49 protein-coding genes and 1 tRNA gene (1 of these 50 cut by a window edge) are annotated in these 57190 nt (G+C 62.6%); 34 read left to right on the plus strand and 16 right to left on the minus strand.

Annotated features, from left to right (window positions below):
* Both HNQ40_RS15140 and HNQ40_RS15145 read right to left on the minus strand, forming a co-directional pair.
* A protein-coding gene (locus HNQ40_RS15140) for an aminotransferase class I/II-fold pyridoxal phosphate-dependent enzyme (protein ID WP_184678668.1) crosses the window boundary here: on the minus strand, positions 1 to 1128 show its 5' portion. The gene continues 105 nt to the left of window position 1, outside the view; only the first 1128 of its 1233 coding nucleotides appear in the window; its start codon is at positions 1126 to 1128; its stop codon lies off the left edge, out of view.
* Complete coding sequence (locus HNQ40_RS15145) at positions 1125 to 1511, minus strand: HU family DNA-binding protein (protein ID WP_315852779.1); 387 nt, start codon at positions 1509 to 1511, stop codon at positions 1125 to 1127. The genes HNQ40_RS15140 and HNQ40_RS15145 overlap by 4 nt, the downstream gene beginning before the upstream one ends.
* A gap of 274 nt (positions 1512 to 1785) precedes the next feature.
* On the opposite strand from HNQ40_RS15145, the gene def reads away from it, so the two are divergent.
* Together def and fmt are read left to right on the plus strand one after the other, a co-directional pair.
* A complete protein-coding gene (def, locus tag HNQ40_RS15150) occupies positions 1786 to 2325 on the plus strand; it encodes a peptide deformylase (protein ID WP_184678670.1) in 540 nt (179 codons plus the stop codon).
* A 150-nt stretch (positions 2326 to 2475) separates the two neighbouring features.
* Complete coding sequence (gene fmt / locus HNQ40_RS15155) at positions 2476 to 3426, plus strand: methionyl-tRNA formyltransferase (protein ID WP_184678671.1); 951 nt, start codon at positions 2476 to 2478, stop codon at positions 3424 to 3426.
* Between the two features lie 217 nt (positions 3427 to 3643).
* Here fmt and HNQ40_RS15160 read toward each other — a convergent pair whose 3' ends face one another.
* Positions 3644 to 4654, minus strand: coding sequence for an acetyl-CoA carboxylase carboxyltransferase subunit alpha (locus HNQ40_RS15160; RefSeq protein WP_184678672.1), 1011 nt, complete (start codon positions 4652 to 4654; stop codon positions 3644 to 3646).
* A gap of 113 nt (positions 4655 to 4767) precedes the next feature.
* Here HNQ40_RS15160 and HNQ40_RS15165 point away from each other — a divergent pair, with 113 nt between their 5' ends.
* The 3 genes from HNQ40_RS15165 (at position 4768) to proC (ending at position 7682) form a co-directional block, all read left to right on the plus strand.
* On the plus strand, positions 4768 to 5637 hold the full coding sequence (locus HNQ40_RS15165) for a prephenate dehydrogenase (protein ID WP_184678673.1): 870 nt from the start codon (positions 4768 to 4770) through the stop codon (positions 5635 to 5637).
* Between the two features lie 87 nt (positions 5638 to 5724).
* The gene (locus HNQ40_RS15170; RefSeq protein ID WP_221435558.1) at positions 5725 to 6801 is read left to right on the plus strand and encodes a hypothetical protein; all 1077 of its coding nucleotides are present in this window, start codon (positions 5725 to 5727) and stop codon (positions 6799 to 6801) included.
* 68 nt (positions 6802 to 6869) lie between these two features.
* On the plus strand, positions 6870 to 7682 hold the full coding sequence (proC, locus tag HNQ40_RS15175) for a pyrroline-5-carboxylate reductase (protein ID WP_184678675.1): 813 nt from the start codon (positions 6870 to 6872) through the stop codon (positions 7680 to 7682).
* Positions 7683 to 7809: 127 nt separating this feature from the next.
* Here the strand turns inward: proC and HNQ40_RS15180 are convergent, their stop codons facing one another.
* On the minus strand, positions 7810 to 9735 hold the full coding sequence (locus HNQ40_RS15180) for a DUF5060 domain-containing protein (protein WP_184678676.1): 1926 nt from the start codon (positions 9733 to 9735) through the stop codon (positions 7810 to 7812).
* Between the two features lie 90 nt (positions 9736 to 9825).
* Between HNQ40_RS15180 and HNQ40_RS15185 the strand changes: the two genes are divergently transcribed.
* The 3 genes from HNQ40_RS15185 (at position 9826) to HNQ40_RS15195 (ending at position 13795) form a co-directional block, all read left to right on the plus strand.
* Complete coding sequence (locus HNQ40_RS15185; RefSeq protein ID WP_184678677.1) at positions 9826 to 11550, plus strand: UbiD family decarboxylase; 1725 nt, start codon at positions 9826 to 9828, stop codon at positions 11548 to 11550.
* Positions 11551 to 11600: 50 nt separating this feature from the next.
* Positions 11601 to 12515, plus strand: coding sequence for a hypothetical protein (locus HNQ40_RS15190; protein WP_184678678.1), 915 nt, complete (start codon positions 11601 to 11603; stop codon positions 12513 to 12515).
* A 140-nt stretch (positions 12516 to 12655) separates the two neighbouring features.
* Positions 12656 to 13795: a hypothetical protein gene (locus HNQ40_RS15195; protein ID WP_184678679.1), complete on the plus strand. Its 1140-nt coding sequence runs from the start codon at positions 12656 to 12658 to the stop codon at positions 13793 to 13795.
* 30 nt (positions 13796 to 13825) lie between these two features.
* Here HNQ40_RS15195 and sppA read toward each other — a convergent pair whose 3' ends face one another.
* Positions 13826 to 14842, minus strand: coding sequence for a signal peptide peptidase SppA (gene sppA / locus HNQ40_RS15200; RefSeq protein WP_184678680.1), 1017 nt, complete (start codon positions 14840 to 14842; stop codon positions 13826 to 13828).
* Positions 14843 to 14889: 47 nt separating this feature from the next.
* On the opposite strand from sppA, the gene HNQ40_RS15205 reads away from it, so the two are divergent.
* Both HNQ40_RS15205 and HNQ40_RS15210 read left to right on the plus strand, forming a co-directional pair.
* A tRNA-Ile gene (locus tag HNQ40_RS15205) sits at positions 14890 to 14962 on the plus strand.
* Between the two features lie 76 nt (positions 14963 to 15038).
* On the plus strand, positions 15039 to 15617 hold the full coding sequence (locus HNQ40_RS15210; protein WP_184678681.1) for an NfeD family protein: 579 nt from the start codon (positions 15039 to 15041) through the stop codon (positions 15615 to 15617).
* Position 15618: 1 nt separating this feature from the next.
* Here the strand turns inward: HNQ40_RS15210 and speA are convergent, their stop codons facing one another.
* The 5 genes from speA to HNQ40_RS15235 all read right to left on the minus strand — a co-directional run bounded on the left by speA (position 15619) and on the right by HNQ40_RS15235 (position 21885).
* Positions 15619 to 17586 carry a biosynthetic arginine decarboxylase gene (gene speA / locus HNQ40_RS15215; RefSeq protein ID WP_184678682.1) on the minus strand — a complete coding sequence of 656 codons (1968 nt, stop codon included), beginning with the start codon at positions 17584 to 17586 and terminating at the stop codon, positions 15619 to 15621.
* A 143-nt stretch (positions 17587 to 17729) separates the two neighbouring features.
* Positions 17730 to 18404 (minus strand): PEP-CTERM sorting domain-containing protein, encoded by a 675-nt coding sequence (locus HNQ40_RS15220; protein ID WP_184678683.1) that lies wholly within the window; start codon positions 18402 to 18404, stop codon positions 17730 to 17732.
* 293 nt (positions 18405 to 18697) lie between these two features.
* The gene (gene carA, locus HNQ40_RS15225) at positions 18698 to 19930 is read right to left on the minus strand and encodes a glutamine-hydrolyzing carbamoyl-phosphate synthase small subunit (protein ID WP_184678684.1); all 1233 of its coding nucleotides are present in this window, start codon (positions 19928 to 19930) and stop codon (positions 18698 to 18700) included.
* 70 nt (positions 19931 to 20000) lie between these two features.
* Positions 20001 to 20774 (minus strand): phosphatidylserine decarboxylase, encoded by a 774-nt coding sequence (locus HNQ40_RS15230; protein ID WP_184678685.1) that lies wholly within the window; start codon positions 20772 to 20774, stop codon positions 20001 to 20003.
* 163 nt (positions 20775 to 20937) lie between these two features.
* Complete coding sequence (locus HNQ40_RS15235) at positions 20938 to 21885, minus strand: helix-turn-helix domain-containing protein (protein WP_184678686.1); 948 nt, start codon at positions 21883 to 21885, stop codon at positions 20938 to 20940.
* Between the two features lie 207 nt (positions 21886 to 22092).
* Between HNQ40_RS15235 and HNQ40_RS15240 the strand changes: the two genes are divergently transcribed.
* Positions 22093 to 22908 carry a metallophosphoesterase gene (locus tag HNQ40_RS15240; protein WP_184678687.1) on the plus strand — a complete coding sequence of 272 codons (816 nt, stop codon included), beginning with the start codon at positions 22093 to 22095 and terminating at the stop codon, positions 22906 to 22908.
* Positions 22909 to 22951: 43 nt separating this feature from the next.
* On the opposite strand, the gene pheA is transcribed toward HNQ40_RS15240, so the two are convergent.
* The gene (pheA, locus tag HNQ40_RS15245; protein ID WP_184678688.1) at positions 22952 to 24079 is read right to left on the minus strand and encodes a prephenate dehydratase; all 1128 of its coding nucleotides are present in this window, start codon (positions 24077 to 24079) and stop codon (positions 22952 to 22954) included.
* 140 nt (positions 24080 to 24219) lie between these two features.
* Between pheA and HNQ40_RS15250 the strand changes: the two genes are divergently transcribed.
* Together HNQ40_RS15250 and HNQ40_RS15255 are read left to right on the plus strand one after the other, a co-directional pair.
* Positions 24220 to 25203 (plus strand): hypothetical protein, encoded by a 984-nt coding sequence (locus HNQ40_RS15250; protein ID WP_184678689.1) that lies wholly within the window; start codon positions 24220 to 24222, stop codon positions 25201 to 25203.
* A gap of 75 nt (positions 25204 to 25278) precedes the next feature.
* The gene (locus HNQ40_RS15255) at positions 25279 to 26118 is read left to right on the plus strand and encodes a hypothetical protein (protein WP_184678690.1); all 840 of its coding nucleotides are present in this window, start codon (positions 25279 to 25281) and stop codon (positions 26116 to 26118) included.
* Between the two features lie 83 nt (positions 26119 to 26201).
* Here HNQ40_RS15255 and HNQ40_RS15260 read toward each other — a convergent pair whose 3' ends face one another.
* Positions 26202 to 27047 carry a PEP-CTERM sorting domain-containing protein gene (locus tag HNQ40_RS15260; protein WP_184678691.1) on the minus strand — a complete coding sequence of 282 codons (846 nt, stop codon included), beginning with the start codon at positions 27045 to 27047 and terminating at the stop codon, positions 26202 to 26204.
* A gap of 481 nt (positions 27048 to 27528) precedes the next feature.
* Between HNQ40_RS15260 and HNQ40_RS15265 the strand changes: the two genes are divergently transcribed.
* The 14 genes from HNQ40_RS15265 (at position 27529) to HNQ40_RS15330 (ending at position 44197) form a co-directional block, all read left to right on the plus strand.
* Complete coding sequence (locus tag HNQ40_RS15265; protein ID WP_184678692.1) at positions 27529 to 28302, plus strand: exodeoxyribonuclease III; 774 nt, start codon at positions 27529 to 27531, stop codon at positions 28300 to 28302.
* A 207-nt stretch (positions 28303 to 28509) separates the two neighbouring features.
* Entirely contained in the window at positions 28510 to 29061 is a 552-nt protein-coding gene (locus tag HNQ40_RS15270) for a hypothetical protein (RefSeq protein ID WP_221435559.1), read from the plus strand.
* Between the two features lie 126 nt (positions 29062 to 29187).
* A complete protein-coding gene (locus HNQ40_RS15275) occupies positions 29188 to 30252 on the plus strand; it encodes a glycoside hydrolase family 117 protein (RefSeq protein ID WP_184678694.1) in 1065 nt (354 codons plus the stop codon).
* Between the two features lie 32 nt (positions 30253 to 30284).
* Complete coding sequence (locus HNQ40_RS15280) at positions 30285 to 30746, plus strand: nuclear transport factor 2 family protein (protein WP_184678695.1); 462 nt, start codon at positions 30285 to 30287, stop codon at positions 30744 to 30746.
* 90 nt (positions 30747 to 30836) lie between these two features.
* Complete coding sequence (locus HNQ40_RS18660; RefSeq protein WP_184678696.1) at positions 30837 to 33350, plus strand: sugar-binding domain-containing protein; 2514 nt, start codon at positions 30837 to 30839, stop codon at positions 33348 to 33350.
* A gap of 105 nt (positions 33351 to 33455) precedes the next feature.
* Entirely contained in the window at positions 33456 to 34922 is a 1467-nt protein-coding gene (locus HNQ40_RS15290) for an aldehyde dehydrogenase family protein (protein WP_184678697.1), read from the plus strand.
* 42 nt (positions 34923 to 34964) lie between these two features.
* On the plus strand, positions 34965 to 37421 hold the full coding sequence (locus HNQ40_RS15295; protein ID WP_221435560.1) for a glycoside hydrolase family 2 protein: 2457 nt from the start codon (positions 34965 to 34967) through the stop codon (positions 37419 to 37421).
* A gap of 26 nt (positions 37422 to 37447) precedes the next feature.
* Complete coding sequence (locus tag HNQ40_RS15300; RefSeq protein ID WP_184678698.1) at positions 37448 to 38467, plus strand: zinc-dependent alcohol dehydrogenase; 1020 nt, start codon at positions 37448 to 37450, stop codon at positions 38465 to 38467.
* Positions 38468 to 38521: 54 nt separating this feature from the next.
* Complete coding sequence (locus HNQ40_RS15305; RefSeq protein WP_184678699.1) at positions 38522 to 39292, plus strand: SDR family NAD(P)-dependent oxidoreductase; 771 nt, start codon at positions 38522 to 38524, stop codon at positions 39290 to 39292.
* Positions 39293 to 39667: 375 nt separating this feature from the next.
* Positions 39668 to 40786 carry a mandelate racemase/muconate lactonizing enzyme family protein gene (locus tag HNQ40_RS15310; protein WP_184678700.1) on the plus strand — a complete coding sequence of 373 codons (1119 nt, stop codon included), beginning with the start codon at positions 39668 to 39670 and terminating at the stop codon, positions 40784 to 40786.
* 244 nt (positions 40787 to 41030) lie between these two features.
* Positions 41031 to 41621 carry a GntR family transcriptional regulator gene (locus HNQ40_RS15315; RefSeq protein WP_246402889.1) on the plus strand — a complete coding sequence of 197 codons (591 nt, stop codon included), beginning with the start codon at positions 41031 to 41033 and terminating at the stop codon, positions 41619 to 41621.
* Between the two features lie 222 nt (positions 41622 to 41843).
* Positions 41844 to 42623 (plus strand): enoyl-CoA hydratase/isomerase family protein, encoded by a 780-nt coding sequence (locus HNQ40_RS15320; RefSeq protein ID WP_221435562.1) that lies wholly within the window; start codon positions 41844 to 41846, stop codon positions 42621 to 42623.
* A 272-nt stretch (positions 42624 to 42895) separates the two neighbouring features.
* The gene (gene coaD, locus HNQ40_RS15325; RefSeq protein WP_184678701.1) at positions 42896 to 43453 is read left to right on the plus strand and encodes a pantetheine-phosphate adenylyltransferase; all 558 of its coding nucleotides are present in this window, start codon (positions 42896 to 42898) and stop codon (positions 43451 to 43453) included.
* 57 nt (positions 43454 to 43510) lie between these two features.
* Complete coding sequence (locus tag HNQ40_RS15330; protein WP_184678702.1) at positions 43511 to 44197, plus strand: MBL fold metallo-hydrolase; 687 nt, start codon at positions 43511 to 43513, stop codon at positions 44195 to 44197.
* A gap of 3 nt (positions 44198 to 44200) precedes the next feature.
* On the opposite strand, the gene HNQ40_RS15335 is transcribed toward HNQ40_RS15330, so the two are convergent.
* Positions 44201 to 44878 carry a hypothetical protein gene (locus HNQ40_RS15335; protein ID WP_184678703.1) on the minus strand — a complete coding sequence of 226 codons (678 nt, stop codon included), beginning with the start codon at positions 44876 to 44878 and terminating at the stop codon, positions 44201 to 44203.
* A gap of 17 nt (positions 44879 to 44895) precedes the next feature.
* On the opposite strand from HNQ40_RS15335, the gene HNQ40_RS15340 reads away from it, so the two are divergent.
* Genes HNQ40_RS15340 through recG form a run of 4 tightly spaced genes read left to right on the plus strand, consistent with a single transcriptional unit; the run spans position 44896 to position 50716 of the window.
* Positions 44896 to 46086, plus strand: coding sequence for a M20/M25/M40 family metallo-hydrolase (locus HNQ40_RS15340; protein ID WP_184678704.1), 1191 nt, complete (start codon positions 44896 to 44898; stop codon positions 46084 to 46086).
* 59 nt (positions 46087 to 46145) lie between these two features.
* On the plus strand, positions 46146 to 47864 hold the full coding sequence (gene ilvD / locus HNQ40_RS15345) for a dihydroxy-acid dehydratase (RefSeq protein WP_184678705.1): 1719 nt from the start codon (positions 46146 to 46148) through the stop codon (positions 47862 to 47864).
* A gap of 33 nt (positions 47865 to 47897) precedes the next feature.
* Positions 47898 to 48545: a phosphatase domain-containing protein gene (locus HNQ40_RS15350; RefSeq protein ID WP_184678706.1), complete on the plus strand. Its 648-nt coding sequence runs from the start codon at positions 47898 to 47900 to the stop codon at positions 48543 to 48545.
* Positions 48546 to 48547: 2 nt separating this feature from the next.
* Positions 48548 to 50716 carry an ATP-dependent DNA helicase RecG gene (gene recG, locus HNQ40_RS15355; protein WP_184678707.1) on the plus strand — a complete coding sequence of 723 codons (2169 nt, stop codon included), beginning with the start codon at positions 48548 to 48550 and terminating at the stop codon, positions 50714 to 50716.
* Between the two features lie 20 nt (positions 50717 to 50736).
* On the opposite strand, the gene HNQ40_RS15360 is transcribed toward recG, so the two are convergent.
* The 3 genes from HNQ40_RS15360 to HNQ40_RS15370 are packed head-to-tail and all read right to left on the minus strand — an operon-like array spanning position 50737 to position 54699.
* Positions 50737 to 51276, minus strand: a complete 540-nt coding sequence (locus HNQ40_RS15360) for an NADPH-dependent FMN reductase (RefSeq protein WP_184678708.1) — start codon at positions 51274 to 51276, stop codon at positions 50737 to 50739.
* Positions 51277 to 51323: 47 nt separating this feature from the next.
* Positions 51324 to 52868 (minus strand): efflux RND transporter periplasmic adaptor subunit, encoded by a 1545-nt coding sequence (locus tag HNQ40_RS15365; RefSeq protein WP_221435564.1) that lies wholly within the window; start codon positions 52866 to 52868, stop codon positions 51324 to 51326.
* 58 nt (positions 52869 to 52926) lie between these two features.
* Complete coding sequence (locus HNQ40_RS15370; RefSeq protein ID WP_184678710.1) at positions 52927 to 54699, minus strand: TolC family protein; 1773 nt, start codon at positions 54697 to 54699, stop codon at positions 52927 to 52929.
* A gap of 115 nt (positions 54700 to 54814) precedes the next feature.
* Here HNQ40_RS15370 and HNQ40_RS15375 point away from each other — a divergent pair, with 115 nt between their 5' ends.
* From HNQ40_RS15375 to argF, 3 genes are all read left to right on the plus strand, one after another.
* A complete protein-coding gene (locus HNQ40_RS15375; RefSeq protein WP_184678711.1) occupies positions 54815 to 55072 on the plus strand; it encodes an ArsR/SmtB family transcription factor in 258 nt (85 codons plus the stop codon).
* Positions 55073 to 55245: 173 nt separating this feature from the next.
* Entirely contained in the window at positions 55246 to 56118 is an 873-nt protein-coding gene (gene argB, locus HNQ40_RS15380; RefSeq protein ID WP_184678712.1) for an acetylglutamate kinase, read from the plus strand.
* A 139-nt stretch (positions 56119 to 56257) separates the two neighbouring features.
* A complete protein-coding gene (gene argF, locus HNQ40_RS15385) occupies positions 56258 to 57169 on the plus strand; it encodes an ornithine carbamoyltransferase (RefSeq protein WP_184678713.1) in 912 nt (303 codons plus the stop codon).
* Positions 57170 to 57190: the final 21 nt, after the last annotated feature.

Genomic DNA, 57190 nt, shown 5'->3' on the forward strand with positions numbered 1-57190 from the left:
CGTGGGGGGGCGGATGGCCACGGCCAGTACTCCGTGCTGTTCGAGACGTTGTTGCAGAGCCAGGGCCGCATCGATCTCGCCGGTCATCAACGGCACGATCGGCGTGGGGATGGCTTGCTGCAGGCTTGGCCAGCCTAACTCGCTCAGCCGGTCGCGCAGCGCTTGGCTTAATTCATGCAGCCGGAGGCGGAGGTCGGGCTCGTCGGCGATCACCTGCATCGCCGCACCGATCGAGGCGGCCTGAGCGGGCGGAACCGCGGTGCTGTAGATCAGCGGACGGGCTCGGTTGATCAGGGTTTCGATCACGGCCCGGTCGCCGGTCACGATCCCGCCCAGGCTTCCCATGGCTTTGCTCGCGGTGGAGATCGTGATCAGGATGTGTTCGGAAACGCCCAATTGCTCGGCGAGGCCCGATCCCGTTTCACCCAGCACACCGGTGCCGTGCGCTTCGTCGATGACGACCAGGGCGTCGTAGCGTTGGGCCAGTTCGCACAGCCCGGGCAGGTCGGCCGTGTCGCCGTCCATGGAGAAAACCGAGTCGGTCACGATCCACCGCGTCGCTTCGGGGGACTCGGCGAGGTGGCGTTCGAGAAGACGGGCGAGTTTGCGGTGGTCGGGCGGGCCGTGGCTGTGTGGGTAGGTACGAACCTCAGCGGCGGAATACTTCGCGGCGTCGATCAGGCTCGCGTGGTTGAGCTTGTCCTGACAGATCAGGTCCCCGGGCTGCGGAAGCGCGGTGAGCACCGCAAGGTTGGCGGTGTAACCGGTGGGAAAGATCAGCGCCGCCTCAGCGTGTTTGAACGCGGCGAAGGACGCTTCGGTCTGCTCGTGGATGTCCAGATGCCCGGCGACGAGTCGGCTGGCCCCGCTGCCCACGCCGTGTTGCTCGATGGCCTGCTTGGCCGCGGCTTTGAGATGGGGGTGGTCGGCGAGCGCAAGATAATCGTTGCCCGCGAGGTTGAGCATCGTCTTGCCACGCCAAAGCACACGCTTGCCGGCAGAGGGCAGTGCTCGTAACTCACGTCGGAGGGAGTTGGATTCGAGGTTGGCTAGATCGGCCTGGAGGCGTCGCCGCAGGTTCTCCGCCGCGTTACGGGGAGAAACGCCTTGCGCGTCGGGAGCGGTCATTCGTCGTCGGAGTCGAGATCGATCTCGATGTCACCCATGTCCGAGCCGTTCTCGCTCAGGGTGAGTTTCATCAGTCGGCCGACCTTGAACTTCACCGTGCGTTTCGGGGGGACCTGAACGGGTTCCAGGGTCTTGGGGTTCTGGGCCATGCGGGCACGGCGTTGCTTGACCTCAAAGACACCGAAGTCGCGGAATTCCAAGCGGTTGCCTTTGCCCAATTCGAGGATGATCGAATTGAGGAAGGTCTGGACGATGTTTTTCACGACCACCCGCTTTTGGCCGGTCGCCTCGGCAATCTGGTCGATCAATTCTTTCTTGGTGACGGTAGCCATGGACGAAAACCTCGGGAGCGGCTCAGATAGGGCAGGCGGAATGGGCAACACACCTTGTCGGCGGGGTCGAGAGTGTTACGGTCGGGCCGGCTCTCGGTTGCCTTGAATAACCCCAAAGGACCTACGCAGTATGGCAACCCGACGCCCCGCGGTCAAGCCCCAAATCGTTTTCTGGACTAAGATTAACGATATGGAGGTCCGGTGTTGTTGCCCCGCGGGCAACCCCATAAGATGGCCGGAGGGGGGCCGGAAGCGGCCTGTTTAAACTGTTCCATCCGCTCCCGCTTTACCTATTCTGTCACCGGACCATGCCCGGAATCGCCAAATGCCCGTGACTCCCTTGCCTTCTGAAGTCGATCCCGCCGCCCTGCGCATCGTGTTGTACCCCCACCCGGTGCTCCGCGAGGTGGCTCAGCCGTTGGATGAAGTGGACGACCACGTCCGCGGGGTCGCAGACCGGATGATCGAACTGATGCACGAAGCCCGCGGCGTGGGCCTGGCCGCCCCGCAGGTCGGTCTGCCCTGGCGGATGTTTGTCATCAACCCCACCAACGAGCCCGGCGAAGACACCGTGATCATCAACCCACAGCTGTCCTCTCCCGGCTCGCACACCGAACCACGCGACGAAGGCTGCCTGAGCCTGCCGGGCATCACCGCCGAGGTCACCCGGCCCACCGAAATCACGCTGTCCGCGCTCGACCGTGATGGCAACCCCTTTACCCTCAGTAGCGACGATTTCCCCGCCCGCGTCTGGCAGCACGAGTACGACCACCTGGACGGCGTCCTGATCCTCGACAAGATGACCCGCATCGATCGTATGGCCAACAAGCGTGCGATCGCCGAGCTCGAAGCCGGTGGGGCGTGAGCGTTGTGGGAGTAGGCAGTAGGCAGTAGGCAGTAGGATGTTAGTTGGAAGTTCTTTTCAACGAGCCATGGAATTGGTGCCTCGGCCGTGTCATCGCTCGTTCCCCAATTCCTAACCCCCAACACCCAAGCCCCCAACACCCCCACACCCATGAAACTCATCTACTTCGGTGCCGGCGCCTTCGGCCTGCCCACGCTTCAAGCCCTACACGCCTCGCTGGACCACGAAGTGATCGCGGTGGTGTCGCAGCCCGACAAGCCTGCGGGGCGCAAGCGTGTGCTTACGCCGACGCCGATCGCGCAGTGGTCGGCCGAGCAGGGCATCGACACGTTGAAATCCGACGATGTGAATACGCCGGAGTTTGTCGCGCAGATTTCGGCGTTGTCGCCCGATGCGTCGGTGGTGATCGCGTTTGGCCAGAAGCTTTCGCCGGAGCTGCTCGGTGCGATGGGTAGGCTGGCGATCAACGTGCATTCCTCGCTGCTGCCCAAGTACCGCGGCGCGGCCCCGATCAACTGGGCGATGATCGAGAACGAAGCGGTCACCGGCGTCAGTGTGATCGGCCTGGCCCAGAAGATGGACGCGGGGGAGATCTACGCCACCGCCGAGACACCGATCGACCCCAATGAAACCGCGGGAGAACTCCACGACCGACTTGCCGAGCTCGGCCCCGGCTGCGTGGCGAAGGTGCTGGACGATCTGGCGAACGACACGCTCTCGCCGATCGTTCAGGACCACACGCTGGCGACCAAGGCACGCAAGTTCACGAAGGCCGACGGCACCGTTGATTTCAATCAGCCCGGCGCACGGGTGCGATCGCGTATCCACGGCCTGACGCCTTGGCCGGGTTGCCGTGTCGTCTGGCGTAGCGACTCGACCGGCGAAGAACAGACGTTGATGCTCCGCCGTGTTTCGGATCATCCTTCAACGAAAGATTCGCAAGCCCCCGGCACCGTGTTAAACAACCTCGCGATTGCTTGCGAATCGGGAAGCATTGAATTGCTGGAGGTCCAAGCCCCCGGCGGCAAAGCGATGGCGTTCGCCGAGTTTTTGAAGGGGCACGGAATCAAGCCGGGCGACAAGCTTTCGCCTTTGTCTTGAGGCTTGCATCCGAAAATAGCAGATAAAAAAACAGCCCACGTAACGCTGCCCTTATTCCAGCCTAAGCCTTAGAAGTGGCTCTCGGGGTGCTTGTTGACAGGTCGTGAGCTACAACCAATATCGGGCAGGCGGGCTTAGGGGCCTAAAGAAATTCACGAAAATCTCAGAAAACCCGTTTCCAGGGCTCTGAGGCGTGTTTTAATCGCGGCCCTGGATATCAATCCCCGAGGTAGGACCCCAGCAGACGTAGCCGGTCGTAACGCTTCTTCACCAGGTTTTCTGGCTTGAATCGCTTGAGCTCGCGCAGCGACTGGATGATGAACTTCTCGAGTTGGTCGCAGGCCGCGGAGGGGCGGCGGTGGGCTGCGCCGAGGGGTTCTTCGAGGATCTCGTCGATGGTGCCGATCTTGAGGTTGTCCTGGGCGGTGACCTTCATGGCCTCGGCGGCCTTGGCGTTGTTCTCGGGGTTGGCGGTCTTCCAGAGGATCGCGGCGCAGCCTTCGGGGCTGATGACCGAGTACCAGGAGTATTGGAGCATCGCGAGCTTGTCGGCGACGCCGATGCCGATCGCGCCACCCGATCCGCCTTCGCCGATGACGACGCTGACAATGGGCACTTTCAGGCGTGACATCTCGCGCAGGTTCACGGCGATGGCTTCGGCCTGGCCGCGCTCTTCGCTGCCGATGCCGGGGTAGGCGCCGGGGGTATCCACGAAGGTCACGATGGGCAGGCCGAACTTCTCGGCGAGCTTCATGCAACGCAGCGCCTTGCGGTAGCCTTCGGGGTGGGCGCAGCCGAAGTGGCAGGCGATCTTGTCTTTGACGGTCTTGCCCTTGTGGTGGCCGACGACGAGGCACTTGTGCGGGCCGATGCGTCCGAAGCCCGCGATGATGGCGGGGTCGTCACCGAAGTGGCGGTCGCCGTGCAGCTCGGTGAAGTCTTTGACAAAGGCGTCGATGTAGTCGGACGTCTGCGGCCGGCCGGGGTGGCGGGCGACCTGGACGGTGTGCCAGGCGTTGAGGTTCTTGTAGATCTTCTTGAGCATCGCCGTGTGGGATTGGCGGAGCTTGCGCAGGTCGGCGGAGAAGTCCACGGTGGGGTCGAGGCCTACGGCCGAGCGGTCGGGGTCGGCCTGGGCTTCAAGCTCGTTGATCTGGCGTTCGAGGGCGAGCAGGGGGCGCTCGAATTCGAGTTCGTAGTTGCCGGTGTATTCGGAGAGGGTGGTCATGGGGCAGGCGCTAGGGGTTGGGCGCTAGGCGCTGGTTTGGGGGCCGCGGGCACGGATTTTCGTGGCGGCTGGGGGGTCGTGATAAAGCGTAAACTGCATTATAGTTAGAACTCATGCTGGATGAAATTCGCCGAGTCGTGATTGTGGGGGTGGGGCTTCTCGGGGCCAGCGTGGGGCTGGGGCTGAGGGCCAGAGGTTTCGCGGGTGAAATCATCGGCGTCGGGCGTCGTGAACAGACTCTGGAGACCGCCCGCCGGTTGGGGGCGATTGAGCGGGGCGAGACCAAGCTTGCAAAGGCGGTCTCGGACTGCGACGGAGCGATGATCGTGGTCGTGGCGGTCCCGGTCAGTAAATTCGGCGAGGTTTTCAGCTCACTCTCGGGGCATCAGCGGCCCGGGATGGTCATTACCGATGTAGGATCGACCAAGGGCAGCGTGGAGGCGGATGCTGCGAAGTTCCTATCCATGCCCCAGTTTTTCGTGCCGGCCCACCCCATGGCCGGGTCGGAGCAGTCGGGCCCCGAGGCGGGGCAAGCCGACCTCTTCGAGGGACGGCCTTGTGTGTTGTGTCCCAATGATCAGACATATGAAGGGGCGCTTGCCCATGTCACGGCTTTGTGGGAGCTGCTGGGGGCGAAGCTGTTTACGATGTCGGCTGAGGATCACGACCGACAGGTCGCTGCGGTGTCGCACCTGCCTCACCTGATGGCGGTGATGCTGGCGATGACTGCGGGAGAGATGGGACCGTTGGACCTGGCATCGAGCGGCTTCCGTGACACGAGTCGGCTGGCCCTGAGCAATCCGCCGATGCGGACGGATATTGTCATGGCCAATCGTCAACCGATCGGCGAAGCCTTGGATCGCTTGGTTGAAGTGCTTGGTGAGATACGCCAGATGATCCACGAGGGCGATGCCGATGGTCTGCTGGAACGGCTGACGGAAGTTCAGAAACGACGTGCGGATTGGGAGGATCAGCGGGGCTGATTTTCTTTTACACGGGGGCGTACAGGCTTACAATTTGATTCGAAATCTATCGCGACGAACCGGGAGTGTTATATGCAAGCCTACGGGATGAAGACTTTGCTGCTGCCTTTGTGTTGTTTGGTGGCCTTTCTGCCGACGGGGATATCCGCGCAGCCAAGTGTGGAAGAGCAGATGCTCGAAGAATTGAAGTTGTTACGAGCGGATGTGAAAGCCCTGAAGGCTCAGGTAGACAGTCTGGAAGAAAAACTTTCGGAGCAGCCGAAGCCCGTCGATGAAGTCGAAGACCTCGGGCCATGGGGCGACGCTTGGCAAGAGCGGAAGGCCGACCCAGAAAAATTGGCGGAGATCGAAGCCAAAATCAACGGCCATCTCACCGAGGGCGAGGCGTTACAACTGGTCCAGGAAATCGATCTGCTAACCGCAGGTCAGAACAGCTTCAGCCCCCAGGACCCACAGACACGGTTGTTGGCCAAGATCGGCAATCTGCATCCACCGGTCATTATCGATGCAATGTCGCTGCACAACCTTCACCACCACATCGATTACGGCTTGAACCGTATCAAGTGGCGTGACCACAAGGAACTGGTGTTGGATCAGCTTGCCCAACAGCCCGGGCTGGTTAAAGTCCTGATCAGCAACGGGTGGGTTGAGGAAGCAACGCCCACTCTGCTCGATGGGCTACGCGCTCGGGAGGACTTGCCGATCGAGTGGTTCCGGGCGGCTCTGGTGGTTGCGGAGCCTGGTGATCACGATGCGGTGGCTCGGTATTTCGCGGGGATGGAGGCCTGGGAGATCGATGAGGCCTACGACTTGTTACGGCTTGAGCGTGATTTTGATTTGGATCACGCGGTTGAACTGGCCTGGGAGATGAGCCGCTTCGATGATCAGCACGACCGCCTTGCGGTGGCTCAATTCGCAGCAGCGCACGGCCACCTCGATGCATTGGGCGTGCTGTTCGGGGCTCTGCCGGATGATGAAGACCCAGAAGGCGAGCACGCCCATATGTTCTGGCATGGAGAAGACCCACGGAGCATCATTATGCTGTTGACTCCGGCGCGTGGCAGCAATGCGGAGCTCAAAGAGTGGTTCGAGGCCAAGGAAAAGTTCTTGATCTTTGATCCCAATCGATCGAAATGGTTTGTGCAGCAAGCCTCGGTCAGTTGATTGTGTCCTCTTAGGCAACGGGGGCGTTGCTCAGTGCCTGTGGGCGCTTAGGCGGTTATGCTGTGCCGATGAGATATCCGCTGGGATTTATCGGCGCGGGGAACATGGCTGAAGCGATCGCCCGCGGTGCGGCCCGGACCGGTGTCATCCCGGCCGAGCAGATGATCGCGGCCGACCCCAGCGAAGAACGCCTACAGGTGTTCGAGTCGTTCGGCGTGACCAGCGCTTCGGACAACCTCGGCCTAGTCAACGCGGCGGACACGGTCGTGTTGGCGGTGAAGCCGCAGATGCTCTCGGCTCTCGGTGAGCCGGGGCAGGGGGCGTGGTGGGCGATCGACCCCGAACGGCACACCTTCATCTCGATCATGGCGGGGATCAGCAGCGCCAAGATCTGCGAGGCGATCGGCAAGCCGGTGCGGGTGGTCCGCGTGATGCCCAACACGCCGTTGATGGTCGGCAAGGGCATGGCGGGCGTCGCGCTCGGCGAGCACGCCCAGCCCGGAGACGACGAGTTGGCGATGCGGCTGTTCGGAGCTTGCGGCGAGGCGGTACGGGTCAGCGAGAAAGATCTGGATGCGGTCACGGCCGTCTCGGGCAGCGGCCCGGCCTACGTCTTCTACCTGGCCGAGGCGATGCAGGCGGCGGCGGACGAACTCGGCTTGTCCGAGCAGGCTCGACTTCTAGTGAACCAGACGATCCTGGGCAGCGCCGAATTGCTCTCGCAGTCTGACGACACCCCCGCGGAGCTGCGCCGTAAGGTCACCAGCCCCGGCGGCACGACCGCCGCCGCCATTGGCCATCTCGAAGAACAGGGCGTCCGCGAGACCATTGTCGCGGCGCTCCGCGCTGCACGGGACCGCTCGATCGAGTTGGGCAAGTGACACAAGCCTGAACCCATAAAACATGGCCGTGGTGCTGAGTTCACCACGGCCATGCTATTTAACGTATTCAGATTTTTATAGCGTGCAGTCAGCCGGACATTCTGATCCAGGCTGTTCGCCGCACGTCTTATTGCGATGCGCGGACCAGCACGAGCCAGTCCTGCTTGGGCTGCGAGGGAGCATTGCCGAGCTTGGCGGCCGCTCCGCCCTTAATCGACGTGACCGAGCCGTCGGTCAGTTCGCCGCCTTCGCGTGGGTTGAACCACTGCACGGAAAACTCGCCCTCGGCCTTGCTCAGGTCGAGCTCGGTCGATCCGCCCTTGGGCAGGTAAACAAGGTAGACCTCGCCGGGCTTGGCTAAGCAGTAGCGAGAGTTGTTGTTCTCGTTGTTGCCGATGAGTGCATTCGCATTGCTCATGTCCCAGAACGGAATTTCGTGGTCACGGAAGAAGTTGAGCGCGATCGCGCAGTACTTCCAACTCGATGCCCGGCTACGCCAGTCTTCGGCCTTGAGGTCGTTTTCGGGAAGTTGATACCCGAAGTAGTACTCCACGCCCGCGCCGCCCGCCATGAGGTTGCCCCACAGCGTGTACTTGCGGACGTCTTCGGCGGTGTGGACCTTGTTGCCCTTAGCGTCTTTGCCGTCCCAGCCCTTGTAGCCGAGGTCCGGCGGGGCACCGGTGTTGGCGCCGCCTTGCTCGTCTTGGGCAACAACCCAGGGCTTGCCCGCTTCCGCAGACGCCTTGATCCAGCGGAGGCCGCGTTGGTGGGCATTGCTCCAGTTGTTCTGCAGCGAAGCGCCGGTCAGCGCCGACTTGTCACCCAGCAGGTGGGGGTAACGCTGTTCCTGCTGGTTGGGGTAGGTGTGGATCACACGCAGGTGCTGGTACGGGTCCATGTCCGCGATGTATTGGGCCATGTCCCGCTGTTCCTCGGGGGTTTGCGTGGTTTCTTCGCCGAGGTTCCAGTTGAGGGCGAGCAGGTAGCCGTAGCGGGCGATGAGCTCGCGGAGGTAGATCCGGCGTTCGGGGCCGAGCTTGCCGCCGTCGAGCGCAGCCTTGACGAAATCGGTGTTCTTCTTGCGGTGGTCGTCGATTTCGGTTTCCTGCAGCTTGAAGTGCAGGTACATGCCCTTGGTCTGGGCGTGGTCGAAGACGATGGCCCACTGGTCGAGCTTCGAGCAGTCGAAGCGCATCTTGTCGCGGGGATGGATGTACGGCCAGACGTTGCTGCCGTCGCCGTCGACGTTGTAGGTCAGGAACGAGAAGGCGTTGCACCCGGTGCCCGAGAGGTAGTTGATCGCACCGATCAGGCCCTTGCCCTTACCGCCTTGCCAGGTCGGGTCGCCGTCTTGCCAGTCCTTGAGGTGGGGCGACCAGGTCTTGATCGGCCCGGCCTTCTGCTTCAGCGTCCGGGTGTCGTCGAAGTCGGCGAAGGCCAGCAGCGTTTCGGGGGCGTCGGCCCCGGCCTTGAGGAAGTAGCGTCCGCTCCCGGCGAACTGCAAGTGGTGCTTGCCGACGTACTGCAGGCGTCCTTCGCCCCGGAAGTCACGATCGATCTTGTCCGTCAGCGTGACCTGAAAGTTGCCCGCGATGATATCGGGGTTGCGCTTGGCAAACGCCTGGGGGGCTTTGGGGTCGATCGCGATGTTGGGGCCCGAGAGCAGCTCGATGCTGTAGGACCACATGCCGGTCTTGTCGGGGGACAGGTGCGCCCGCCAGACGTTGCCCGCCTTGGCCGATGTCTCACCGGCGTTGCCGTCCGCGGCGAAGTAGCCGGGCACGTCGTAGCTCGGCTCGCCCGACTCGTGGGTGAAGCGGACCGTCATGCGGTAGTCGGTGAACGGGTTGGGCGCGTCGGCGCGGTCGCCGTCCGCCTTCCCGTCGCTTTCGGTGGCGAACGGCCCGGCGAGCGACAGCGTGACTTTGTGCCACTGCTTGAGCTCACCGTCGATGGTGACCGACCGGTCGCCATCCTCTCCCGCCCATGCGGAACCAAGGAATGATGAAGTGATTAACCCGGCGAGCAGAAAAATAGATGCGATGCGGACCATGTGGTACTCCTGAATGGCGCAAAGAGAGAAAAGAGATACGACACGAGACAGGTGGGCAGCACCCCGGAGGGAGACATAAGATAGCACACAATGACCTATTCGAACCTGCGAACGTTTGTTGAAGCCCTGGAATCGGCCGGTGAGCTACGCCGGATTTCCGTACCCGTGTCCTCGATGCTGGAGATCACCGAGATCGCCGACCGGGTGAGCAAGTCCCCCGCGGCATCGGTTTCTGAGTTTGCGAAGGACTTCGATCCGCACCACGCCGATCTCGGCGGGAGCGCGTTGCTGTTTGAGAACGTCCAGACCCCCGAGGGGCAGGCGAAGTTCCCGCTGCTCATCAACGCCTTCGGCAGCTACCGCCGGATGGAGATGGCGATGGGTTGTGCCGAGGCGTCGGGGGCCTCGGGAGGGGGGTTCGATGGTCTGGCGGAGAGGGTGGCGTCGCTGGTGAAGCCCGAGCCGCCATCGTCGCTGATGGAGAAGGTGAAGAAGGGCGTCGAACTCGCCAAGGTGGCGGGGCAGGTCCCGCCCAAAGTGGTGAAGTCGGGGCTCTGCCAAGAGGTGGTGAAGGTGGGCGATGAGATCAACCTGTTTGATCTGCCGATCATCAAGTGCTGGCCGGACGACGGCGACCCGCGCACCTGTGGCTACGGGCTCTCGCCCGAGAAGGCGGGGACCGCGCAAGGCCAAGGCCGATACATCACCCTCGCAGGGATGTACACCATCCACCCCGACGACGCGGGCAAGCCGGATGGCGATCCCCGCCCCTCACGCAACGTCGGCATGTACCGCGCCCAACTGCTCGACCGCAACCACACCGCCATGCACTGGCACATGCACCACGACGGCGCGAGCCACTGGCGGGCGTGGAAGAAACACAACACCGCCAAGGGTGATCACACCGGCGGCATGCCCTGCGCCATCGTGCTCGGCGGAGAGAGCGTGCTGCCGTACAGCGCGACCGCGCCGCTCCCGCCGGGCATCAGCGAGCTCATGTTCGCCGGGTTCCTCAACCAGGGCAGCATCAAGCTGGTCAAGTGCAAGACCGTCGACATGCACGTCCCGGCCAACGCCGAGATCGTCATCGAGGGATACGTCAGCACCGAAGCGGGGCCCATCGGCTACGACCCTCGGCCACGCTACGGCGAAGCGCCGCCCGACCTGGGGCCCGGCGCCGTCTTCGAGGGCCCGTTCGGCGACCACACCGGCTTCTACTCGCTGCCCGACCGTTACCCTGTCTTCACGGTCACTGCGATTACGCACCGCGAGAAACCCATCTACCCCACAACCATCGTCGGCCGGCCGCCGCAGGAAGACTACTACCTCGGCAAGGCAACCGAGCGTGTCTTCCTGCCGCTGCTCAAGACGCTCATCCCCGACATCATCGACTACGACCTGCCGATGTTCGGCTGCTTCCACAACTGCGCCTTCATCAAGATCAAGAAGGAGTACCCCCTCCAGGCAAGGCGGGTGATGCACGCGGTTTGGGGTGCGGGCCAGATGGCGTGGACCAAGTCGATCGTGGTGGTGGACGACGACGTGAATGTGCACGACCACGAAGAGGTCTTGTTCCATTTGTTGGCCAACGCCGATCCCGGCCGCGACATTGAGTTCGCCAACGGCCCGCTGGATATCCTCGACCACGCCGCGCCTCGACTCGGCGCGGGCACCAAGATCGGCCTCGACGCCACCCGGAAAATCCCCGGCGAAGAGGTCAACGGCAACCCCGTTCGCGATTGGCCCACCATCCTCAACATGAGCGACGACATCCGGCAACGCGTCTCCGAGCGTTGGTCCGAGTACGGCTTGTAATCTCCGACGCTATTGCTTACATCTCACCTCGCCCACAAGGTTCGACTCACATGGCTCAAACTCCTGTCCGCTCCAAGACCTGGCTAACGATTCTGATGATTGTCGGCATGACCGTACTGACGGGGTGTCAAAGTAAGTCCGTCGAACAAGCGGAACGCTACAAGGGTTGGGACCAGGCGGTCATTCTGCGCAACTCGGTTGCCGAGGCGGTGATCGTCCCGCCGATCGGGCGGGTGTTGTCGTTCCGGCTGCTCGGCGGCGAGAACGTGCTGTGGACCGATCCCGATCTGTATGGCCAACTCGCCTCCGAAGAACGCCCGGGGTGGGAGAACTTCGGCGGCGACCGTCTCTGGCCCTGGCCCCAAGCCGACTGGGAAAAGAACGCCGAGGGCCACGCCCTGAACCCCGATACGTTCGACCAGACCCCGCTGGACCGTACGATCGAGGGGTTTACGGTGATCCTTGAGGGCAGTGCGGGGGCCTACGGCGAACGCTTCGAACGTCGCATTTCTCTCGAGCCCAACGAGGCCAGCCTCCGTATCGAAAACCGCATCACCAATCCGCGTCCCGGCACCTCGGCGTGGCAGATCGCCCAGATCCCCATCTCCGATCGCGTTGTCGCGGTGGTCGATCCCGGGGCCGAGCTGGACAACCTTCAGGAACACATGTTCGGCGACCTCGATTTCACCGAGCTCATGGAGCGGCCACGGCCCGATCAGCTCATCGTGAACATCCCCGAGCAGCGCATGACCAAGACCGGCGTCGCCACCGACCACCTCACCGCCGAATACGCTGGCCACCGGGTGAGCCTGATTGCCGAGGAACCCGAAGCCCTCCCGGTCCGCACCGACCGCGGCCAACTCTGGTTCTCCCCCGACTTCATGGAGCTCGAGCTGATCGGCCAACCGTCACACCACGGCGAAGACGCGGTTCTGGTGACACGGCTCGTTATCGAAACGCCGTAGCTCATCCACTGCGAAGGGTTGACTCCCCGCCGCAATTGGGAACTCGGACTTGGCTTGGGCATGAATCTATTTCCAGATTCTTATCTGGGAACAGGCAGGGGTTTGGGGTACATTCTGGTTTATTACTTCTCGGAGGTTTCATGCGATATCAAGTTTTATGTTCGGCGTTGCTGTGGTGTGTTGGGTTGGGCGTGACATCGGCCTTGGCCGAGGACTTGCCGGAACCCGAGGTGCTAGCGCAGTGGGGCGCTGTGGAATGGGCGGAGGCCGCAGAACGTGTTGCACCAATTATCGAGGACGAGTTCGATCGCGAAGATGTGCTGACCAATATCTTGTTCGCGCTCTGCCAGGTTCCCGGCCAGGAAGAACGCGTCGAGGCGTTGGCCGATGCCTCGGTCCAGCGGATACAAGCACTGGGCGGCGATCCGTTGGACGCGGATTACCAGTATCCATCGTCGGTGTATGCGTATGCCCGTATCGGCAAGCTGGACAAGGCACGCCAAACCCATGCCTTGATCCAGGACCCCTCGGAATCCACCTGGGGCCTGCTCCAGTTGGCGTGGGGTACCGCTGAGCGTCAGGAGATCGAGGCGACTGCCGAGTTGTTTGAACAGATTGAAGCGGGGATGGCGGACCTCGACGAATTCACACGGGGGTGGTACGAAGCCGAAGTCCCCATGTTGATGTGGCTGGTGGGGCAGCAAGAGGCCGCGATGGCCAAGGCCGAAGCGATTGTCCCCGAGGATGCGAGCGCGGACGCTTTGCTCTACCTCGGCGACCTGGCGATGGATTTCGGAGACGAAGCGCTGGCTGAAAAATGCCTGAACCAAGCCCAGGCCATTATGAAACGCTTGCCGGATCGTGGGCTTTGGCAAGTGGCCTCGGCGGCTTCGTTGAAGGCCCGCCTGGGCGCACCGGATGAGGCGGCGATCATGATGCTGCGGCTGAATGAACCCTATGAAATAGTCCAGGTCGGCGGCGAGGTGGCCCGGGCGTATCAGGCCGCGGGTAATGCGCAGGGCGCTGAGCAGATGTTGACCCGACTCCAGCGGGTGGTCGAATCGGTGCGGCCCGAGCCGGGGTTTATGGAGGCCGGGGACATTGCGTATCTGTGGTCGGATTGGGCGGTGGCGGCACACGACTGTGGCCGAGTGGATATGGTCGCCGAGGCGTGGGCCCAGTCGGACAGTTCGCTTACCCAAGGCATGATCGCAACCGGCATCGCGATTGAGATCGCGTGGGTCCAATGGATCGAGCAGCATAAAGATCAGGTTGAATGACCCCAGCCGTTTCGCATCCAGCGGCCGGATTCAGGGAAGCTCGGGCACCCAGAGGTAATACATCCCCGAGTCCGCCGCGTGGACGGTCGACAGCGCGTCGTCCAGGTTGATCTGCAACAGATTGATCTGCGTGGAAGAATCGCTTCTCGCCGTGGCCGGGGCTTGGGAGTAGGGGCCGCTGACGTAGTCGAGCGGGCGGTGGGCGACGAAGACGTCGGCGGTGCTCGCGCCCGAGAGTTCTTTCGCCTTGGAGATCCCGTCTCGGATGTCGCCGAGCTGATCGACGAGGCCGAGCTCGTACGCACGTCGGCCGGTGAAGACACGGCCGTCGGTAATCATGTCCCAGGTGTCGGCGTCCACGTCCGTCCGGTTCTCCCGGACCACGGTGACAAAGTCGGCGTAGAAGCGATCGACCAGCCCCTGCAGAATTTCGCGCTGGCTGTCTTCAAGGGTTTCCAGGGGCGAGCCCGCCGCTTTGTTGGGCCCACTGACCAGCGCCTCGGCCTCGACGCCGATACGGCTGAGCGCGGGCTTGACGCTGACGGTCTGGAAGATGACCCCGATGCTGCCGGTCACGGTGGAGGGGTAGGCGATGATGTGGTCCCCGGCACAAGCGAGGTAGTAGCCCCCGCTGGCGGCGACATCCATCATCACCATCACGACGGGCTTGCCGGTTTTGGTTTTGAACCGCTGGACCTCGCGGTACATCATGTCGCTGGCGGTGACGGTCCCGCCCGGGGTGTTGAGCCGGAGGACGACCGCCGACACCCGGTTGTCGTTGGCGGCCAAGCGCAGCCCCTCGGTCAGCCGGGCGACGGGGTTGTCGCCCGCAGAAAGCAGGCCGCCCTGATCGGCGTTGGCGATCATGCCCGTGACGTCGATGATCATGATGTGTTGGCTGCCCCAGCGCCCGTCGCGTTCGATGGGGGTGGTGGTCATCGATTGCCCGCCCGGCGCGACGCCGACGACGAATGTGGCGGGGCCGCAGCCGACCAGGGGGAGCAGCGCCAAGGCGATCAGCAACACGAATCGATACAGGGTTTGCATGGGCAAGCCTTTCGGGGGCAATAGCTAGCGATATACTAGCGGCCCCAGGGAGTGTAGCTCAGTGGTTAGAGCAGGCCACTCATAATGGCTAGGTCGCGGGTTCGAATCCTGCCACTCCTATTGCGGTCAGGCGACGTTTATAAAATGGGGGTCCGAAATTCTGGTCCGGTGGGGCGGAACCTGCGATAATTCGGGTATGGGTTTAGCGTTCAATCTTCTTGCTCAGACGGCCACGCAGCCCGCGGCTGCTTCTCAAACCCCTTGGTTGGTTTGGGGCATCGTTTTGCTGGCGATCGCGGTGGCGTTGTTTTTCGTGGAGGTCTTCCTGCCGACGGGCGGGGTCGTCGGCGCGGCTGCGGGGTTGGCTGCGGCAGGTGGGGTCGTCTGCTTGTTTTGGCGTGACTCCACGCTCGGCTTACTCGCGGCGACCGGGGTGATCCTGGCACTGCCTTTTGCGATTGCGTTTGCGATGAAGGTCGCGCCGGACACGCCGTTTGCCCGATGGATCACGCTGAAGGATGCGCAGGAGCCGCTCACGCCGCAGAATCGGATGGAACCGGGGCGGCCCGTTTCACCCGAAGCCGACAACCACCGCATCAAGGTCGGCGCCAAGGGGCAGACGTTGACGCCGTTGTTCCCCGTCGGCACTTGTCTCATCAACGGGAAACGCGAAGAGTGTCTGGCCCGGCACGGCACGATCGAAAAAGGCACCGACGTCCGAGTCGTGGCCGTCGATGGCACCGAGGTCTACGTCGCGCCGGTGGAAGCCGGTTGACCTACGTCAGATAGGTGTAGCCCGACAAGCCCTGCTCGTAGAACCGGCGGAGCACGCCCGACTCGGCCACCGTGATCTTTCCTTCGCGTACGGCCTGCTCCAGGGTCTTGCGGAAAGTTCGGCGGAGTTCTTCGGGTTCAAACTGCACATACCGCAACACCTCGGCCACGGTATCGCCTTCCACGATCTCGTCGATCTGGACCTGGCCTTGTTCATCGAGCGTCACGTGGACCGCGTTGGTGTCGCCAAAGAGGTTGTGCAGGTCGCCGAGAGTTTCCTGGTAGGCCCCGACGAGGAACACGCCCAGGAAGTAATCGCCGCCGGTGTAGGGGTGGAGGGGGAGAACCGGGACGCTGGTCTTACCGCTTTCGGGCGGGGCGGCGAACCGGTCGATCTTGCCGTCCGAGTCGCAGGTGATGTCGGCCAACACGCCCCGGCAGGTCGGCTTCTCGTCCAGTTGTTGGATCGGCATCACCGGGAAGAGCTGATCGATCGCCCAGCAATCGGGCAAGGATTGAAAGACTGAGCCGTTGCAGAAGTAGATGTCGCTCAGCAGGGTTTCAAGGGCGGCGAACTCCTGAGGCACCGGGTCAAGGGATTGCGCGAGTCGGTACACGTTCGAGCAGATGCCATAGAACAACCGCTCGGCCAGTCCGCGGTGCTCCAGCGAGCAGTAGCCGAGGCTGAACAGGCTCAGCGTCTGCTCACGCGCTACCTGGGCGTCGTGGAAGTACTCGCGGAGGTTCGCATTGGACAACGCCTCGTGGGTTTCATAGAGCGTGCGAACCGGCTCGGGCAACTCGGCGAGCGCCTCGGCGTCGAATCGGGGGATCGGCTCAAAGCGGTCGAAGCCCGACCAGCCCAGGACGTCCATGACCAGCACGCTGTGGTGGGCCGCCATCGCCCGGCCCGACTCGGTGATGATGGTCGGTGCGGGGATCTCGGCTTGCTGGCAGACTTCGCCGATGTGATAGACGACGTTGTTGGCGTACTCGGTGAGGGTGTAGTTGGGGCTGGACTCGTTGCCGCTCTTGCTGCCGTCGTAGTCGATGCCCAGTCCGCCACCAACGTCCAGGTATTTCAGACCTGCGCCGAGTTTGGCCAGCTCGACGTACATCCGTGCCGATTCCACGAGCGCGGATTTCAGCGCCCGCATGTCGCTGATCTGGCTGCCCAGGTGGAAGTGGACCAGCTCGAGGCAGTCGAGCATCCCCTCGTCCTTGAGCAACCGCACCGCGTCGAGGACTTCGCTGATGAAGAGCCCGAACTTGCTGCGTTCTCCGCCCGAGCCGTGCCAGCGTCCCGAGCCCGAGCTGGCGAGCTTGATCCGCAAACCGATCGCGGGGCGGACGTCGTGGGCCTTGGCCTGCTCGATGATGAGCTGGAGCTCGCTGAATTTCTCGACCACCGGGATGACGTTCTTCCCCAGCTTGCGGGAGAGGATGACTGCCTCGATAAATTTCTGGTCTTTGAATCCGTTGCAGATCACCAGCGAGTCCGGGTCCTTGGCCAGGGCCATCACCGCCAGGAGCTCCGGCTTGCTGCCCGCCTCCAGGCCGAACCCGAGGCCGCTGCCGTAGTTCAATAGCTCTTCAACGATGTGCCGCTGCTGATTGACCTTGATCGGGTACACCCCGCGGTATTGGCCGGCGTAGTCGAACTCCTCGATCGCGCGTCGGAATGCGTCGGCGATCTGCTTGAGGCGGTCTTCCAGAATCCCCGGAAACCGCAGAAGCATCGGCGTGGACACGTCGCGTTGGCGTAGGTCCTGCACCAGCTGCCAGAGGTCCAGGCTGGGGCCAGAGTCCCGTCCTGGGCGGATCGTGACGTGGCCCGTCTCCGAGACCCCGAAGTAGCCGTTACCCCATCGGTTGGGGCCGTAGAAATCGATCGCGTCCTGGACCGTCCATGCCGCGGCATCGTCCTGTTCGGAGTGATCAAATACGCTGTCGGTGAGGGATTTGTCCATGGCACTTTCGGCTAATGGCGATAGGGTCGACCTGGCCGCAAAGTTTAGCCGGTGGCAGGGAGAAACGGGTAAAGAAAAACCACCCCGAATTGGGGTGGTTTCAGTTTGGTTGTGATGTCGAGCCGAGGGGTCGGCGGTCGGGCTTAGGCTTCGCGGCGACGCATCATCAGGAGAGCACCGCCCGAGAGGAACAGCACCACGGTGCCGGGCTCGGGGATCTGGATGAAGGTCTGGGTGAAGCGGCTCAGGTGAGCAGCGCTGGGGCTCTGGCCGTCCGAGAGGTCGCGGACGGTGATGTCCTTGCTGACGTAAAGCTTGCTCTGCGGGCCAGGCACGACGGTGGCGGTGTCGAGGTTGACCAGGGTACCGCTGTTGCCTTCGTAGAAGGTGTTGAGGAACGGCGGAGCGATGCCGATGATGGTTTCATCTTCATCGAGGAAGATGTTTTCAGCGATGTTGACTTGGCCTTGGCCGAAGGCGGCGAAGTTCTGCATGCTCAGCTCAACCGCTTCGATCAGGAAGGGGGAGTCGGCGGTCACGCAGAATTCGATGGTGCTGTTGATCAGTTCGTTGGTGCCAGCAACCCAGCCGCCGAAGAACTCCAGCTCGATGTTGCCTTCCGAGTCGACGCCACCCTTCACTTTGACGCTGTCAGCGTCGGGAAGCGTGATGCCGGTGGTGCCGGTGCTGACGATTTCGAATTCGTCAAAGACCTTGTCACCCACGCGGAGGCCACCACCATCGATGATTTCCTGGATGGTGTAGTCCATCGGGTTGTTGATGTCGACAACAAGCTGGGCTTGAGCGGAGCCAAACAAACCAACGGCTGCCGCTGAGGCAGCGGCGAAAAGAAGATTACGAAGATCAGATTTCAGAAATGAGTGCATTTTTCCCTCGCGGCTTTCTCTCCAGCAGCCCCGGTATGCCTGATACGCACGTCCATGTGAGCGATAACAGGCTATTGGGCTTAATTCATAGACACCATATTGTAGTTCGGCATCTTGGGTGTTGCAACGTATTTCTGGTGATAAACATGAAAATTCAGGGCCAGTTAAAACAGGTAAGGGTTGAGTGGGGTGAGTTTTAATGACTTTTAATTTATGGATTTAAATTAAATCTGGTTGCGTTGACGCTGGGCGTTGTCCATCGCCGCGGCGTCGGGGCTGGATCCGGTTCTCATCATCTCGACAAAACAGTCAAATAAATACCGGCTGTCGTGCGGCCCGGGGCTGGCTTCGGGGTGGTATTGGACCGCGAAGATGGGTTCCTGGGTGTGGCGGAAGCCCTCGAGGGTCTTGTCGTTGAGGTTGAGGTGGGTGGGCTCCCCGCCGACCTTGGCCAGGCTGTCGGGATCGACCGCGAAGCCGTGGTTCTGGCTGGTGATCTCCACCTTCTGGGTGCCCAGGTTCTGCACGGGTTGGTTGCCCCCGCGGTGGCCGAACTTGAGCTTGAAGGTGTCCGCTCCCATCGCCCGGCTGAGCAGCTGGTGCCCGAGGCAGATGCCGAAGATCGGGAGCTTGCCGATGAGTTGCTTGAGGTGGTCGATGGTGGGCTGGACCGCCGAGGGGTCGCCGGGGCCGTTCGAGACGAATAATCCATCCGGGGCGTGCTCGGCGATCTGCTCGGGCGTGGTGTCGTAGGGCAGGACGGTGGCATCGCAGCCCGAGTCGGTGAGGTTCCGCAGGATGTTCAGCTTCGCCCCGCAGTCCAGGGCCACGACCTTGAACCGGTTGTCAACCGCGGGGATCGAGCCTTGCAGGGGCAACCAGTCGCCGAGGTCTTCGCTCCACGCCAGGGGCTGGGTTCGGCTAACCGTGGCGACGAGGTTTCGGCCCACCAGTCCCGCCGAGGCCTTGGCCTGGGCCACGAGTTGTTCGTCGCTGACCGATGCGTCGGTGCAGAGCACGCCGCGCAGTGCCCCCTCGATGCGGAGCCGACGGGTCAGCGCCCGGGTGTCGATGCCTGCGATCCCCGTCACGCCTTCCTCGGCCAGCCACTGCTCGAGCTTGGCGGTCGCCCGGTAGTTGCTTGCGGTGTTGGCCAATTCGCGGACCACGAAGCCGCTGACCTGGGCCTTGGCGGATTCGAGGTCGCCGGGGTTGACGCCGTAGTTGCCGATGAGCGGGCAGGTCATCGTGACGATCTGCCCGGCGTACGACGGGTCGGTGACCACTTCCTGGTAGCCCGACAACGAGGTGTTGAAGCAGACCTCGCCCTCGACCGATTTGGGGGAGGTGTCACCGAAAGCCCGCCCGACAAAAACGCTTCCATCCTCGAGAGCGAGGCGAGCGGAGCCGGGTTTGGATACGGCGGCGGAGGAGGCCGAGTTGGGATCGCAAGTCATGGGCGGGAGTGTAATCCAGACCGGCCCACACAGCCAAACGGCCAAGGAGAAATCGCGTGTGGTCTGACCGCTAAAGCGAGGAGGGCGTCGGATCGTCCTCGGCAAAAACCGATGGCTCGCCGTCTTCATCCACCGCCGGGGCAGACGAGCTGAACAACTTGATCTGCGGCGGCAGGCTTTCGGTGGGGTCGATGGGGGTGACGTTGGCGAGAATGGTCATGCCCGCCAGGACTTTTTGCCCCTGCTGCACCTTGACCTCGGGGCGGAGCGTGGCGGGCAGATAGAGCTCGGTGGTGGAGCCGAGTTTGATGATGCCCATGCGTTGGCCGCGCTGGACGACCTGCTCGTCACGCAGGTGGTTGTAGATCGTTCTGGCGAGCAAACCCGCGACCTGACGGACCGCGGCGATGGGGTGGTCTTTCACCGGGTGGACGAACAGCGTGGTCATCGACTCGTTGTCTTCGATCGATTCGGGGTTGAGCGTGTTGCCGTGGTTGCCGGGCTGGTGGGTGATGGACGCGACCTTGCCGTGGCAGGGGCAGCGGTTGACGTGCACATCAAACACCGACATGAAGATGCGGATGCAGACAGCGGGCCCATCGAAGGGAGGGAATTGTTCGACTTCGTGGATCGACGAGATCTTGCCGTCCGACGGGGCGACCACGATGTTGCGGGGGCTGGGCACCCGGCGTTCGGGGTCGCGGAAGAAGGTCAGGATCGCGATCGTGGCGATGCCGACCAGGACGCTCCCCGGCCAATAGCCCAGGAGCACCAGCGACAGCCCGACACACAACCCCACCGCGATGATGGTCAGCCATTCGTTCTTGGCGTAGGGGCTTAGCATGGTGGGTTCAGTCGGCCCGTTGAGCGGGACGGGGTCTCTCGGCGTGGCAGGCTCGTACCGGGCCATCCTAACACACGCAACAGCATGAAAGCCGGTGAGCTTTCGGCAGGCTTAGGAAATTATTTCAACTCGGGGGCGATCCCTTAGTGGGCCGGGCGAAGACTTAGGCCGACTTCTTGCCGATCACGAATCCCACGCCGCCGAGCACGGCACTGAGTGCCGCCAAGCCGATGCACAGGAACATGACGTTGCTGGCTTTGCCACCTTCTTCGACCAGCATGCTGGTCAGAGCGCTGCGGCTGCCCGCGAGCGCCGCAGCGATCACGATCAGGCCGATGAACAACGCGGCGGTCGCACCGATCAGCAGGCCCGCACCCAAGGCGCTTCCCGCGGGATCGGATTCTTCGGCAGCGGCGTAGGAAACCGCGGCAACTGCGCCAGCCGAGGCGGTCACGCCAGCGCCGGGCAGGTCCATCGAACCGGGGTCGGCTTCAACGAGGTTGTCCAGGCCCGACGGGCCGGAGGTCCCGGTGTCCATCGCCAACGCGCCTTCGAAGACGCCCGACGAGCCCACCGAAGATTCGAGGCCGAAGTCGGCCGAGGACGCGCCGGTGCCGGTGTCGCCACCGCCGGGGTAGATTTCGTCGAGCAGCTCCGCACCGAGGCTGGTGTCGTCGGATTCGCGGGTGAGGTCGAGCAGGCCCGAGCCGGAGCCGACGGATTCGAGGGCGAGCTCTTCGTCGTCGATTTGGGGCTGGGTGACCTGGGTCTGAGCCATGGGGTCGGCGGGTTCGACTTCACCGGCGTCGAACACGCTGATGCCGGTGCCTTCACGCGGGTCGTCGGGCTCACCGCCGCCAGCCATGGAGTCGGCCAGGCTGATGGCATCGGTGTCGTCCGGTCCGGGGTCGGCCAGCGGAATGCCGAGGCTCGATCCGTCTGTGCTTTCGCCCACGCTGGCCATCGAGTCGACCTGCTCACGCTTGAACATCAGCTTGTCGCGGTCGCGGAACTGTTGGAGCTTGCCGCTGGCGGCCATTTCCTTCACCGCTTCGGCATCGAGACCGAGTCGGGCAGAAGCCTCTTCCAACGTGTAAAACATCTTGGCCATGGGGGTGAAGCTCCGTAAATCGGGAGAACCGGGGAGTCCGGCGGGGAATCAGGGGACGAGAGGGCCTCGTAGAACTAGATCCATAAGATAAGCCCAAGCCGAGTGCCTGACAAGGATTGGGCGCAGTCCAGGAACTATCGGGCCCCGAGGGGCCGCCCCCGAGCCCCGAGCCGTGATTCGGGGGCCTGCGATCGTGGAAACTCCGCTATGACGCGTCGTCCGATCCTTCAGTTACTGGACCTGCCGCTCCGGCATCTGCCCGAGGAGTTGGACGGCGTTCGTCTGGCGCACATCAGCGACCTGCACGTCCGCAAAGACCGGGCCCGATTCCGGCAGCTAATTGAAGAGTTAGCGGATGCCGACCTCGACCTGGCGTGCTACACCGGCGACTACATGACCTGGCCGGGCGATGAAGAGGTGGCGCTGCAGGTGATGGGGCGGGTGATCGAGGCGGCATCCCCTAGGCTTGGTCAATTCGGCATCTTCGGCAACCACGACTCGGCCGAGTTGGCCCGAAGGTTTGAGGAACTCCCCGTGCATTGGCTTATCAACGACGCGGTCGAATTGAAGGGCTTGCCGTTGGAGGTGTCGGGTCTCTCGCGTGAGCGACACCGCATGTTCGATGCGGCACGCGTGGCGGCCCGGATGTCTGGCGTCGCTGAGAGCAATCAGGGCGGAACGCCTTTCCGGATCCTGCTCAGCCACCATCCCTACACATTGATCCACGCGGCCGACCTGGGCGCTGATCTCATGTTGGCCGGCCACAGCCACGGTGGACAATGTCGCCTGCCCGGCGCCCGCGCATTGGCGAACTCTTCACGCTTGCCACGCCACCTCACCGCCGGACGTTTCCGGTACCGGGGGACGGAAGCGATGGTCTGCCGCGGTCTGGGGGAAGTCCACCTGCCGCTCCGGTTGAACTGCCCACCGCACGTTCCGATTTATGTCTTGCGTCGCGACCCATCCGGACCCAAAAAAACAAACCCGCCGATCAGCGGGTTCGAGTCGGTTTGGTCGTGGTGAGGAAAACGCAGTCTGCGTTGTCAAAGGGACGTGAAGCCAGAACTTAAAGCACTTCGCGAGCCCGGGGGAAGGAGCCGAGCACGGTGAGTTGCAGGCAGTGCTTCTTCGCTTCAGACAAGGCTTTCTGCATGTGGGGTTCGTCGGCGTGTCCTTCGACATCGACGAAGAAGTAGTACTCCCAGTTCATGCGTTGGCTGGGCCGTTCGGCGAGCCGGGTGAGGTTGAGCCCGTGGTCGCGGAAGACGTTGAGCACGTCGGTGAGTGCCCCGGCCTTGTGCTCGGTGGTGAACAGGATCGAGGTCTTGTCGTCGCCGCTGGGCTTGGCGTTCTGTCGGGCGATGACGAAGAAACGGGTCTCGTTGTTGGGGTTGTCTTCGATGTTATCGAAGAGGATGGGCACGTCGTTGAGCTGGGCCGCGAGGGTCGAGCCGATCGCGGCGGCCCCGGGTTCCTCGGCGGCGAGTGCAGCGGCCTGCGATGTCGAGACGGTGGCGATCTGCTCGGCGTTGGGCAGTTGAGCCGAGAGCCAGCGGCGACATTGGCCCAGCGCCTGCTGGTGCGAATACACGCGGGTGATCTGGTCGAGCGGTTGACGCGAGAGCAGGTTGTGATGGATCGCGATACGCACTTCGGCCGCGATCTTGACGGGGGTGTCGAGGAAGCAGTCGAGGCTCGCGGTGACGCCGCCGTGGGTCGAGTTCTCGATGGGGATGAGCCCGTAGTCGACGTGGCCGCGGGCGACTTCATCGAAGATCGCAGGGAAGTCGGTCAGCTCGTCGTAGTCGACCGAGGCTCCGAACTTCTTGCGGGCCGCGAGGTGCGAGAAGCTGCCCGCCGGGCCGAGGTAGCCGATGCGAAGCGGACGCTCCAGGGCGAAGCTGCCGGACATGAGCTCACGCCAGATCGCCTGCACGCACGCATCGGGCAGCGGCCCGGCGTTGGCGTTGCGGATCTTCTGCATCACCGCTTGCTCGCGGTCGGGGGCGTAGATCGGCACAGCCTCGCCTGCCGCCCGCTTGATGTGCCCGACCTCGATCACGATGTCCGCCCGCTCGTTGAGCAGCTTGACGATTTTTTCGTCGAGCTCATCGATACGGGAACGCAGGGGGGCGAGTTGGCGCTGGGCCTCGTCGCGGGCATCGGTGTCGGGGGTGGTGGGGTCCTGAGACATCAGGCGAGATTGTACCGAGTGCGGCTGGTCGGGCCGAGGGGCGGGTGTGATAATGCGCGTAACCCGGTTCCGAGCTTCTGGAATCGCCGGGGATGATGTAGGGTGGTCGGTTGTATTGGGAGAAAGATGAGGTGTACATCATGCTGGCTAGCGAAATCGATACCGCGATAGAGCCGCAGAATTTTGCGGAGTTGCTCCAGTCCATGCCCGCGGCCTGGACGATCCTGCTGGGTCTGGCCTTGGTGCTGGGGCTGGTGCTCTGGGTCTTCGGCGGACGGTTGGCGGAAAAGGGGGCGATGCTGACCGGCTTTGTGCTGGGCGGACTCGGCGCCGCGGCGTTGGCTGCGGGCCTGAGCAGCGGGGTGGTCCCGGCCGAGGGCGCGGCCGAAGAAGTCGTCCAACAAACCTCCAACAACGGCCTGTGGGTGCTGGCGATCGGTATCGGCGGGGCGTTGGCGGGCGTGTTGCTGGCGTGGCTGCTTTTCCGCTTCTGGATGGCGGCGACGGCGGCGGTCTTGCTCGCCTTGGTCGTTCCGATTGTGGCGATGATCTGGACCGGCAACCCGCCGCCGATGAGCTCGATCCAGGGGGCCCAGGAAGTGACCCTCGACGCGATGGGGGCCGGAGAATCCGACCCCGAAGCCGAGCGCATCCGAGAGCGGGCTAACGAGGAAGCCTCCAAGGCGGCCGAAGACGAGTCGTCGGAGGAAGACTCGGGGATCACCAAGGAAGAGGTCATCGCCAAGGCCGCCTTGTTCGATCGCGAGCAGTTCAGCTCTGACCTCCAGGCGGTCTGGCAGCAGCAGGTGGATGAGGTCAAGCTGTGGTGGCAGGAGATGGCTCCGGGGTCACGACGATTCCTATTGGCTGGCGCAGGCGTCGGGGCGGTGGTCGGGCTGGTGCTCGGCCTGATCCTGCCCTCGGTGGCGGCTTCGTTGCAGACCGCGATGGTCGGGGCGTTGTTGATCCTGTTCGCGGGTCGGACGCTATTGCTGAAGTATGTGCCGGGCAGCGAAGGGTTTATGCCGGGGTCTTGGCGTGCGGTGCTGTTGTCGCTGGGTCTGATAACGCTGCTGGGCGTGCTGATTCAGTGGACGCTGCGCAAGAAGAAGGACGATGACTAATGCAGCAACCGGTGCGCCCGGAGTCTCGCAACGGCGAGGCCGGGGCGGCCGAGTGATCCGGCCTGGAGCTGCATAATGATTCACGGACTATCTCAGGTAAGCACGCTGGCTCAAGCCGGCGCTCCCACGACGACCGCCCCCGCGGCAACGGTTCCCGGCCCCGGGGCCGAGCCGCAGAGCTTCGCTCAAGCTTTGGCGAACTTTTTTGAAACCGTCGCGGGCATGTTCTCGCGTGGCGACGCGTTGGCCCAGCCCGAGCACGTCATCGAACACCTGCAAGCCTTGGGCGCGGTCTGGGCGGTGGTGTTCGTCATCGTCGGTGTGCTCTGCATGTTTAACGGCTACAAGTTCTACAAACTCGCCACCATCAGCATCGCACTGCTGCTGGGCATGTTTGCCGGTTACTGGTTCGGCGGAAAGATCGGGGCGCCCTACATCGTCGCGGGTTGCCTCGGCGTGTTGCTGGCGACTTTGGCCTTCCCATTGATGAAGTACGCGGTTTCGGTATTTGGCGGTTTGGCGGGCGCGTTTGTCGGCGCGAACTTGTGGGCGGGCATGGCCCATGCCGTGAATAAGATTGCTTCCGAAGATGGTCAGGTACGAAGCATCGTCCCCGCAGAGGAGTACTGGCTCGGCGCATTGTTGGGGCTGCTGATCTGCGGCATGCTGGCCTTCATCCTTTTCAAGCTTTCGGTGGTGATGTTCACCTCCGTCAGCGGCTCGACCATTGCGATGATGGGTGTGCTGGCTTTGTTGTTGAGCTTCGAGCCCTGGCGTCAGACGGTTTCGGATGGCCTGACTTCCAGCCAGCTCGTGATCCCGCTGCTGGTGTTCGTGCCCGCGGCCATCGGGTTGATCCTTCAAGAGGTCAATAGCGGCGGCGTGATGGCCGGCGAGGGACGGCCCGAGGACTGAGTTTCCCAAAGGCAACTCGTGTAATACGAAACAACCCCGCCTGACAGGCGGGGTTGTTGTTATATGGAGGCGAGTTGTGGGGCTTAGCGACGGCGACGCAGGGCCGCAGCACCCACCAGCAGGAGCAGTCCCGTGGCGGGCTCGGGAATGGCCTGGAGGCCATCGACGTCGAAGAAGCCGTAGTTGTTGCGGACGACCTGCCAGCCCTGGTTAACGGTCGGGCCTGCCACCCCGTGTTCGAGGAAGCCGGCTTCCGGGCCGTTCTCGATGTAGTCGGGGTTGATGTTGTTGAACGGGTGGAACCAGATGCCGATCATCTGGGCGAAGCCGATGCCCTGCCAGGTGAGGGGCTGGTTGTCCATCACGTCGAACGGAGATTGCAGCGGGGTGTGGTTGTTGATGTCGGTCGCATCGAGCTCGATACGCATCAGGCGTTTTTTCTTGCCGGCGTCATCGAAGTCGTTGAGGGTTGAGTTGAAAGCGAAGCCGTTGATCGAGGAAACTATCTGATCGGGTGCCGCGGGCGTGGGGCTCTGCACATCACGGAAGTCGGAGGTGCGGTGAGCGCTGGCGGAGCTGCCGCCGTTGTAGGCGTACGCGGTCAGGGTGGGGGTGCCCGTTGCACCGTTGGTTTCGATCAGCTCTTCCGCTTCGAAGTAAAGCACCGCCAGGTTGCCCAGGTGGGTCTTGGGCATCGGTCCGTCGTTGACCACGAGCGTGAAGCCGGTGGGCAGATCCGAAACAGAGTCACCCGAGTAAACGGCTTCCCAAACGAACTGGTTGTTGCTGTCATCAAACGAGGTGTAGATCGATTCGATGATCGCGGTCGTTTCAGAGATGGCGGGGGTGCCAACGCTGTTGTTGATGTATTCGAACACGGTGGCTTCGGCAGACTGGAAGCCGAGGCACACAGCAAGACCGGCGGCCATTGCGGCACGCTTTCGAAGGTTTAAACAGATGCTTGAGCGAAACAAATTCATTGACAGATTCTCCATCCCCAATGCGCTAGACGAGGCTCGAACTACGGAATTAAATAATTCAGATGATAAATGGCGTTGCTTAGATTGCTTTCAATGGCCTCAGAATTGAAACAAACTCATATCCCCAGATGGAGCTGACCCCGCTCCAAAGGATCGATACCCAGACGCACCCAGCAGGCATTCTGCTAAGTGGGCAATGTGGCTCGACTTGAAACGAGCGTTATCGCCAAATCTAAGTCTATCACCTAATTGGTTTTTGTCTAGAATCAAAATAAACATTAAATATATCATAAAAATATGTAAATATTACATTTAAAAAATTGTTGACAAAAATAAACCCCAATCCGGACATAATTCAGGGTAGACCTGAGGTCCTTGTGGGCAAGGCGGTTAGACTCACGTCCCCGTTCAGCCAATCGATTGGAAATGGATGCGAATTACCACATGGAACGTGAATGGCCTACGGGCTGCATTGCGCAAAGGGCTGCCCGAGCGGCTCGATGCCATCAAGCCCGATGTGCTTTTACTGCAGGAAATCCGGGTCAAGCCCGAGCAATTGGACCCCGAGTGGTCGGCCCCGTCGGGCTGGCATGTCACCTGGCATCCCGCCGAACGGCCGGGCTATGCCGGGACCGCGGTCTGGTCACGTTCGCCGCACAAGGTGGTCGAGACCGGCTTGGGAGACGGGGTGGCCGACGATGAAGGGCGGGTGCTTCGGGTTAAGGTGGAGGGGGTTCAGGTGGTGAGTTTGTACCTGCCTTCGGGCTCGTCGTCCCCCCAGCGTCAGGTGGCAAAGGAAGCCTGGATGGCGAGGTTCCATCCGTGGGCGGAAAAGCTCAAGCGAGCCCGCACGCCCACCGTGATGGGCGGGGATTTCAACATCGCCCACACCGAGCGCGATATTTTCTACGCCAAGTCCAACCAGAATCAGTCTGGTTTTCTGCCCCACGAGCGGGAGTGGTTCGGTGGGGTGCTGGGTCTGGGGTGGCGAGATGTGGTGCGGGAAGATGCGGGGGATGTCGACGGGCCATATTCGTGGTGGTCCAACCGGGGCCAGGCGAGGGCGCTCGATCGGGGTTGGCGGATCGACTATCTGCTGGCCAACCCCGCGGCTTCCAAGCTTGCGGGCTCCACTCAGACCCACCGCGAAGCGGGGCTTCAGTGTTCGGACCACGCGCCGGTTTCGGTGGATTTGAAGGTATAGTTGGCCGTGTTGGTAAGGCCATTTCTTTGAACGTGACGATGCCCAATTTGGTCATTGGGGGGTGCTCTGGACCACACGCAACCATCTCGCGCCCCGGCGACGACTTCTGGATCTGATGAAGCGGGCGCAACTGTTGCATCGGCAGTCCCGCGTGGGGCAGGCCCGGCGCTTTCGGCCGAGCAATACGCCCAGCTGGCTGCGGCGCATGTGGCCTATGGTCCGATCCGCCGCGCGATCCGTGTGGCGGGTATCAGTGGGGTGACTCTGGCGCTGGCGGCGCTGGTGTCACTTTCGTTTGCACTATTTAGTTTCAAAGGGCTCGTCGCCGCGGTGGGCCTGAGCGCGGCGGCGTGGTTCGAGTTCAGGGGCTACGCCAAGCTCCGGCGGCTCGACCCACAAGGGGTAACCATCCTCACCCGCAATCAGGTGGGGCTGACGGTCCTGATCGTGGGGTACTGCCTCTGGTGTCTGGCGGACGCCTGGTTCGGCCCCGACCCCTACGAAAAGGTGGTGTCTTTGCGCCCCGAGCTAGCGCAGCCGCTTGAGCCTTATGCAGGAATTTTCCGGCAAATGGTAGTGATGATTTATGTCATCGTGCTTGCGGTGAGCCTTCCCGTGCAAGCTTTGGTCATCCGGTACTACGCGACCCGTAGGGGCAATTTCCGGGCCTACCTGGATCAAACCCCGGGATGGGTCTTGCGGTGGAATCGGGCCGAGTTGAAGGGGGAGGTGGGGGAGGAAAGTGAATTTCGCCCGTGAAAATTTATTTTCAAAAAAAGCCCTGTCAACAATTTACAGCATGGGTTTCATTGCTACAATCTGCGCCCTTGGCCGTTGTGCGCCTGGGCATTCTGCCTCCCTTTTCTTGAAGTGCATCCCCACACCATGACCGAATCTTCAAAGCCCCTGAGCGCCGCTTCGATCCGAGCCTTGAACTACACCCGTGGCCCGGAGTGGTACACCGAATTCAAGGAGATCGACCTCAAAGGCGACTTTGCCTACGAAGAAGGCATCGTCCGCCGCGACCCCAGCGCGGTGCTGAAGGTCGATGGTCTTTATTACTGCTGGTACACCCGGGGCGAGGGCGAATCCAACTTCGCCAAGTTCGACTTTGACAACCCCTCAAGCAAGACCTTTCCCTGGGACCTCTGCGAGGTCTGGTACGCAACCTCGGAAGACGGCATCACCTGGAAGGAAGAAGGTCTCGCGGTCGGCCGCGGTCCGGATGGCGCTTACGACGACCGTTCGATCTTCACCCCCGAGATCATGGCCCACGACGGCAAGTACTACCTGGTTTATCAGGTGGTGCAATCGCCTTACGTCATGCGGGTGAAGGAGCACATCTCGATGGCTGTCGCCGACTCGCCGCGCGGCCCGTGGACCAAGGTGGATGGCCCGATCGTCTCGCCCGCCGACAACGGCGTGTGGAAGGGCGAAGAAGACGATCGCTTTGCGATCATCGAGCAGGGCGACTTCGACAGCCACAAGACCCACGACCCTTGCCTTGTTCATTACAAAGACAAGTTCTACCTGTACTACAAAGGCGAGCGTATGGGCGAAGGCATGACCTTCGGCGGACGCGAGATCAACTGGGGCGTCGCCATCGCCGACAACCCCACCGGCCCGTACGTGAAGTCGCCTTACAACCCAATCACCAACAGCGGCCACGAGGTCTGTGTCTGGCCGTACAAAGAAGGTATGGCGGCGCTGCTGACCACCGACGGCCCCGAACGCAACACCTTCCAATACGCCGAGGACGGCATCAACTTCGAGATTATGGCCCACATCAAGGGCGCTCCCCAAGCGCTGGGCCTGTTCCGGGACGTTGAAGACCCCCACGGCCACCCGCTGAACCAGATCACCTGGGGCCTTTGCCACCGCTACTACGGGCCCAATCCCCAGTACCAATACATCAAGGGCTTCACCAGCGCGAAGCCGCGTCGGGTCTGAATCCGGCGTATTCACCGAACACGGAGCACACCATGTCTGAATCAACACGCAGCGAAGTGATGGAAGCGGTCAACCGCCTGGGCTTCTCCATGGATACCGGCAACTGGGCGGGTGTGCGTGGATGCCTCGCTGACACGCTCTACACCGACTACACCTCGCTGGTCGGCGGCGATCCCGCCGACGTGGCGGCAGACGATCTGGTGGCGGCCTGGAAGCAGGCGATCGTTCCGCTCGACGCCATTCAGCACGTCGTGGGCAGCCACATCGTGACGCTCGGCTCGGACGAAGCGGTCTGCACCGCTCAGGTGATCTGCACCCACCGTTTCGGTGAGCGCGAGCCCGGCGTCGCGGACCTTTGGTCGGTGGCCGGCCACTACGAATACAAACTTTCGCTGGTCGACGGCGTCTGGAAGATCCACTCCGCTGTCTTCACTCTCCTCTGGGAGACCGGCGACCGCGGCGTCATGGAGCGTGCCGCCAACGCCGCTTCTTGAAATCAACCGTTACTGGCGTGGATCGCTCCGAGCGATCGCGCAAATCAATACGTGAATCACTCCGCTTCACACCCCGCCTGAGATCCCCCCGTGTCCCAATCTGCCTCCTCACCGCGTACCTCGAACTTCAACCACGGCTGGCGTTTTAACCTCGGAGATGTCGACGCCGCGTCGCAGTCCTCGTTCGACGATGGCGCCTGGCGTAGCCTGTCGCTCCCCCACGACTGGAGCGTCGAGCACCCGTTCGATGAAAAACTCGAGGGCTGCACCGGTTACCTGCCCGGCGGCATCGGTTGGTACCGCAAGACGTTTGCGACCCCCGAATCGGTACCCGGCGGCCGGACGCTGGTGGTGTTCGATGGGGTCTACAACCGCAGTGAAATCTGGATCAACGGCAAGTCGCTGGGCTTCCGCCCCTACGGCTACGTGCCGATCGTGCTGGACCTGACCGATCACCTGGCCGATGCGGGCGGCGAGAACGTCTTGGCGGTCCGTGTCGATCACTCCCACTACGGCGACAGCCGTTGGTACACCGGCTCGGGCATCTACCGCGATGTTGAACTGATCCAGGTCGGCCCGACGCACATCCCGGTGTGGGGCACATTCGTGACGACCCCCAAGGTCACCGACGACGAGGCGCAGGTCCAGATCGAAACCCAGATCAACCACACCGGCTCGGAAGCGGGGGGGGGCTCGCTGAGCACCTCGATCCTCGATCCGCAGGGCAACGAAGTCGCGAAGGCCTCGGAGTCCGTCAGCCTCGCCGGGGGTTCCCAGCAGGCGGTTACCCAACAACTCGCCGTGGCGCAGCCGAAGCGTTGGGGGATCGAAACGCCCCACATGTATCGCGCGGTGACCACGCTCGAGAAGGGCGGAGAGGTGGTCGATCGTTACGAGACGCCGTTCGGCATCCGCACGATCCAATTCGACAAGCACAAGGGCTTTTTCCTCAACGAAGAGCACACGCTGATCAAGGGTGTCTGCCTCCACCACGACGGCGGCCTCGTCGGCGCGGCGGTGCCGCTGGGCGTTTGGCGTCGTCGCCTGCTGACCTTGCGAGAGGGCGGTTGCAACGCGATCCGCACCGCGCACAACCCGCCGAGTGCCGAGTTTCTTGACCTCTGCGACGAGATGGGCTTCCTCGTGCAGGACGAGTTCTACGACGAGTGGGACAACCCCAAAGACAAGCGACAGAACTGCAACGAGAAGGAACGCGACGACATCGTGGCGGGCCACGACGAGTTTTTCCAGGAGTGGGCCGAGCGCGACCTCAAGGACACCATGCTCCGCGACCGCAACCACCCCTGCGTTTTCCAGTGGAGTATCGGCAACGAGATCGAGTGGACCTACCCCAACTACTCAAAGGCCACCGGCTTCTTCGACATGGACTGGACCGGCAACTACTTCTGGTCCCAGCCGCCCATCGGCCCCGAAGAAATCAAGAAGCGCATCCTCGAAACCGAGACCGGCGAAAACGGCGAGCACGTCTGCGCCACCACCGCCCAGAAGCTCGCCGCCTGGACCCGCGAACTCGACAGCACACGCCCCATCACCGCCAACTGCATCCTGCCCTCGGCCAGCCACGCCTCGGGTTACGCGGACGCGCTCGACGTCGTGGGCTACAGCTACCGCCGGGTGATGTACGACTACGGCCAGGAGATCAGCGACAAGTGCATCATGGGCACCGAGAACGTCCCGCACTGGCACGAATGGAAAGCGGTGCTGGATCGCGAATTTATATCGGGCCTGTTCCTCTGGACCGGCATCGACTACATGGGCGAGTCCAACAAGAAGTGGCCCACTAAGTCCACGAGGAGCGGCCTGCTGAGTACCGCCGGTTTCGCCAAGCCCTCGTACCACCTCTACAAAACCCTGTGGAGCGATGATCCGCACGCGCAGCTGTTCACCATTCCGCTCGAAGACTCGGTCTATGAAGTCGGCGGTGACGGCGAGCTGGTCGAGAAAGAGCCGGGCTCCTGGGAGCGTCGGCTGTGGTTCTGGCACCCGCTGAACCCGCACTGGGAATACGAGCCGGGCCAGAAGATCGTGGTCGAAGCCATGACCAACATGCCCTCGGCTGAGCTCCTGCTCAACGGCGAGAAGCTGGGGGCCCGTAAGCTCGAAGATCAGGACGACCGCATCTGCCGGTGGTTGGTGGAGTATCAGCCGGGCGAGTTGAGCATCCAGGCGACCGATGGTCAGGCGACCGCGGAACACACCCTGGCCGCGCCGGGTGCGGTGGCGGACATCAGCCTGTCGGTTGATCGGGAGCAACTCGTTGCGGACGGCCGGGATGTGGCTCACGTTGTGGCGCAACTCGTTGACGCCGAGGGCCGACCGGTACGTAGCGATGAACGCGAGATCGTATTCGAGCTTGGCGAAGGCCTGCGTCTTCTTGGTGTAGACAACGGGGCGCACGACAACACCCAGTCGTATACCTCGGATCGCCTCGTGACCCACCACGGCCGGGCGCTGCTGGTTGTTCAGGCGGCCGCGGAAGCCTCGCAAGTCTCCATCACCGCCACGACGGCCGGAGCTGCTTCGGCGAGTGTATCGCTCGAGCTGACCGGGTCCTCCGACACCGGCGTTTTGCAACCGGCTTGATCTATCATTGAAGACCCGGCGAATCCTACGCCCGGTCGATAAGGACCCTCCGCTGTTCTGTCGAGTCACAACTTCTTCTTCGCTTCCCCTTCTCAAGGACCGACCATGACGACCGCCGCCACACAAGTTGATGCCTACCGCTGCTACATCCACGGCCAATGGGTCGAGTCCGAGACCGGGCAAACCATCGAGGTGAAGAGCCCCGCGACCGGACAGGTGTGGGCGACCGTCCCCGCCTGCTCTAAGGCCCAGGCCCAGCAAGCACTGGAGTCGTCGCAGGAAGCCCAGCCCGCGTGGGCGGCGCTACCCGCGCAAGACCGCGCGGTTCACCTGCTGAACATCGCCAAAGCACTTGAGGCGGAACACGAGCACTTCTCCAAGCTGTTGGTGATGGAGCAAGGCAAGACCCTGCCCCAGGCCCGCGGCGAGGTCACCGACACCATCCGTTACATCACCTACAACGCCGAGGCCGCCCGCCGCATCCAGGGCGAAATCTTCCCCTCGGACATGGCCGACGAGTCGCTGTGGATCACCCGCGTGCCGTTCGGCGTGACCGTGGGCCTGTGCGCGTTCAACTACCCGCTCGCGCTCATCGGCCGCAAGCTCGCGCCCGCGCTGGTCACCGGCAACACCATGGTGCTCAAGCCCCACGACGAAACCCCCGTGACCGCGTCGGAGTTCATGCGTCTCGTTCACGACGCGGGCCTCCCCGCAGGTGTCGTGAACATGGTGTCTGGCGGCGTTCAGGACGTGGGCAGCACGCTGGTCGAGAGCCCGATCACCAAGCTCGTTTCGGTCACCGGCAGCATCCCCGCGGGCCGCGCGATCTACGCCGGTGGCGCGAAGAACCTCACCCAGATGACCCTCGAGCTCGGCGGCAAGGCTCCGTTCATCATCCTTGACGATGTGGACGATCTTGATGCGATCGTCGATGCCGCCGTCATCGCCCGCTACGCCAACTGTGGTCAGGTCTGCATCTGCAACGAGATGGCCCTGGTCCACGAGAAGATCGCCGACGAATTCACCGAGAAGTTCATCAAGAAGGCCAAGGAAGTCACCGTCGGCGACCCGATGGACGAGTCGATCGGCATGGGCCCGTACACCACCAAGGGCGGCATGGACCGCTTCCACGGCATCGTTCAGGAAAGCATCAAGCAAGGTGCCGAACTCGCGCTCGGCGGCGACTACGCCGAGGTCCCCGGCTTCGAGGGCGGCAACTGGTACCAGCCCACCGTGCTGACCAACGCCACCAAAGACACCGCCGCGGTGGCCCAGGAAGTTTTCGGCCCGGTGCTTCCGATCGTCAAGATCTCGGGCTACGAAGAAGCCGCGGAGATGGTCAACAGCCGTGACGAAGGTTTGTCGGCCTACCTCTGGACCACGAACCACAAGACCATCATGCACGCCACCCGCACCCTCGAAGTCGGCACCGTCTTCGTCAACAAGGGCATCTGTGGCTACATCCAGGGCTACCACACCGGCCACAAGCACTCGGGCATCGGCGGCGAAGACGGCGTCCACGGCATCGAGGGCTTCCTGCAAAAACGCACCATCTATCTCGGCAACGGCTGAGAAACAACAAGCTAATTACTCCCAATCACACAGGATCTTGTTTTGTCTACCCCACGCTACACACTCGACCTCAGCGGCAACCACTGGAAAATGGAACGCGCCCGCCCCGGCACCGGCGTCCAGGAAGGTTTCCACGATTTGCCCTCGGAATACCAGGGCATCTACTACAGCTGGAACCAGGCTTCGGTCCCCGGCGATGTCTTCACCGACCTGCAACGCGCCGGTGAGATCGACGACCCGTTCTTCGGTCGCAACTACCACAAGACCAAATGGGTCACCGACTATGAGTGGTGGTACGTCACCAAGTTCAACCTGCCCGAAGAGCTGGAAGGCAAGCGGTTCGAGATCCACTTCGAAGGCGTGGACTACAGCTTCGAGGCCTGGCTCAACGGCAAGCCGATCGGCAGTCACACGGGCATGTTCAGCTCGTTCCGCCCCGATGTCACCCACGCGGTGCGCTTCGAGCAGTGGATGGAGGGTTGCAACATCCTCATGGTCAAGCTCGACCCCGCGCCAAAGAACCTCATGAACGTCGGCGGTCGGAAGCAGTGCTTCCAGGGCGACTACATGACCGGCGTGGTGCCGACGGGCATCTGGCGCCCGGTCAAGGTTGTTGCGACCGACGCGGTCAAGATCGACTACGCCCGCATCGAAACCCCGCTCGGCGGTGCCGACCACGACGGCCCGGAAGACCCCAACGCCCCGATCAACGCCACGGCCGTGGTCGAACTGGAAGTGACCAACGCCGGAGACAAGGCAATCGAAGTCGCTTTCGGTGCAGATGTGTCTGCGGCCAACGACGACGCGGGCTCGGGTAAGGGTCAGGCATCGCACACCGCGACGGTCCAGCCCGGCGAAAGCACCGTGAAGTTTGAGGTGCCGTTGGAAGACGTCTACCGTTGGTGGCCGTGGGACATGGGCAACCAGCCGCTCTACAACGCCACGATCTCCGCCAAGATCGGCGACGTGGTCAGTGACGAAGTCACCGAGCGCATCGGCGTCCGTGAAATCGTGATGACGCGAAACCCCGGCTACACCGAAGAGGAAGCCGAGTTCCCCTGGACCTTCACGATGAACGGCAAGCGGCACTACCTGCGTGGCGCCTGCTGGTCCGGCCCGCCGTCGCTGCTCTACGGCCGCAACAACTCCGCGAAGTACCAGGCCCGCATCAAGCAGGTTCTGCAGGCCAACATCAACCACCTGCGCATCTTCGGTTGGCACCCCCCCGAAGTCCCCGAGTTCTACGAGCTTTGCGACGAAGCGGGCATTACGGTGTGGACCAACTTCACCTTCGCCACCCAGGCTTATCGAGCGACCGAAGAGTTCATGGCGGGCGCGAAGAACGACTGCATCCACATCGTGAAGGATCGGCGGAACCACCCGTCTGCGGTGATGTTCATGGGCGGCGAAGAAGTCTTCTTCAGCCACGCCCACGCCGAGAGCGACAACCGCTTCATCATGGAAGAGATGGGGCGGGCGATCGAGCCTTACACGTCGATCCCCTACGGCCTCGCGTCCCCGCTGTCCGAACAGTTCGGCCAGAAGATGGGCTTCAAGGCCCACGACTCGACCCATGCCAACGGCCACTACTACGGCGCGGGCCGAACGATGATGGAAGAGTTCTACCCCAAGCTCGACTACTGCATCGTGCCCGAACTGACTGCGGCCTCGGCCCCGAACATCGAGTCGCTCAAGCGGTTCATCCCCGAAGACGAGCTCTGGCCGATGGGTCCGAGTTGGGGCTACCACCACGCCGACATCGACATCCTCAAAAACCTCAACTTCGAAGTGTTCGGGCAGGTCCGCTGCGACTCGCTGGAAGACTTCGTCAACGGCACCCAGACCGCCCACGGCATCATCGCCCACTTCGCGCTCGAGTCGCTCCGCCGTCTCAAGCCCAAGAACAGCGGCATCGGCCTGTGCCACTTCATGACCCACTGGCCCGACATCAAGTGGGGCATCATCGACTACTACGCCAAGAAGAAGCTCAGCTTCGACTACGTCACCCGCGCCTACCAGCCCGTGCTGCCCAGCGTGGACTACGTCAAGCGTCGCTGGAACCCCGGCGAAAACGTCGACCTCGGCCTTTACGTCATCAACGACACCTTCGACGCCAAGCCCGGCAGCACCTACCGCTGGTCGATCAGCACCGCTCAGGGCGAAGCCGCTAGTGGTGAGGAGTCGGTTGATATCGCTCCGGACAGCTGTGTCGAGCTCAAGCGGATCAACTGGCAGGTGCCGACCGATGCCCTGCCCGTCGATGCCGAAGGTGGGTATGCTGTGCCGACTTTCCGCGTGGACGTCGAGCTGCTCGACGGCGACGGCAACACGATCGCCAAGAACTTCCACGTGCTTTTGGTCGACGACCAGGAAAACGCCAAGGTCCGTTACCGCGAGCTCAACGACGCCAACACGGCACAACGTGACGAGCTCGGCAAGACCTACTACCGTTACTTCCCCGAGATGTACGACGTCGACAACGAAGAACCCGACCTCTGAACCCGCCCCCAAATTACGCAAGAACCATGAACACCGCACTGCTTAACGCCGACAAGACCTTCACCTTGGAATCCAAGGACGCCCAACCCCTCGAAGAAGGGCAGGTCCGCCTCGATGTCGCCTGGTGCGGCATCTGTGGCACCGACCTTCACATCTACCGCGGTCACATGGATAAGCGGCTGAACTTCCCCGAAGTCATCGGCCACGAAGCCAGTGCGACCGTCGCCGAGGTTGGCCCCGGTGTCACGGAATACGCCGTGGGTGATGCCGTTGTGGTTCGGCCGTTGGATGCCTGTGGCGAATGCCCCGCGTGTGAGCGTGGCTTCGGACACGTCTGCAACAACCTGAACTTCATCGGCATCGACTCCAGCGGCGCTTTCCAGCAGTCTTGGAACGTGCCCGCGAAGTTGTTGCACCGTCTGCCCGAAGGCATGAACCTCGAGCTCGCGGCGTTTGTCGAGCCCTTGGCGGTGGCCTGTCACGACGTGCGGATGGCTGGCCTCAAGGCCGACGAGTTCTCGGTGGTGCTGGGCGGCGGTCCGATCGGTCTGCTGATCGCGATGGCGGCCCGTGCTGTGGGCGCCCGTGTGGCGATTTCCGAGCTCAGTGAATCGCGTCTTGAGTTGGCCCAGAAGCTTGGCTTTGACACGATCAACGCGGGTTCGGACGACGTCGAAGCCGCGGTCATCGAGAAGAGCGGTGCCGACGGGGCGGATGTGGTGTTTGAGGTATCGGGGGCGGCCCCGCCGATCCGCCAGATGACCAAGCTGGCCCGCGTGCGTGGCCGGGTGGTGGTCGTGGCGATCGTTCCCGAGCCCACCCCGGTGGACCTGTTTCAGGTCTTCTGGAAGGAACTGCAGATCATCGGAACCCGCGTATACGAGCCCGAAGACTACGACCGCGCGATCGAGCTGCTGGCCAGCGGAGAGGTTGATCCTTCTACCCTGGTGACCGGCCGGTTCGGCCTGTCGCAGATCGGCGAGGCGTTTCAATCGCTAGACACCGACAGCCAGCACATGAAGATCCTGGTCAACTGTCAGGACTGATCAATTACAAAACAACGCCTCGCCTCGGCCGGGCATAACCAGAAGGATAGAAGTATGGGCGTCTTGGATGCGTTTAAGTTGGATGGAAAGACCGCGTTGGTGACCGGCTGCAAGCGCGGCATCGGGATGGCGATGGCGGTTGGTTTGGCGGAGGCCGGGGCCGATGTGATTGGTGTTAGCGCTTCGCTCGAAGCCGAGGGCAGCGATGTCGCCAAGGCGGTCGAGGCGACGGGGCGGAAGTTCACTGCTTATACCTGCGACTTCTCCGACCGCGATTCGCTGTACAAGTTCATCGAGCAGGTCAAGGCCGACACGCCGCAGATCGACATCCTGGTGAACAACGCCGGGACCATCCTCCGCAAGCCCGCCGCCGAGCACCCGGATGAATACTGGGACAAGGTCATCGAGGTGAACCTCTCAGCTCAGTTCGTGCTGACCCGTGAGTTCGGCAAGGACATGGTCGAGCGCGGCTCGGGCAAGGTGATCTTCACCGCCTCGTTGCTGACCTTCCAGGGCGGCATCACCGTGCCGGGTTATGCGGCGAGCAAGGGCGGCATCGGCCAGCTGACCATGGCGTTTGCCAACGAGTGGGCTGGCAAGGGCGTGAACGTGAACGCGATCGCCCCGGGCTACATCAGCACCGACAACACCGAAGCCCTGCGCAACGACCCCACCCGCAGCGAGCAGATCCTGGCGCGCATCCCGGCGGGTCGCTGGGGGCTTGCCGAAGACTTCGCGGGCCCCGCGGTGTTCCTGGCGTCGGAAGCCGCGTCATACATGCACGGCACGACCATGCTGGTCGATGGCGGCTGGATGGGGCGGTAGTCTCCCGACTCGTCTGAATGGTTAGTTCAAACTTTTGGGTAGGCGTTGCAGATGGCCGATGAGGCATGCAGCCGCCTGCTTTTTCGTGGTTATTTGGACAAAAAACGCGGTCTAAAGTAATTGCACGCGGCGAGTTAGCGCTATTGTCATTGCAATTGCCCAGACACCGCGTATAATTGTTAACACTTGACTGAACCCACCGGTTCCTCTCGTTTCTGAATAGCGATGGTGCTTAAATAAGTAAACCAAGATTCTTAAGGCGTGACTTTGCAGAAAAACGGCGCGACACAATCTCCAGCCTCGGTGTCGGTTGAGGCTTCACCGGCATTCCGCGGGGCTTCCTTGGCGCGTCCCGCGATGCCGAAGGCCACCGCCATGTCCACATTGATCCGTGATGTTGATGTCCGGAACTACCGCGTTCCGTTGCCGAAAGTGCTCTGTGACGCCAAACACGGAACCCACACGCACTTTGAGATCGTGACCGTCACCGTACGCCTGGCTGACGGTTCAACCGGGACCGGCTACACCTACACCGGCGGCCGGGGCGGCCAATCCATCGCCACGCTGATCGAGCTTGACCTCGCGCCCGGCCTCGTCGGTAAAGACGCGGCCGACATCGAAGGCATCTACGACTGGATGGAGTGGCACCTCCACTACGTCGGTCGTGGCGGCATCGTGGCTTTTGCCACCTCTGCTGTGGACATCGCGCTCTGGGATGCCAAAGCCAAGCGAGAGGGCTTGCCGCTCTGGAAACTGGTCGGCGGTGATTCCCCCGAGTGCAATGCGTACTACGGCGGCATCGATTTGGCTTATACCCTCGACGAGCTCGTCGACAGCATCAAACAGCGTCTGGACCTCGGGTTCCAAGGTGTCAAGATCAAGGTCGGCCAACCGACACTGGCTCAGGACCTGGAGCGTGTCGAAGCGATCCGGAATCTCGTCGGCCCCGACATCCGTTTCATGGTAGATGCGAACTACTCGATGAGTGTCGAGGGTGCGATCGAGGCGGCCAAGGCCTTCCGTGCTTACGACCTGATGTGGTTCGAGGAACCCACACTGCCCGACCTCTATCATGCCTACGCCCGGATCGGCCGCGAGAGCGGGATGCCTCTGGCCATGGGTGAGAACCTGCACACCCTGCATGAGTTCGGCTACGCGTTCGAACAAGCCAACCTGTCCTTCATCCAGCCCGATGCGTCGAACTGTGGCGGCATCACCAGCTGGTTGCGCGTTGCGGAGATGTCGAAGGCTCACGACATCCCCGTCTGCTCCCACGGCATGCACGAACTGCACGTCAGCCTCGTGGCGAGCCAGCCCCACGGCGGATGGATGGAATGGCACAGCTTCCCGATCGACGAGTATTCGACGCTGCCGATCACACTGCGGGACGGCAAGGCGGTGGCTTCCGATGAGCCCGGGATCGGCGTGGCGTTTGACTGGAAAAAGTTGAAGCCCTACTTGGCCAGTCAAAAAGTGATTTCTGAGCCTTCTTGATTCCTTTTCGGATCGATTCCGATCGACTTTGGGTTCGATGACCTCTCCGGGAGCTATGCATTTTTACGGATCGTGTCACTGTCTTTAAGGTTGTGTTTTTCTGTCACATCGGTCAGAATCAAACGCGGTGCGATTGTTAAAGTGCTTTGCTTGTCTTGACTTGGCATTTCGCCTCTGGTAATGAAATAGCACAAGTCCAACGGTTCTCGGCGTGACCGGAATACAGTTTGATAGGATTTTGCAGTTGAAAACGGTTCGAGAACAAGTAACGACCAAGCTTCGGGATGAATTGGTGGCGGGCCAGTACGAAGGCGGCAAAGTCCTTCGTGAGGCGGAGTTGGCTGCCCGCATGGGCGTCAGCCGCGGCCCGGTCCGCGACGCCATCCTCCAATTAGCCAACGAGGGCTTCCTGGCTTATCAAGCCAACCGCGGCGTGACCGTGAAGCACCCGCCGAACTCGCGCAACCGTGCGTTCATTGTCTCCCTGCGGATCCAGATTGAGGTCTTTGCGATCGAGACGGGGCTCGAGACCATTACCGACGAGGATATGGAGAAGATCGAGCACGCGATGGACGATCTGAAGCGTGCGTGCGTCGGCGACGACGCTGCGATGGTCGCCCGCTACGACATGGCCTTCCACGAAGCGATCCTGATGAGCTGTGGCGGAGAAGATTTCATCAACGCTTGGCGGCAGCTGTGCGCCAAGATGCTCATGAACTACTCCCGTCTCGACGACTACGCCGAGGTGTTCAACGAGCACGTCCATATCCTGGAGCATCTCCGCGAGCGTGACGCCAAGCAGGTCATCCAGGCCATCCGCGACAACATCCAGTAAGTAACCCTTTTCGGTGGGTTGAGTGTTTTTCCGCAGACATGTGCGGGTATGCCATGCCTGAATCGCTGTTGCTCTGGCTTATGCCACTGGTCTTCTTGGCTTGGGCCGGACTTTGGATGCGCGCGGTTTTGAGCGAAGGATTGGTACGGCCTCGGGAGGTATAGTGTCAACAATCAACCGCCGGGCGGAACTGTCGTTCGGCCCCCAGCAGGACCCGAGACCATGGATCAGATGATTGATGTGCAGGAAGCGTCGGGCGTGTGCCGGATCACGCTCAACCGCCCCAAAGCCAACGCCTACAACCAGGACTTCCTGGACCTATTTGTGGAAGTCCTTGAGCAGGTGGATGCCTCCGGCAACGCCCGGGTCGCGGTGATTCAGAGCGCCAGCGAGCGTTTTTTCTGTGCCGGTGCGGACATCGAAGCTTTTGCCAAATCGGATGCCGATGGTCAGAAGAAGATCGCGGCGACCGCACGGCGGGTCACCGCCATGATCGAGTCCAGCGACAAGGTTTTCGTGGCGTCCATCAACGGCCACGCGCTGGGCGGCGGGCTCGAGCTGGCGATGGCGTGTGACATCCGACTCGCATGCGATCGTGATTACCTGCTGGGCCTGCCCGAAGTGAAGTTGGGCCAGATGCCCGGCAACGGCGGGTCCCAGCGTCTGCCTCGCCTCGTGGGGTTCGCCAAGGGGTTGGAACTGACCATCACGGGTGACAACATCTCCCCGCAGGAGGCCTATCGGATCGGGCTGGTGAATCACCTCTATCCGGCGGATGGATTTACCGAACGGGTCGAAGCCTATGTCCAAGCTCTGGCGGGCGGGCCGCCGTTGGCGATCGCGGCGATCAAGCGGGCGGTCCGGCAGGGCTGGCAGAAATCCCTGGAAGATGGGCTGGCGGTTGAGGCGTCGTGTGGCGAGTCCATCTACGACACCCAGGACGCCAAGGAAGGGTTCCAGGCGTTTCTCGACAAGCGGCCGCCGATCTTTACAGGCCAATAGAGTAAGATCCGCGCAAAAAAAGGCCTCGGCAGGGGAGGCGTCCTGCACGAGACCCGATCCAGGGCAAGGGGATGTCGTCGGCCGAGGCCGGTGGCGGGGCGGCGTTGTTGTCCGCGTCCGCGTTGAACACCAGAAGAGTCCAATTCAACCCCTTCAGTGTCCAATCCGTGGTTTGGATTTCGTCGGGAGGCCGTCCGTTTGTAACGGTTAGGCAGGCCGTGAGTGTGGCGGGCCGGCCAGCGTCCCACGCACTGGACAGGTATACTCCCGCGATGGGCGATCACGTAGCCAAAACCAAAAAAATCGGACTGTTTCCGGGTACGTTCGACCCGCTGACCAATGGGCACCTGGATGTCATCCGACGCGGGCAAGACCTGTTTGATCAGCTGATCGTCGCGATCGGCCACAACCCCGCCAAGCGGGCAATCTTCTCGATCGACGAACGCATCGACATGATCACTCAGATCCTCCGCGAGGAATGCGGCGACCACGTCGAGGCCCGGAGCTTCTCCGGCCTGACCGTCGACTTCGCCCGTGAGGCCCAGGCCACCGCGATCCTCCGTGGTATCCGCAACGTGACCGACCTGAACTTCGAGTTCCAGCTCGCCCTGACCAACCGGGCGATCGCCGACATCGAAACCGTCTTCATCATGACCGGCGAGTCCACCGCGTTCACCAGCTCGACCCTGATCAAACAGATCGCTTCGGCGGGCGACATCGATCGGCTCTCGACGCTGCTCCCGGGAGTTGTGTTGGACCGGCTCAAAGAGAAGAAGCAGGCCTTTGGCGGCAAACTCCCCTGGGCCCACGTCGACCACCTCAAAGACTAAACCGCGAAACCGCTCGGCCTGCGTGTGCAATTCCCGTCGAGCGATCAGGAAACCCGTATGTCTCCAGCTTCTGTCACCTATCGCATCATCAGTATCGGCGCGTTGTCGGTCCACGAGCACTGGCCCACCAGCCAGACGCCCCGCACGCCGCACGCGACCACCACGCTGGTCAGCAGCGGCGACCGGCACATCCTGGTCGACCCCGGCCTTCCCCCGCAGGTGATTTCGGCCCGGCTCACCGAGCGTTCGGGCTTGCAGCCCAGCGACATCACCGATGTGTTTCTGACCAACTTCCGCCCCGCGCACCGCGGCGGGCTGGAGGCGTTTGAGTCGGCCGAGTGGTGGGTGTTCGAGAATGAACGCGAACGCATCGGCCGGTCGTTGCTCGCTCGGTTCGAGCAGGAAGAAGACAACGCGGTCCGACGGTTGTTGGATGCCGAGATCGCACTGCTCAAGCGTTGTATGGCTGCGCCCGACAAGCTCGCCCCGCAGGTTGATCTTTTCCCCTTGCCGGGGTTCACGCCCGGCACCTGCGGGCTGTTGCTGGCCCACTCCACCTCGACCACGGTGATCGCGGGCGACGCGGTGGCGACCAGTGAACACCTTGAACGCGGTCAGGTGCTTAAGGGGGCGTTCGACATCGAGGGGGCACAGGAAAGCCTGGTTGAGGTCCTGGAGATTGCCGACTACGTCGTGCCCGGACACGACAACGTGATCCTCAACCCCGCCCGGCGTCGCACCTAGAACTCAATCGCCTTCATCCACACTGGGCCAACGCACAACGCGGTCGGGCGTCCGCCTCGCGGATAGCACCATTTCGGTGTTCAAGCGATCGTTGCGTTGGTACTTCGCCTCGGCCTCCTCGGGGCTTCGGCCGACGGCGAGGTCACGCTTCATGAGCCAGCCCCGAGCGGTCTCTGGAGCCAGGTCCAGCCACCAGCACTCATCCAGCACGTCATTCAGCCTAGCCCACGGCAAATCGGGGCAGAGCAGGTATTGCCCCTCGGTCACGATGATTTGAGTCTGCGCGGTAACCTCGTCCTCAGCAGGGATCGGCTCGTGCGCTATCCGGCAGTAGACCGGGTAGCCGCCGACCGAATCTCGGGTGCGGTAGCGTTGGAGCAGCTCGACATAGGCTTCGCTGTCGTAGGTGAACGCGGCGCCTTTCCGGGGCTTCCAGCCCTGGGCGATCAACTCGGCGTTGCGCAGGTGGAAGCCGTCCATTGGGATGAACGCCGCCGCCCCGGGTTGGAGGCGGTTGACCTCGTCAACGAGCCGCTCGGCAAGCGTGCTCTTGCCCGAGCCGGCGATCCCCGCAATCCCGATCAAGAAGCGATGCGGGTTCCCGGCGTGATCGTTCCGCCACGCCTGAGCGGTCTGGGTGATCGCCTCGTCGGTTAGCAGGAAAGGTTCGTCGGCATCCATACGGATATGCTATCGACATGGCTGATCCGGTCCCGCAGAGTGTTGTTGAGTTGCTCCAGTTGATGGTGCGTGTGAACACGGTCAACCGCGCGTTGCCCGGGTCGGTCGGCGGCGAAGCGGCATTGGTGGAGGCGTTGGAATCTCTGGCTGATGCCTGGGGTTTGGCGACCACGCGACTCCCGGTCAAGGGGCAGGCCGATCAGCTGCTGGTGACGCACGTCGTGGGTGATGATCTGCCATGGATACTGTTCGATAGCCATCTGGATACGGTGGCGGTCGAAGGCATGACGATCGATCCGTTTTCGGGGGACGTGGGCGACGGTAAAGTCTGGGGGCGGGGCAGCTGCGACACCAAGGGCACCGGCGCTGCGATGTTGTGGGCGATGAAGCAAGCGGTGGCGGGGCAAGGTGATCGGGCGTTGCCGCACAACCTCGCGTTGCTGTTCAGCGTGGACGAAGAGGTGTCGATGCAGGGTGTTGCGTCGTTTGTGAAGAACGATCTGCCCTCGCTCGGTTGGTGGCCTGCCGCGGTGATCGTCGGTGAGCCCACCGAGCACCGGCCCGTCATCGCGCACAACGGATGTCTGCGTTGGACACTGACCACCCACGGCAAGGCCTGCCATTCTTCCGTGCCGCACGAGGGCGTCTCGGCGATCAGCGCGATGGTCCGCGTGATCGATCTGATCGAGAGCCGTTACATCCCGTCGCTCTCGGCCGAGCACCCGTTGACGGGGACGGCGGTGTGCTCGATCAACATGATCCGCGGCGGCAGTGCCCCCAACATCATCCCCGACCGTTGCACGATCCAGATCGACCGTCGGGTCGTGCCGGGCGAGGATTCGGCCCAAGCGATCGCAGACATCCACGCGTTGCTCGAGCCGCTCGGGGACAGCCATCCGCCGATAGATTTCACCCAAGACGTCGTCGTGGACCACCCGCCGTTTGGCACGGAGCACAACGGGGCGTTGATCGACCATCTGGTTCCGGTGCTCGAAAGTCTGGGCCTGCCCAAGCTCACCCTCGGTGCTCCGTTCGCCACGCACGCCTCGTATTTCGATCAGGCGGGTATCCCCGCCGTGGTCCTCGGTCCCGGCTCGCCCCACACGGCCCACACGAAAGACGAATGGGTGGCCGTCGATCAGATCGAGCGGGGCGTCGAGGTGTACCGCGCGATCATGCAGACCCCGCTCGCCGCGATCAGCAGCTAAACTATCCGGCCCGGCGTTGTATGCGATCAACGCTTGCTTCCCCCCATTGGACCGAACTCATGACCGCCGACCTCAACCGCTACTCCAAGACCGTCACCCAGCCCGCCCGCCAGGGCGCTTCCCAGGCCATGCTCCACGCCACCGGCCTGACCCGTGAAGACCTCAAGAAGCCCCAGGTCGGCATCGCCAGCGTCTGGTACGAAGGCAACTCCTGCAACATGCACCTCAACGACCTCGCCGCCGAGGTCCGGAAGGGTGTCACCGCCGCCGACTGTGTGGGCATGCGGTTCAACACCATCGGCGTGTCCGACGGCATCAGCATGGGCACCGACGGCATGGGCTACTCGCTCCAGTCGCGCGACCTGATTGCCGACTCGATCGAAACCGTGATGAGCGCCCAGTGGTACGACGCCCTGGTCACGATCCCCGGCTGCGACAAGAACATGCCCGGCTGCATCATGGCGATGGGGCGGCTCAACCGTCCGTCGCTGATGGTCTACGGCGGCACGATCAAGCCCGGCTGCGCTACCATCAAAGGTGAGGAGCTCAAGCTCGACATCGTCAGCGCGTTCCAGTCCTACGGCCAATCGCTGGCGGGAACCATCACCGAAGAAGAACGCCGCACCATCGTCGAAAGCTCCTGCCCCGGCGCGGGCGCGTGCGGCGGCATGTACACCGCCAACACCATGGCTAGCGCGATCGAGTGCATGGGCCTGAGCCTGCCGTACTCGTCCTGCACCCCGGCGGTGGACCAGGAGAAGACCGACGAATGCATCCGGGCCGGCCACGCCGCGCGGAAGCTGCTCGAGCTCGACCTCAAGCCGCGTGACATCGTGACCAAACAGAGCCTGCTCAACGCGATGCGGCTGATCATCGTCACCGGCGGCTCGACCAACGCGGTGCTGCACCTGCTGGCGATCGCCCGGGCGTTCGACATCGAGTTGACCATCGACGAGTGGCAGCAGATGAGCGACGACACGCCGCTGATCTGTGACCTCAAGCCGTCGGGCCGATACGTCATGGAGGAGCTGCACGCGATGGGCGGCACGCCCGCGCTGATCAAGTTCCTGATCGCCGAAGGCATGATCGACGGAAGCCAGATGACCGTGACCGGCAAGACGCTTGCCGAGAACGTCGCCGACCTGGCCGGCCTGCCGCCGTTCGGCGACCCGGCCACCACGCCCGGCACCCAGGACATGGTCCGCCCGCTGTCCGATCCGCTCAAGCCCACCGGCCACCTACAGATCATGCGCGGCAACCTCGCCCCCGGCGGATGTGTGGGCAAGATCACCGGCAAGGAAGGCACTGTGTTTAAGGGCACCGCCCGCGTCTACGACTGCGAAGAAGACATGCTCGACGGCCTCGAGCGCGGCGAGATCGTCAAGGGCGACGTCATCATCATCCGCTACGAAGGCCCCAAGGGCGGCCCCGGCATGCCCGAGATGCTCACGCCCACCAGCGCTGTCGCGGGTGCGGGCCTGATCAAAGACGTAGCGCTCATGACCGACGGCCGTTTCTCCGGCGGCAGCCACGGCTTCATCATCGGCCACGTCGTCCCCGAAGCTCAGGAGGGCGGCCCCATCGCGCTGGTCAAGACCGGCGACGCCGTGACGATCGACACCGACTACGGCGAGATCAACATGGACGTCTCGGATGAAGAACTCGAAGAACGCCGCAAAGCTTGGTCCGCACCCCAGCTCAAAGCCCGCCGCGGCACGTTGTATAAATACATCAAGAACGTGAAGACCGCGTCTGAGGGTTGTGTAACAGACGAATAGCGTAATATTGATTGGATGAGGTATGCCGTTGCCATGCCTGTGTTAGGCGTAGTCGCTGCGTTTGCAGGCGTCCGCTTCTGGCCGTACGGGATTATTCTCATCTGGTTTGGTTTGTGCTGCATTGTGCTTGGCTTTGCCTATTTACGCCCAGGCCTCAATCTTTTTTGTAAGACGGATACTGGTCGGATTCCTTTGTACATGTCTGTGATTGCTTTCCCGTACTTGGCTTTCACTTATGTGGTTTGGCGAGTGAATGTTGGCTTGGTGTCTGAGTCAGCCTTAATTGTGATTGATGACAATTTGATCGTCGGACGACGCTTGTTTCCGCATGAACTGCCTCGGCAGGTAACACACGTTGTTGATTTGACTACCGAGTTTTCTGAGCCATCTGGAGTTGTCGAGCGAGTGGCTTACCAACATCTTCCGATTATGGACGGACACGTCCCCCTACGAGATCGATTGTTGCAGACATTGGAAGAGCTACCTGAAGATGCTGTGGTATACATCCATTGCGCGCAAGGGCATGGTCGCACTGGGTTGGTGGCTATGGCGCTACTGTTCCTTCGTGGCGAGATAGCTTCGGTTTCAGAGGGGATTTCGCTGCTGCAATCAAAACGGCCAGGCATTCGATTGAATTCGGCTCAAACCGGTTTTATCGAAACGGTTATGGGGAGGGGCTAAGTTTGGCCAACCGTTCAGAACCTAAAGCCAGTAAACGCCTGTCCATGCGGGTTGATGACCTGCCCGGCATCGGTAAAGGGCGGGCGGCGGCGCTTCGGCGGTTGGATATCTATACGGTGACGGACCTGCTGCGGCACACGCCGATGCGGTACGAGAAGGAGGCGGCCGAGGGGATCATCGCGGACCTGCCGACCGATGGGAAGACGGTGGGCTCGGCCCGGGGGCAGGTGGTGGCGTGTCGGTGGGTGCCCTCGATGGGCTACGGCAAGAAGGGGCGGTTCGAGGCGACGCTGCGGGACGACTCGGATCAGGTGGGCGGGCGCACATTGATGTTGGTGTGGTTCAACGCGGGCTACCTCCGCGAGAAGATCATGCCCGGGCTGATGCTGCGGGTGCAGGGCAAGGCCAAGATGTTTGGCGACTACCCGCAGATGGTCTCGGCCAAGTGGGAAGTGCTCGACGAAGTCGATGCGCCCGAGGCGTCCACGGAGCGGCTGCGGCCGGTGTACCCGGCGACGGAGCGGTTCTCGTCGGTCAAGATCGAGCAGCTATTGGACACGGTGTTGCCGTGGGCGTTGCCGATGGTGACCGACCCGCTGCCCGAGGATTTGCTGCAGCACCACAACATGCCCGCCTTGGCTGAGGCGCTTCGGATGATGCACCGGCCCGAGGACCTCGACGAGCCCAAGGCGGCCCGGCGTCGGCTGGCGTTCAACGAGTTGCTTCTCCTTCAACTGGGTATTGCGATGCGAGCGGCGGAGGTCGAGCGGATGTTCGTCGCCCCGGCCCTCAATCACTCCGAGGCGATCGATCAGCACATCCGTAGCCGATTCCCGTTTGAGCTGACCGACACGCAGTCCGCGGCGGTGTTGGAGATCGCGAAAGACCTCTCGCAAGACAAGCCAATGAACCGTATGCTGCAGGGCGATGTCGGCGCGGGCAAGACGGTGGTGGCGTTGTACGCGATGCTCATGGCCGTGGCCGACCGCAAGCAGGCGGCGCTGATGGCTCCGACCGAACTGCTCGCCGAGCAACACCACCTCTCGATCTCGCGCACCCTCGAAGGCAGCAACGTCCGCGTGGCGCTGCTCACCGGCAACCAGCGTGACGACCTCGACGCGGTCGCCAGCGGCGAGGCGGACCTGGTCGTCGGCACCCACGCATTGCTGTCCGAATCGGTGAAGTTCAACGACCTGGCCGTCGTCGTGATCGATGAGCAGCACCGCTTCGGCGTGATGCAGCGGGCGACGCTGCGGCAGTCGGCCGAGGCAGACGAGAAGGGCCGGGAGCGGATGCCGCACACGCTGGTGATGACCGCGACACCGATCCCGCGGACGCTGAGCCTGACGCTGCTGGGCGACCTGGACAACACGACGCTGACCGGTCTGCCGCCCGGGCGGACGCCGATCCAGAACCGCGTCGTCGGCCCAGAGCAGGCGGACGAGGTGTACCGCTACATGCGGACGCGGCTGGAGCGGGGCGAACAAGCCTACGTGGTCGTGCCCGCCATCGACGCGGCCGGGGGGAGCGGTGGCGGCTCGGGCGAGAACGCCAAGACGCTGAAGTCGGTGAACGCCCTGGCCAAGACGCTGCAGCAGAAGTTCCTGGATGGCTACACGGTGGGCACCGTGCACGGCCGACTCAAGCGCGAGACCCGTCAGAAAGTCATGGAGAAGTTCCGGGAGGGCGAGATCGACGTGCTGGTCGCCACCACGGTGATCGAGGTCGGCGTGGATGTGCCCAACGCCACGGTGATGGTGATCGAACACGCCGAGCGTTTCGGGTTGGCACAGCTCCACCAGCTCCGCGGCCGGGTGGGGCGGGGGGATCACGGGCGGCGGTCGCTGTGCGTGTTCATCGCTGAGCCCACGACCGACGATGCGCTGTCACGGATGGATGCGATCGCCTCGACCAACGACGGGTTCAAGGTCGCGGAACTCGACCTGCAGATCCGGGGCATGGGCGAGATCCTCGGCACCAAGCAGTCGGGCCTGCCCCCGATGAAGCAGGCACGTATCCCCGAAGACATCGAGCTGCTGCAGCTGGCCAAGCGAGATGCCCGCGGGATCGTCGCGGACGATCCCGAATTGAGAGCGGCCGAGCACGCTAACCTGCGGAAGGTGCTGATGCTCCAGTACGGCTCGGCGCTGGGCTTGGTCGACGTGGGATGAACCGGGCGGTGTGAACGGCTTTACGTTGAAGCGTTTGCTTGCGACAGGGCGGAAGTCATCCGCACCGTCTCTTCGGCCAGCTCGGCGATCCGCTCCTGGATCAGTGACGACAGCTCGCCGTCGTCGAAATCGCTGTCGTCGGCGTAGACGAATCGCGGCACGATCACGCAGCGGAAGTCCAGCATCAGGCTGTTGGCCATGGGCATGATCGACATGAAACTTCCCCGGCCGCCCGCCGAGCAGATGAAGCTCACGGTTTTGTTGAGCCAGGCGGGTTTGCCGGTAAGTTCAATGAGGTTTTTAGCGGCGGCGTTGGCGTCGTAGTTGTAGATCGGCAGCGCCAGGATCACGCCGTCGGCGGCTCGCACACGCTCGCCCATTGCTTGCACCTCGGGCTGCCCGTAAACGGTCGAGCCATCACACATCGGCAGCGGGTGGTCGCGTAGATCGATCCAGTCGACCTCGATCTCCGCACGGCTCAAAGGCTCTCGCAGGTATTCCGCCATGGCGGCGGAGCGGCTTTCGGGATTCAGAGAACAACAAATGACAGCAATTCGCATAGCAGAGCTTAGGCGCGGGAGTGGCTCCATGAGCCACGGGGGTGAGATTAGTCGGATTCGAGCAGTTCGCCGGGCAGAGGGTTGCGGAGTAGGACGCGGTCGCCGCTGACCAGGCCGGTGGTGACCTCGACGAGGGTTTCCGAGGCCCGGCCGATGTCGATGATCTGTTTCTTGACCCGGCCGCTGCCCGCGGGCACGTAGCAGAAGTGCTCATCCCCTTCGGTGAAGACGGCTTGGACGGGGATGGACAACGCGTTATCGACCTGTCCGACCTTGATCTCGCCGGTGCAGCGCATGGCCGGTTTGAGCTCGGCTTCGAGGTCGGCGGGGAGCATGACGCGTGCTGTGAACTCCCGTTGTCCGGGGTTGAGCCAGCCGCCCGATTCGGTGAGCGGGGTGGTTCGATCGATCACGCCCTCGTACACCTCGCCGGGGCGGGCATCAACGGTCACCCGCACGGTTTGCCCGACCTTCACCAGGGGTTCGTACGCCTCGGCGATGGCGAGGTTGGCGACCATCTGACGGATGTCGGGCAGGAAGAGGATGGTTTCATTGAACCGCACCTCGCGCCCTTCAGCCATCGGGTCGCTTCGGTAGCGGGCGCGTCCCACCGAGGTGCCGTAAACGACCAGGCCGTCCTGCGGGGAGATGATGGTGCTGGCGCTGAGCTGATCTTTGAGCTTGTCGAGTTTCTCCTGACGGATCATCAGGGTCTGGGTCTTGCTGGAAAGGTCGGCCTCCTGCCGCGCGATTTCGCTTTCGTTCTTGGCGATCTCGCGTTCGAGGTTGGACTCGGCCTGCTCGACGTCTGAGAGCTTTTGCTGCTGCTCGGTCTGGAACGTGTACTGGTCGTACACAGACAGGTTCAACTCGGCGGTGAGCAGGGCATCGGCGGCTTCGAGTTCGGCGATCTCGCTGTCTTCGAGGTCGTTTTGGCTGATGAACTTCTGGGCGAAGAGGGCTTTGCTGATCTCGTGGTCACGCTTGGTCCGTTCGACCTGACGCTGGGCCTTCTGGAGTTCCAGGTCCAACTCGCGGCGTTTCTGCGGGACGTCGCCCTTCTGCCAGCGGGCGAGCTCCAGCTTGGCCAACGCCAACTCGACATCCGCCGCGGATTGACGCGATCGGGCCTCGTTGCGTTCGATCTCCAGGCCACGGCGGGCGAAGATTTCGTCGGTGCGGGCTTTCTCAACCGCCAGCGCGGCTTCTTCGATTTTGGTTCGGAGTTCGTCGCTGTCGAGGGTGACCAGCACGTCGCCTTCTTTCACCTCGCTGCCTTCCTCGACCAGGGTGATGATCTGGGGGCGACCTTCCACCTTGCTCTTGATTTCGATCCGCTCGGCCGCATCGAGGTCTCCCGACTCCGTCACCGTGAGTTCGAAACTGCGGGGTTTGACGTGGTACCAATCGATCTCGCCTTCGCGCCCGGCGGCGACAGCGTTGTCGGCGTCGGACCCGGCGAACCAGACCGAAGTCAGTACGACAATCCCCACCAGGGCCGCCAGGCCGATCAGCCAGCCCACCCGGGCGGCTCCCCATCGCCAAGTCGGTGCAGCAAACGAAGGAGGAGAATGGTGTGGGCGGGGATTCATGGTGTCTCGCGAAAATGAAGTACTTAAATTATTTTAGCGGTCGCCGCCGTGGATGTCGTCAGGAAGTCGATGGAGTTTCATCGAGCCCCGGGTCTTCAGTCGCATTGGGCTTGATCAGCTCGCCCGGGGCCATCCACCGCCCGTCGGAGCCGATCCGCATCTGCCCGGTGGCCAGCAAATATTGAAGGATGCTGATACGCAGGTCAGATTCCGCCTCGTCGCGGTCGTTTTTGGCATCCAACAGGTCTTCCTGCACATCGATCACTTCACGGGGCCCCAGAGATCGCTCGTTGATCTCGATCTGCTCGGCACGGCGTTCGTTGATCTCCACGGCGCGTTCCTGCAGCTGCAGGATGAAGCGGGCCTGCTCGATGGCACGGACCGCCCGGCGGACTTCCAATGCGATGCGGTCTTGCTCGACCTGGTACTCACGTTGTTCCCGCTCCAGGCGGATCAGGGCAGCGCGGTAGTCGGTGTATTCGATCTTGCGGTCCAGTGGAACCCCGAACGTTAGGCCCACGGTGTAGTCGCCGTCGCCGGGCTCGAAGTCCAGGCCGCCGCGGGCGAGGTTCTCGTCGGTCGGGAGGTTCAGGTCGGCGTTCAGGTCGAGATCGGGGAGCAGCTGGTTCTTGGCGATCAACACGCTACGCACCGCGTCTTCGACCAGGTCGCCTTCGGTTTGGAGGTCCAGCCGTTCGGTGAGGGCGATCGTCACCGAACGATCGGTATCGAGCAGGATCTCGGGGACATCAATCGTCACGGGGATGATTTCAACCGGGCGTGTCGTCTCGATCCCGATGCGGAGCTTGAGTGCATCGATGGCGCGGACGTAGTTTTCCTGTTGCCGAACGAGTGAATTGCGGGCACGCAGCACGCGTTGCTCCGCACGCTGGGCCTGGAAGTACGGCTCGCGGCCTGCCTCGGCGAGTGCAGTGAACAACTCGGCGGAACTTTCGAAGTTGCGGAGCTGAACCTCCTGGTTGGTGAGCTGCCCCTGGCGACGGAGCAAGTCGAAGTAAGCGGTTGAGAGGTCGACGAAAAACTCACGGCGGAAACGCTCGAATCCACGAACCGCATAGATCAGGTCACGCTCGGCCTGGATGCGGGTTTCGACCGTCGCTGCGGTCTTGCCCGCTCCGCGGAGGAGCGGCAGGTCCAACGAAAACTGGAGCTCGGCGGATTGGGATTCGCGGTTGTCGGTGCTGGTGGCGGCCTGTTCGAGGAAGCGTACGTAGTCGACCAAAGCGGCGGCCGAAATCGTGCCGCCGTAGGGCAGACGCTGCGTGGCGCCGAGCGAGCCGATCAGGCTGAGGGCGGTGTCGTTGTCTCCGGCCTCGGGGGTGCCGTCGACCTGGCCGGTGATGGTGGAGAAAAACCGCGGGCCCCATTCGTGACGCTCGACGATGAGGCTGAGCGTGGTGAGGAAGAGGTCTTCCTTCTCCCGGCGGTAGTCCGGGGCGAACTCGATGGCCTGAGCGATGATGCCTTCGAGGTCGAGCCGTAGGGTGTCGGGTTGGGTGCCGTCGTCGAGGATGGTGGGGTAGGGCACGACCTCGACCGGGGGTGCGGCCTCCACATCCAGACTCCGGGCGGGCGTGTTCACCGTCGCGGGGTCGTAGGTGTACAGCGAATCTTTCGGCTGGGCGTCGGGGGTGGGGACCTGGGTATCCGACATCGCGGCCGGGCCGATGCTGCGGGACTGCTGGTCCTGGATGATGCGCTGGGCCTCGAGCTCCAGGCGATCCATTCGCTGCGACTGGTTGCAGCTCAACAGGGCCCCGAGACACAGCGTCAGGGCGACGTGGGGGGCGACGAAAAGGGCGGGGGCCAAGCCCTTGGAGAATCGACGGACCAAACGAGAAAAATGAACGCTGTACACAGCTCTACTCTTAAGTTAAAACTTGTCCGTTGTGAGTCGCCCCCACTCTACCAAAACCGACGCTTTCATGGCATTTTCTCACCCGATCCGCCGCAAGGTGGTGGAGATGCTCGGCGAGAATGAATTGACCGTAGGCGAGCTGGCCGAGCCGTTCAAGGTCAGCATGCCCGCGATGTCGCAGCACCTGCAGGTCTTGCGGAAGGCCAAGGTGGTCCGCCAACGCCGTCTGGGCCGACAGCGGGTGTATCGGCTCAACCCCGGGCCGATCCGTGAAGTGGCGGAGTGGTCGATCAAGGTGGCCGAGGCGGCCGAGCAAGAAGACTAACGCGTCAGCAGACACGCCTGGACCATCGGCGGCGGTTCCCTTGAGACGTTTGTGATGGGCCGTGGCGGGCGATAAACTGCTTGGCTCGAAACTCTGGCTCGCTTGTTGCGTCGGTGTTTCCGTCATCCCCATAAGCCGGGCGGTTCCCCTGCCCCCCGAACCGGACCGTTCCCATGCAGCACGCGATCGACAAAGCCGCCGCCCTCGTCGAGGCCCACGCCTACATCCGCCAGTTCGCGGGTGCCGTGGTCGTCGTGAAAATCGGCGGCTCGATCATGGACGAGCCCGACACCCTCGCCTCTCTGGTGCAGGACGTCTGCTTCATGGCCAGCGTGGGCATGCGCCCCATCATGGTCCACGGCGGGGGCAAGGCGATCAACGCCGCGATGGGCCAGGCGGGGCTCGAAGCGCAGTTCGTGCAGGGGCGGCGCTACACGGATGACCGCACACTGGCGATCGCCGAGCACGTGCTCGTGAACCAGATCAACAAGGGCATCGTCGAGACCGTCGGAACCTACGGCGCCAAAGGCCTGGGGCTGCACAGCCTCTCGAGCTGCGTGGTGTTCGGCAAGGTGCTCAAGCTCGACGGCGAAGAGGGCCGTAAGATCGACATCGGCCTGGTCGGCGAGGTCGAACGGGTCAACGCCGAGGTGCTCAGCGCAGTGCTGGATGCGGGCATCATCCCCGTCATCGCGCCGATCGCTCGGGATGCGGCGGGCGGGAAACTCAACATCAACGCCGACTCGGTGGCCGGTCACGTGGCCGCCGCGATCAACGCCGAGAAGCTCGTGCTGGTGTCCGACACCCACGGCATCCGCCGTAGCGAGGATGTCAACGACCTGGCCAGCCACCTGACCCGTGCGGAGATCGATGAACTGATCCAGTCCGGCATCATCTCCGCGGGCATGCTGCCGAAGGTGGAGGCTAGCCTGACCGCGGTGGGCGCGGGCGTCCGTAAAGCCCACATCATCGACGGCCGTATCCCCCACTCGCTGCTGCTGGAGGTCTACACCGAAAGCGGCATCGGCACCGAAATCGTGCTCTGAGAATGTAATTCGCGATTTGGTGATTTGGCGAATGAGTAAATGCCAAATCACCAAACTGCTTTCATCTTGAGCAGCACTGACCACAAAAACGAATCCCTAAATCGCCCAATCACCAAATCACCCAATCGCTCAATACACCATGCGACACTTCCTCACCATCGCGGATCAACACCCCGACACGATCAAGCACATGCTCGAAGTGGGCATCAGGCTCCGTGACGAGCGTCAGCGGGGCGTCGCCAACGAGCCGGTGCTGGCGGGCAAGACGCTGGCGATGCTGTTTCAGAAGCCATCGCTGCGCACGCGGGTGAGTTTCGAGCAGGCGATGTACGAGCTGGGCGGAAACGCCATCGTGCTCGGGCAGAACGAGGTCGGGCTCGGCACGCGCGAGTCCGTCGGCGACGTGACGCGTGTCCTCTGCGGGATGGTCCACGGCATCGCAGCCCGGGTGTTCAAGCACGAGCACCTCGTGGAGATGTCCAATTCCGCCACCGCTCCGATCGTCAACATGCTCTCGGACTTCTCCCACCCCGCTCAGGCGTTGGCGGATGCGATGACGATCATCGACGAGTTCTCGCCCTCGCCCGAGGTCGGCGGCGTTGACGTGTCGGGTAAGACCGTGGCTTTTGTTGGCGACGGGAACAACGTCGCCCGCAGCCTGGCGGCCATCTGCAAAGTCCTGGGCATGAACTTTGTCCTCGCCAGCCCCGAGGGCTATGAGTTGCCCGATGACGGCTTTATCCAGTTGACCCGCGACCCCGAAGAAGCGGTGGAGGGGGCGGACGTGATTTACGCCGACACCTTCGTCTCGATGGGCGAAGAGGGCGAGAAAGACGAGAAGCTCAAGGCGTTCGAAGGCTTCCAGATCAACCGGCCGTTGGTCAACAAGGCGAGCGAACACGCGATCGTGCTGCACTGCCTGCCCGCCTACCGCGGGATCGAAATCACCGATCAGGTGATGGACGGCCCACGCAGCCGGGTGTTCTCTCAGGCGCACAACCGGCTCCACGCCCAGAAGGGCTTGCTGGCAGTCTTGCTGGGCGGGGTCTGAGTTCTCGTGATGTCCGACGGT

The organism is Algisphaera agarilytica (genome assembly GCF_014207595.1).
Classification (GTDB): Bacteria; Planctomycetota; Phycisphaerae; order Phycisphaerales; family Phycisphaeraceae; genus Algisphaera; species Algisphaera agarilytica.

Bases quoted from the DNA above. Each gene is read 5' to 3' on its own strand.
- argB (WP_184678712.1), top strand. From the start codon at position 55,246: ATGCAGCACGCGATCGACAAAGCCGCCGCCCTCGTCGAGGCCCACGCC.
- HNQ40_RS15375 (WP_184678711.1), top strand. From the start codon at position 54,815: ATGGCATTTTCTCACCCGATCCGCCGCAAGGTGGTGGAGATGCTCGGC.
- HNQ40_RS15300 (WP_184678698.1), top strand. From the start codon at position 37,448: ATGAACACCGCACTGCTTAACGCCGACAAGACCTTCACCTTGGAATCC.
- HNQ40_RS15340 (WP_184678704.1), top strand. From the start codon at position 44,896: ATGGCTGATCCGGTCCCGCAGAGTGTTGTTGAGTTGCTCCAGTTGATG.
- HNQ40_RS15275 (WP_184678694.1), top strand. From the start codon at position 29,188: ATGACCGAATCTTCAAAGCCCCTGAGCGCCGCTTCGATCCGAGCCTTG.
- HNQ40_RS15190 (WP_184678678.1), top strand. From the start codon at position 11,601: ATGGCTCAAACTCCTGTCCGCTCCAAGACCTGGCTAACGATTCTGATG.
- HNQ40_RS15165 (WP_184678673.1), top strand. From the start codon at position 4,768: ATGCTGGATGAAATTCGCCGAGTCGTGATTGTGGGGGTGGGGCTTCTC.
- sppA (WP_184678680.1), bottom strand. From the start codon at position 14,842: ATGCAAACCCTGTATCGATTCGTGTTGCTGATCGCCTTGGCGCTGCTC.
- HNQ40_RS15180 (WP_184678676.1), bottom strand. From the start codon at position 9,735: ATGGTCCGCATCGCATCTATTTTTCTGCTCGCCGGGTTAATCACTTCA.
- HNQ40_RS15310 (WP_184678700.1), top strand. From the start codon at position 39,668: ATGTCCACATTGATCCGTGATGTTGATGTCCGGAACTACCGCGTTCCG.
- HNQ40_RS15250 (WP_184678689.1), top strand. From the start codon at position 24,220: ATGCTGGCTAGCGAAATCGATACCGCGATAGAGCCGCAGAATTTTGCG.
- HNQ40_RS15305 (WP_184678699.1), top strand. From the start codon at position 38,522: ATGGGCGTCTTGGATGCGTTTAAGTTGGATGGAAAGACCGCGTTGGTG.
- def (WP_184678670.1), top strand. From the start codon at position 1,786: ATGCCCGTGACTCCCTTGCCTTCTGAAGTCGATCCCGCCGCCCTGCGC.
- HNQ40_RS15235 (WP_184678686.1), bottom strand. From the start codon at position 21,885: ATGGCCAAGATGTTTTACACGTTGGAAGAGGCTTCTGCCCGACTCGGT.
- HNQ40_RS15335 (WP_184678703.1), bottom strand. From the start codon at position 44,878: ATGGATGCCGACGAACCTTTCCTGCTAACCGACGAGGCGATCACCCAG.
- HNQ40_RS15185 (WP_184678677.1), top strand. From the start codon at position 9,826: ATGACCTATTCGAACCTGCGAACGTTTGTTGAAGCCCTGGAATCGGCC.
- HNQ40_RS15170 (WP_221435558.1), top strand. From the start codon at position 5,725: ATGAAGACTTTGCTGCTGCCTTTGTGTTGTTTGGTGGCCTTTCTGCCG.
- fmt (WP_184678671.1), top strand. From the start codon at position 2,476: ATGAAACTCATCTACTTCGGTGCCGGCGCCTTCGGCCTGCCCACGCTT.
- HNQ40_RS15360 (WP_184678708.1), bottom strand. From the start codon at position 51,276: ATGCGAATTGCTGTCATTTGTTGTTCTCTGAATCCCGAAAGCCGCTCC.
- HNQ40_RS15320 (WP_221435562.1), top strand. From the start codon at position 41,844: ATGGATCAGATGATTGATGTGCAGGAAGCGTCGGGCGTGTGCCGGATC.
- ilvD (WP_184678705.1), top strand. From the start codon at position 46,146: ATGACCGCCGACCTCAACCGCTACTCCAAGACCGTCACCCAGCCCGCC.
- HNQ40_RS15230 (WP_184678685.1), bottom strand. From the start codon at position 20,774: ATGCTAAGCCCCTACGCCAAGAACGAATGGCTGACCATCATCGCGGTG.
- HNQ40_RS15160 (WP_184678672.1), bottom strand. From the start codon at position 4,654: ATGACCACCCTCTCCGAATACACCGGCAACTACGAACTCGAATTCGAG.
- argF (WP_184678713.1), top strand. From the start codon at position 56,258: ATGCGACACTTCCTCACCATCGCGGATCAACACCCCGACACGATCAAG.
- proC (WP_184678675.1), top strand. From the start codon at position 6,870: ATGAGATATCCGCTGGGATTTATCGGCGCGGGGAACATGGCTGAAGCG.
- HNQ40_RS15280 (WP_184678695.1), top strand. From the start codon at position 30,285: ATGTCTGAATCAACACGCAGCGAAGTGATGGAAGCGGTCAACCGCCTG.
- HNQ40_RS15210 (WP_184678681.1), top strand. From the start codon at position 15,039: ATGGGTTTAGCGTTCAATCTTCTTGCTCAGACGGCCACGCAGCCCGCG.
- HNQ40_RS15265 (WP_184678692.1), top strand. From the start codon at position 27,529: ATGCGAATTACCACATGGAACGTGAATGGCCTACGGGCTGCATTGCGC.
- HNQ40_RS15260 (WP_184678691.1), bottom strand. From the start codon at position 27,047: ATGGCCGCCGGTCTTGCTGTGTGCCTCGGCTTCCAGTCTGCCGAAGCC.
- HNQ40_RS15240 (WP_184678687.1), top strand. From the start codon at position 22,093: ATGACGCGTCGTCCGATCCTTCAGTTACTGGACCTGCCGCTCCGGCAT.
- HNQ40_RS15195 (WP_184678679.1), top strand. From the start codon at position 12,656: ATGCGATATCAAGTTTTATGTTCGGCGTTGCTGTGGTGTGTTGGGTTG.
- carA (WP_184678684.1), bottom strand. From the start codon at position 19,930: ATGACTTGCGATCCCAACTCGGCCTCCTCCGCCGCCGTATCCAAACCC.
- pheA (WP_184678688.1), bottom strand. From the start codon at position 24,079: ATGTCTCAGGACCCCACCACCCCCGACACCGATGCCCGCGACGAGGCC.
- HNQ40_RS15350 (WP_184678706.1), top strand. From the start codon at position 47,898: ATGCCTGTGTTAGGCGTAGTCGCTGCGTTTGCAGGCGTCCGCTTCTGG.
- speA (WP_184678682.1), bottom strand. From the start codon at position 17,586: ATGGACAAATCCCTCACCGACAGCGTATTTGATCACTCCGAACAGGAC.
- HNQ40_RS15365 (WP_221435564.1), bottom strand. From the start codon at position 52,868: ATGAATCCCCGCCCACACCATTCTCCTCCTTCGTTTGCTGCACCGACT.
- HNQ40_RS15330 (WP_184678702.1), top strand. From the start codon at position 43,511: ATGTCTCCAGCTTCTGTCACCTATCGCATCATCAGTATCGGCGCGTTG.
- HNQ40_RS15255 (WP_184678690.1), top strand. From the start codon at position 25,279: ATGATTCACGGACTATCTCAGGTAAGCACGCTGGCTCAAGCCGGCGCT.
- coaD (WP_184678701.1), top strand. From the start codon at position 42,896: ATGGGCGATCACGTAGCCAAAACCAAAAAAATCGGACTGTTTCCGGGT.
- HNQ40_RS15290 (WP_184678697.1), top strand. From the start codon at position 33,456: ATGACGACCGCCGCCACACAAGTTGATGCCTACCGCTGCTACATCCAC.